At 59.4% G+C, this 57,671-nt stretch carries 43 protein-coding genes (1 of these 43 running past the window's edge); 26 read left to right on the top strand and 17 right to left on the bottom strand.

Going from position 1 to position 57,671, the window contains the following annotated elements:
- Together EDC38_RS15905 and EDC38_RS15900 are read right to left on the bottom strand one after the other, a co-directional pair.
- Positions 1-960, bottom strand: partial view of a bifunctional protein-serine/threonine kinase/phosphatase gene (locus EDC38_RS15905; RefSeq protein WP_123639533.1) — the 5' portion only. Its footprint begins 753 nt before the window's first position; the window shows 960 of its 1,713 coding nt (coding positions 1-960); its start codon is at positions 958-960; the stop codon falls past the left edge of the window.
- Between the two features lie 45 nt (positions 961-1,005).
- Positions 1,006-1,818: a formate/nitrite transporter family protein gene (locus EDC38_RS15900; RefSeq protein WP_123639532.1), complete on the bottom strand. Its 813-nt coding sequence runs from the start codon at positions 1,816-1,818 to the stop codon at positions 1,006-1,008.
- A gap of 384 nt (positions 1,819-2,202) precedes the next feature.
- Between EDC38_RS15900 and EDC38_RS15895 the strand changes: the two genes are divergently transcribed.
- The gene (locus tag EDC38_RS15895) at positions 2,203-2,517 is read left to right on the top strand and encodes a hypothetical protein (protein WP_123639531.1); all 315 of its coding nucleotides are present in this window, start codon (positions 2,203-2,205) and stop codon (positions 2,515-2,517) included.
- A 43-nt stretch (positions 2,518-2,560) separates the two neighbouring features.
- Here the strand turns inward: EDC38_RS15895 and EDC38_RS15890 are convergent, their stop codons facing one another.
- From EDC38_RS15890 to EDC38_RS15855, 9 genes are all read right to left on the bottom strand, one after another.
- The gene (locus EDC38_RS15890) at positions 2,561-2,845 is read right to left on the bottom strand and encodes a YebG family protein (protein ID WP_123639530.1); all 285 of its coding nucleotides are present in this window, start codon (positions 2,843-2,845) and stop codon (positions 2,561-2,563) included.
- 59 nt (positions 2,846-2,904) lie between these two features.
- Positions 2,905-4,188, bottom strand: coding sequence for a PepSY-associated TM helix domain-containing protein (locus tag EDC38_RS15885; RefSeq protein ID WP_123639529.1), 1,284 nt, complete (start codon positions 4,186-4,188; stop codon positions 2,905-2,907).
- Between the two features lies 1 nt (position 4,189).
- Entirely contained in the window at positions 4,190-6,298 is a 2,109-nt protein-coding gene (locus EDC38_RS15880) for a TonB-dependent siderophore receptor (RefSeq protein ID WP_123639528.1), read from the bottom strand.
- 194 nt (positions 6,299-6,492) lie between these two features.
- Entirely contained in the window at positions 6,493-9,576 is a 3,084-nt protein-coding gene (locus tag EDC38_RS15875; protein WP_123639527.1) for an efflux RND transporter permease subunit, read from the bottom strand.
- A 15-nt stretch (positions 9,577-9,591) separates the two neighbouring features.
- Positions 9,592-11,148 carry an efflux RND transporter periplasmic adaptor subunit gene (locus EDC38_RS15870; RefSeq protein ID WP_170162974.1) on the bottom strand — a complete coding sequence of 519 codons (1,557 nt, stop codon included), beginning with the start codon at positions 11,146-11,148 and terminating at the stop codon, positions 9,592-9,594.
- Positions 11,138-11,446 carry a hypothetical protein gene (locus EDC38_RS16380; protein WP_170162973.1) on the bottom strand — a complete coding sequence of 103 codons (309 nt, stop codon included), beginning with the start codon at positions 11,444-11,446 and terminating at the stop codon, positions 11,138-11,140. Before EDC38_RS16380 ends, EDC38_RS15870 begins: the two co-directional genes overlap by 11 nt.
- Positions 11,443-12,651 (bottom strand): TolC family protein, encoded by a 1,209-nt coding sequence (locus tag EDC38_RS15865; protein ID WP_123639525.1) that lies wholly within the window; start codon positions 12,649-12,651, stop codon positions 11,443-11,445. Before EDC38_RS15865 ends, EDC38_RS16380 begins: the two co-directional genes overlap by 4 nt.
- 2 nt (positions 12,652-12,653) lie before the next feature.
- The gene (locus tag EDC38_RS15860; RefSeq protein ID WP_123639524.1) at positions 12,654-13,613 is read right to left on the bottom strand and encodes a M56 family metallopeptidase; all 960 of its coding nucleotides are present in this window, start codon (positions 13,611-13,613) and stop codon (positions 12,654-12,656) included.
- Complete coding sequence (locus tag EDC38_RS15855) at positions 13,610-14,020, bottom strand: BlaI/MecI/CopY family transcriptional regulator (RefSeq protein ID WP_246004474.1); 411 nt, start codon at positions 14,018-14,020, stop codon at positions 13,610-13,612. The genes EDC38_RS15860 and EDC38_RS15855 overlap by 4 nt, the downstream gene beginning before the upstream one ends.
- 165 nt (positions 14,021-14,185) lie before the next feature.
- Here EDC38_RS15855 and murJ point away from each other — a divergent pair, with 165 nt between their 5' ends.
- The 7 genes from murJ to ispH all read left to right on the top strand — a co-directional run bounded on the left by murJ (position 14,186) and on the right by ispH (position 23,577).
- Positions 14,186-15,790 carry a murein biosynthesis integral membrane protein MurJ gene (gene murJ, locus EDC38_RS15850; RefSeq protein ID WP_281273561.1) on the top strand — a complete coding sequence of 535 codons (1,605 nt, stop codon included), beginning with the start codon at positions 14,186-14,188 and terminating at the stop codon, positions 15,788-15,790.
- Positions 15,791-15,976: 186 nt separating this feature from the next.
- Complete coding sequence (locus EDC38_RS15845; RefSeq protein WP_170162972.1) at positions 15,977-17,572, top strand: flagellar assembly protein A; 1,596 nt, start codon at positions 15,977-15,979, stop codon at positions 17,570-17,572.
- Between the two features lie 134 nt (positions 17,573-17,706).
- A complete protein-coding gene (gene ribF / locus EDC38_RS15840) occupies positions 17,707-18,657 on the top strand; it encodes a bifunctional riboflavin kinase/FAD synthetase (RefSeq protein WP_123639521.1) in 951 nt (316 codons plus the stop codon).
- Between the two features lie 198 nt (positions 18,658-18,855).
- On the top strand, positions 18,856-21,654 hold the full coding sequence (gene ileS, locus EDC38_RS15835) for an isoleucine--tRNA ligase (protein WP_123639520.1): 2,799 nt from the start codon (positions 18,856-18,858) through the stop codon (positions 21,652-21,654).
- The gene (gene lspA, locus EDC38_RS15830) at positions 21,647-22,126 is read left to right on the top strand and encodes a signal peptidase II (RefSeq protein ID WP_123639519.1); all 480 of its coding nucleotides are present in this window, start codon (positions 21,647-21,649) and stop codon (positions 22,124-22,126) included. The genes ileS and lspA overlap by 8 nt, the downstream gene beginning before the upstream one ends.
- Positions 22,119-22,571 carry an FKBP-type peptidyl-prolyl cis-trans isomerase gene (locus EDC38_RS15825; protein WP_024462540.1) on the top strand — a complete coding sequence of 151 codons (453 nt, stop codon included), beginning with the start codon at positions 22,119-22,121 and terminating at the stop codon, positions 22,569-22,571. The genes lspA and EDC38_RS15825 overlap by 8 nt, the downstream gene beginning before the upstream one ends.
- Positions 22,572-22,644: 73 nt before the next feature.
- Positions 22,645-23,577: a 4-hydroxy-3-methylbut-2-enyl diphosphate reductase gene (ispH, locus tag EDC38_RS15820; RefSeq protein ID WP_024462541.1), complete on the top strand. Its 933-nt coding sequence runs from the start codon at positions 22,645-22,647 to the stop codon at positions 23,575-23,577.
- Positions 23,578-23,582: 5 nt separating this feature from the next.
- On the opposite strand, the gene EDC38_RS15815 is transcribed toward ispH, so the two are convergent.
- Positions 23,583-24,110 (bottom strand): GspH/FimT family pseudopilin, encoded by a 528-nt coding sequence (locus tag EDC38_RS15815; protein WP_123639579.1) that lies wholly within the window; start codon positions 24,108-24,110, stop codon positions 23,583-23,585.
- A 212-nt stretch (positions 24,111-24,322) separates the two neighbouring features.
- Between EDC38_RS15815 and EDC38_RS15810 the strand changes: the two genes are divergently transcribed.
- From EDC38_RS15810 to EDC38_RS15785, 6 genes are read left to right on the top strand one after another with little or no spacing between them, the layout of a single operon-like run.
- Entirely contained in the window at positions 24,323-24,880 is a 558-nt protein-coding gene (locus EDC38_RS15810) for a GspH/FimT family pseudopilin (RefSeq protein ID WP_123639518.1), read from the top strand.
- Positions 24,881-24,909: 29 nt separating this feature from the next.
- Positions 24,910-25,359 carry a type IV pilus modification protein PilV gene (gene pilV / locus EDC38_RS15805; protein WP_170162971.1) on the top strand — a complete coding sequence of 150 codons (450 nt, stop codon included), beginning with the start codon at positions 24,910-24,912 and terminating at the stop codon, positions 25,357-25,359.
- A 26-nt stretch (positions 25,360-25,385) separates the two neighbouring features.
- Positions 25,386-26,420 (top strand): PilW family protein, encoded by a 1,035-nt coding sequence (locus EDC38_RS15800; RefSeq protein ID WP_123639516.1) that lies wholly within the window; start codon positions 25,386-25,388, stop codon positions 26,418-26,420.
- Between the two features lie 32 nt (positions 26,421-26,452).
- Positions 26,453-27,004, top strand: a complete 552-nt coding sequence (locus EDC38_RS15795; RefSeq protein ID WP_170162970.1) for a pilus assembly PilX family protein — start codon at positions 26,453-26,455, stop codon at positions 27,002-27,004.
- Positions 27,005-27,016: 12 nt separating this feature from the next.
- Positions 27,017-31,327 (top strand): pilus assembly protein, encoded by a 4,311-nt coding sequence (locus EDC38_RS15790; RefSeq protein ID WP_123639515.1) that lies wholly within the window; start codon positions 27,017-27,019, stop codon positions 31,325-31,327.
- A gap of 30 nt (positions 31,328-31,357) precedes the next feature.
- Complete coding sequence (locus tag EDC38_RS15785) at positions 31,358-31,780, top strand: type IV pilin protein (protein WP_211331165.1); 423 nt, start codon at positions 31,358-31,360, stop codon at positions 31,778-31,780.
- 19 nt (positions 31,781-31,799) lie between these two features.
- Here EDC38_RS15785 and EDC38_RS15780 read toward each other — a convergent pair whose 3' ends face one another.
- Entirely contained in the window at positions 31,800-33,176 is a 1,377-nt protein-coding gene (locus tag EDC38_RS15780; RefSeq protein WP_123639514.1) for a sigma-54-dependent transcriptional regulator, read from the bottom strand.
- A gap of 37 nt (positions 33,177-33,213) precedes the next feature.
- Positions 33,214-34,821 (bottom strand): sensor histidine kinase, encoded by a 1,608-nt coding sequence (locus tag EDC38_RS15775; RefSeq protein ID WP_123639513.1) that lies wholly within the window; start codon positions 34,819-34,821, stop codon positions 33,214-33,216.
- A 127-nt stretch (positions 34,822-34,948) separates the two neighbouring features.
- Between EDC38_RS15775 and EDC38_RS15770 the strand changes: the two genes are divergently transcribed.
- A complete protein-coding gene (locus EDC38_RS15770; RefSeq protein ID WP_123639512.1) occupies positions 34,949-36,574 on the top strand; it encodes an NAD+ synthase in 1,626 nt (541 codons plus the stop codon).
- An 86-nt stretch (positions 36,575-36,660) separates the two neighbouring features.
- Here EDC38_RS15770 and EDC38_RS15765 read toward each other — a convergent pair whose 3' ends face one another.
- A complete protein-coding gene (locus tag EDC38_RS15765) occupies positions 36,661-37,572 on the bottom strand; it encodes an outer membrane protein assembly factor BamD (protein ID WP_024462552.1) in 912 nt (303 codons plus the stop codon).
- A gap of 149 nt (positions 37,573-37,721) precedes the next feature.
- Here EDC38_RS15765 and rluD point away from each other — a divergent pair, with 149 nt between their 5' ends.
- The 3 genes from rluD to clpB all read left to right on the top strand — a co-directional run bounded on the left by rluD (position 37,722) and on the right by clpB (position 42,193).
- The gene (rluD, locus tag EDC38_RS15760; RefSeq protein ID WP_123639511.1) at positions 37,722-38,669 is read left to right on the top strand and encodes a 23S rRNA pseudouridine(1911/1915/1917) synthase RluD; all 948 of its coding nucleotides are present in this window, start codon (positions 37,722-37,724) and stop codon (positions 38,667-38,669) included.
- A 20-nt stretch (positions 38,670-38,689) separates the two neighbouring features.
- Positions 38,690-39,451: a peptidoglycan editing factor PgeF gene (pgeF, locus tag EDC38_RS15755; RefSeq protein ID WP_123639510.1), complete on the top strand. Its 762-nt coding sequence runs from the start codon at positions 38,690-38,692 to the stop codon at positions 39,449-39,451.
- Positions 39,452-39,547: 96 nt separating this feature from the next.
- Entirely contained in the window at positions 39,548-42,193 is a 2,646-nt protein-coding gene (clpB, locus tag EDC38_RS15750) for an ATP-dependent chaperone ClpB (RefSeq protein ID WP_123639509.1), read from the top strand.
- Positions 42,194-42,212: 19 nt separating this feature from the next.
- Here the strand turns inward: clpB and EDC38_RS15745 are convergent, their stop codons facing one another.
- Positions 42,213-42,644, bottom strand: a complete 432-nt coding sequence (locus tag EDC38_RS15745) for a DUF4124 domain-containing protein (protein WP_123639508.1) — start codon at positions 42,642-42,644, stop codon at positions 42,213-42,215.
- A 512-nt stretch (positions 42,645-43,156) separates the two neighbouring features.
- Here EDC38_RS15745 and EDC38_RS15740 point away from each other — a divergent pair.
- The 6 genes from EDC38_RS15740 to EDC38_RS15715 all read left to right on the top strand — a co-directional run bounded on the left by EDC38_RS15740 (position 43,157) and on the right by EDC38_RS15715 (position 54,476).
- A complete protein-coding gene (locus EDC38_RS15740; RefSeq protein WP_123639507.1) occupies positions 43,157-44,893 on the top strand; it encodes an acetolactate synthase 3 large subunit in 1,737 nt (578 codons plus the stop codon).
- Position 44,894: 1 nt separating this feature from the next.
- Positions 44,895-45,386, top strand: a complete 492-nt coding sequence (gene ilvN, locus EDC38_RS15735) for an acetolactate synthase small subunit (protein ID WP_024462558.1) — start codon at positions 44,895-44,897, stop codon at positions 45,384-45,386.
- Positions 45,387-45,766: 380 nt separating this feature from the next.
- Positions 45,767-48,934 carry a TonB-dependent receptor gene (locus tag EDC38_RS15730; RefSeq protein WP_123639506.1) on the top strand — a complete coding sequence of 1,056 codons (3,168 nt, stop codon included), beginning with the start codon at positions 45,767-45,769 and terminating at the stop codon, positions 48,932-48,934.
- Positions 48,935-48,991: 57 nt separating this feature from the next.
- Positions 48,992-51,625, top strand: a complete 2,634-nt coding sequence (locus EDC38_RS15725) for a glycoside hydrolase family protein (protein WP_123639505.1) — start codon at positions 48,992-48,994, stop codon at positions 51,623-51,625.
- Between the two features lie 95 nt (positions 51,626-51,720).
- Positions 51,721-53,034, top strand: a complete 1,314-nt coding sequence (locus EDC38_RS15720; protein WP_246004473.1) for a glycosyl hydrolase — start codon at positions 51,721-51,723, stop codon at positions 53,032-53,034.
- 215 nt (positions 53,035-53,249) lie between these two features.
- On the top strand, positions 53,250-54,476 hold the full coding sequence (locus EDC38_RS15715) for a glycoside hydrolase family 27 protein (protein WP_123639503.1): 1,227 nt from the start codon (positions 53,250-53,252) through the stop codon (positions 54,474-54,476).
- A 41-nt stretch (positions 54,477-54,517) separates the two neighbouring features.
- Here the strand turns inward: EDC38_RS15715 and ilvY are convergent, their stop codons facing one another.
- On the bottom strand, positions 54,518-55,393 hold the full coding sequence (gene ilvY / locus EDC38_RS15710) for an HTH-type transcriptional activator IlvY (protein WP_123639502.1): 876 nt from the start codon (positions 55,391-55,393) through the stop codon (positions 54,518-54,520).
- Between the two features lie 145 nt (positions 55,394-55,538).
- Here ilvY and ilvC point away from each other — a divergent pair, with 145 nt between their 5' ends.
- Complete coding sequence (ilvC, locus tag EDC38_RS15705; RefSeq protein ID WP_123639501.1) at positions 55,539-56,555, top strand: ketol-acid reductoisomerase; 1,017 nt, start codon at positions 55,539-55,541, stop codon at positions 56,553-56,555.
- A 112-nt stretch (positions 56,556-56,667) separates the two neighbouring features.
- Positions 56,668-57,570, top strand: a complete 903-nt coding sequence (pssA, locus tag EDC38_RS15700; RefSeq protein WP_123639500.1) for a CDP-diacylglycerol--serine O-phosphatidyltransferase — start codon at positions 56,668-56,670, stop codon at positions 57,568-57,570.
- Positions 57,571-57,671 lie beyond the last annotated feature (101 nt).

Below are 57,671 nucleotides of genomic sequence, written 5' to 3'. Positions count from 1 at the left end.
CTCCATTAAAAAGCGTTCGAGATAGTGCGGATTGTCTCTTCCTTCCATGGCCGGGACTTTGATGGCCACGGGGCCATTATTGAGGGTGTCCCGGGCGAGGTAGACATGACTGCGGCTGCTGATATAGAGCGAGCGAAGAATCCGATACCCGTCAAAATCCGTACCCGCATCCAGAGCGGGGGGCAACGTCAGGAGCGAAGCCTGGCGGGAAAGCTCCCCCACGGTGGGGTCCGGCAACGCTTCCACCCGGGCAATCTGGACGCTCAGATTATCCCGGCTGCCGCAGGCCAGTGCCTGCTCCACCAGGGTTCTGGCCGCGCCGTTGAGGTCATCCCGCTGGGCATCGATTACCTGCGTGATGTCCGAGGCGTCAAAAAACTCGTAGGCCCCATCGCTGGCAAGAATAAAGGTGTCACCGGGCTCAAGGTCGAGTTGGTGATAGTCGAAACGCAGATGAGGATGAACCCCCAACGCCGAGGTCAGGTAGTGGGTGTCGGCATCCACACAGTGGCGATGATCTTCCGTCAACGGTTCCAGCTGTTGATTCGCCAGTCGGTAAATGCGCGTGTCTCCCGCGTGCAACAGGTGGGCGTGACGGGCTTTGAAAATCAGCGTGCTGAAGGTGCAGATGTAACCTCTGTCCCGTTCAAACCGGTACGGGCTGTTGCGCGTCTGCGCGAACAGCCAGGCGTTGAGTGCCTGCAGTACCCGCTCCGCTGACTGCTTGACCGACCAGGCTTCCGGCGTGCAGTAATAATCTTCAATAAAACCACTGACCGCGGTTTCACTGGCGATCTGGCTGACGTCGCTGCTGCTGATGCCATCGGCAATGGCCAGCACCGCCCCTTTATGCCCCAGCGTGGCGCCGGTCGGTAACCGGGCGCCGACAAAATCCTGGTTCACGGATTTGTGGCCGGAATGCGTGTACTGGCCGATGCGAATGCGTAGAGGTTGAGTCATAAAGGTTGGGCCGTCGTGGTGAAACGACGGCCCGGGTCTCTACGGTTAAGCCAACCGACGAGCGGGGCTGGTTCGCACGTGAGTGTAATACAGGGGCAGGCCCACCAGCAGAAAGCCGCCGATCAGATTGCCCAGAACGGTGGGTAGTTCATTCCAGAGCAGATAATCGGCTATGGAAAAGTCTCCACCCATGATCAGACCAAACGGGAACAGAAACATGTTCACGATGGAGTGCTCAAAGCCCATGTAGAAAAACAGCATGATGGGCATCCACATGGCGGCCATTTTGCTGCCGGCGGAGGTGGAAATCATGGCGCCGACTACCCCCATGGAGACCATCCAGTTACACAGGATGCCGCGAATGAAAATGGTGATCCAGCCGGACAGGCCGTGCTCCTTGTAGCCGACGGTACGCGACTCACCAATCTGGGCCGCCTTGGCGGCAATCTCGCCACCATCAATGCTGAAGCCATAGGTCAGAATGAACGACATGCCCACTGCTACGGTCAGTGCCCCGGCAAAGTTGCCGAGGAATACCAGCCCCCAGTTGCGCAACACCTGATTGAGCGTTACACCGGGGCGTTTGTCCAGGTAAGCGAGGGGGACCAGCGTAAACACCCCGGTCAGCAGATCGAACTTCATCAGGTAGAGCATGATAAAGCCCACTGGGAAAAGCACCGCGCCGAGCAGCGGGGAGCCGGTATTGACCATGACAGTGATGGCAAACATGGCGGCCAGCGCCAGAATGGCGCCGGCCATAAAGGCGCGGATCAAGGTGTCCTTGTTGGACATGTACACTTTCTGTTCGCCGGAATCCACCATCTTGGTGACGAACTCACTCGGTTCGATATAGGCCATGAAGTTGTTTCTCCTGAATTGAGGCGGTGATGCTTGCGGTGCAAAGACGTGCTTCGCCAATTGGTAATCGGTGAGTTGCAACCGTCGTGCCACGCAGAAAACATCTGAAGAAAAGGTGGCGTTTTGTGCAGACGGAGCCGAATTTTGGCCTCCCCGAATGCGGTTGCTCCAACGTAGGGCGCTTTTTGTAATCCTGTGCTCAATTATGGTTCATCGGAAAAGAGGCTTTGTGCACGGAAGCTGTGCGCTGATTGTTGCAAGAGCACCAATGCTGAGCGCTGCTCATGGTTGGGCGATAGAGGTGTATCCCGTTCAGACTGAGTTCAGAATCCCGGAGGCATACTGAACCCACTGTTTCGAATGACCGATCTGGAGGTGTTGAGTATGAAAACCCTATTGTCTGCTACGCTGGCTGGTCTGGTATTGATGGCTCCGGTGGCACTACATGCCGCTCCACCGCCTCATGCGGCGGCCTGGGAGCACAAAAAACACCATAAAGAGCGCGCGCGAGAAGCCCGTAAATGGGAGCGGGAGAGAGAGCGTGAAATGAGGAAGTGGCGCCGGGAGCGCGACCATGACGCGTATCACCATCGCCACGAAAACTATCGGGACGACGCGTATCGTTATCGCTCAAGAAGTCATGATCATCACGATCATCATCAGGAGCGCTCCAGCCTGAGAATCTACCTGGAACTTTGAGGGGTGACCGCTCAGTCCCTGAGCGAGTGAGACGCAAGGGGCGTTATTGATTGGAGGCCAGAGGCGTGACATTCGCGCTCTGGTCTTCCGTTCCTTCCAGCAACACTTCCGGCTTGCCCTTGCAGGCCTTGGCCAACTGGTCGCTGCGCTCGGCGAGTAACAGGCCAATGGCCTCGCTGTGAGCTTCGCTGATGCCTTCCACCGAGTTTTCGATCAACTGGGTGATATTGGCGGCCAGCTCCAGCATTTTGTCGTGCGCTTCCGCGGCTTTCTTATCGTCAAACATCTTGCCATCCCGATCACATTTCCAAACGGCGACTACAGCCATGGTTTTACCTCCTGGGTCATTACTGTTTTTTTATACAGTATGGGTTGGGTCGCTCTTTGTCAACTCCCGATATTGACCAGAGCCAGGATCAGGCAGGTCAGAATCAGGGCCATCTGGGGCCAGGGGAGGAGTTGGCCTTGCCAGAGGGTGCGCCAGGGCGAGCGTGGCACTACGCCGGATAGGTGGGGAACGGCGGGTGCGCCTTTAGGCTTACCCGCCCTACGCGACCGGTGGGAGCGGCCGGACGTGAGGCGGAGGGAGTAAATCCAGGTGCCGGAGGCGGCCAGGGTGGTGAGCATCAGGCCGAACAGGAACCAGAGAAAGCGGGTGGGCTGGCCGCCGAAGGTGCCGAAGTGCAGTGGGTCGGCTGCCTCGGCGATACGTTGGTGCAGGCTGAGCTGTTCACCGTGCACACGACCCAGAGACTCGCCGGTGGTCGGGTCGATGAGCAGAGTGTTGGCCCGGGGGCGCACCAGCAGAGCCTTCTCTTGCCCCTGGAGAATCAACGGCTGGTTCTCGCCGGGGAACCAGAGGCTGTCCAACTGATATTCCGGCCAGGGCTTCAGGGCGCGCTCAATGGCGCGGTTGAGTGTGTCCGCATCCCGGGGCAAGGCATTGGCCTCGGGCAGCGGGCGCAGCTCGGCGCCCGCCGCCGGGGCTGCGCCGCCCCACTTTTCAACCAGATACCAGATGCCGGTGAGGCCAATCACCAGAATGAAGGGCAGGCTCCACAGGCCCAGCCACCGGTGCAGGTTGCCCCACCAGCGCCGGGGTGGGTCCCGGGGCTTCGGTGGTTTGAAAAAGCCGCGCCACCAGCGTTTGAAAATGGGGAAGGCGGAAATCATGGACAGCAGCAGCGGAAAGCTGAGCAGGGTCACTATGGTGAGTCCCCATTGCAGCGGCAGCATCAGGTGGCGGTGCGCCTCGCGCAGAAACCGGTGGGCGTTGTACCAGTTGGCATGGCCCTGCACTTCGGCAGTGTATGGATTGACGTAGATTCGCCGCCGTTCGCCGTCCTCGTTCACGGCAATCAGTTCCGCGGCCATGTAGTCGGGCAGGTTGAGATACATAAAGCTCGGCCGCCACCCGGGATACTCCTTGAGGGCGGCGGCGAGCAGGGTGCCGGGCGGTTGGCGCTCGGCACCCTCGCCACTTTCCGGGGCCTGCACGCGCAGGGCAGGGGTGAACAGCCAGTCCAGTTCGTAGGCGTAAACCGCGAGGGTGCCGGTCAAGCTGACGAAAAAAAACAACAGACTGAACTTCAGTCCCACCCAAGAGTGCAGGTTGAACCAGCGACGTCGCCCGCCGGTGCGGGCGCGTGGCGTGGGGGCTTCGGGAGACACCTCAGAACTCGCGGCTCAGGGTGACCGTGACCCGGCGGGGTTCCCCGGGGAAATGGCCGGTGCGGGTAATGAAGCCGCTCTCCGCGTAGGTTTTGTCGAACAGGTTGCGCAGGTTGATCTGCAGCTTCCAGGCATCAAACTGGCTTTGCCAGCTCGCGTCGAACACCGTGTAGTCGTTCACCGGGTCACCCTGGATACCGATCTGCTCACCTTTATACTCGGCTCCGAACGCGATGGCGGAGTTGAGGCTCAGGAAATCGTACCGGGTCCAGAGACCGGCCTGATGATCCGGGGTATTGGCAAAGTCGTCGCCAGTGGCGTTGGTGATGCCACTGGTCGCTTCAATGACCTTCACATCGTTGAAGCCGTAGTTGAAGGTCAGGGTCCACTGGGGCAGCAGGTCCGCACTCAGGTCCAGCTCGGCGCCGCGGCTGCGCACCCGGCCGACGGGGATCAGATCGTCAATACCGTCGTTGTCGACATCGCCGGCCGGGTCGGCCTGCAGCACATTGCGCCGTTCGATTTCGTAGGCGGCGAGGTTGAGGCGGGCGCGGCCTTCAAACAGCTCCAGCTTGGCACCCACTTCAAACTGCTCGCTTTCCTCGGGCTCGAAGGGGCCGCCCGCTCTCGGGTCCTGACTGCCCGCCGATTGGGGGACGAAGCCTTCGCTGATGCTGGCGTACAGGTTGACGGAGCGGTTCAGGTGGTAGACACCGCCGACGCGGTAGGTCAGGGCCTCATCACTGTCTTTTTCGACACTGTCGCCATCGCTCTCAAACTGGGTAAAACGCAGGCTGGCCAAAAGGTCCCACTGCTCAGACAGTCGCATTAGATCCTGCACATAGACGCCAGTCTGCATCTGTTCGCTTTTGCGAGGGGTTTCCCAGGGGTTGTCGTCCAGGCCGTATTGGGCCCGTGACGTCTGGCCGTAGACCGGGTCGTACAGGCTGAGTGGGGGCACCACGCCGCCGTCCTCGATCGGTGCGCCGCGCTTGGCTTTGAAGTCGTCCTGTTGGTCGAAGATTTCCGCACCCACCAGGAATTCGTGTTCGACATTACCGGTGTCAAACGCGGTAATCAGATTGGCGTAGGCCGACAGTCCCTCATTGTTGCGCACCTGATCCCGGAACTGGCGCTTCATCATGTCGCGGGTGCCGTCTCCATTGGAGTCATACAGGCCCCGGGGTTCATGGTAGTTCTGCTTTTCCTGGTTGTCGTAGTAGCGGGCGGCCAGGTCGATGCTCAGGTTATCGCTGAAGGCGTGCTGCAGTCGGCTGTAGAGGATATCCGCTTCCAGAGAGAGGAAGTCGGTGACCTCATTGTGGTTCCAGCTTGTATCCACCAGAAATTCACCGTCCTGATCAATGGGAACCCCCCGAAGGCGATTGCCCCCCAGGGTCTGGTCCACGAAGGAGTATTTGAACAGAGCCCGGGTGTTGCCCGAAGGTTCCCACACCAATCCCAGATCGCCCTGATCGTTCTCATTGGTGGTGTTGTTGCGGAACGGCTCCTCGGTTTCCTTGAGCATGGCCACCCGATAACCGAGGTCGCTGCCGTCAAAAGCACCGGTGGCCTCAACGTTGACGCCGGTCAGGTCGTAGTTTCCCGCGATGACTTGCGCGCGAGCGTAAGAGTCCAGCGAAGCCTGGCTGGTGTTGTAGTTGATCAGCCCGCCGGGCTGGCCCGCGCCGTAGACGGCGCCACTTGGTCCCTTGAGCACTTCCACCTGATCCACACCAAACAGGCGGGGAACGGAGAAGCCGGCATAGGGATCGCCGCGCAGACCGTCATAAAGGACTTCATCCTGGCGGAAGCCGCGAAAGCTCACGCCGGAGTAACTGAAGAAGTTGACGCCACTGATGCTGCGGTACAGATCCCGGGCATCCCGGGCCCCCTGGTCCTGGATCAGATCCTTGTTGAGAACCTGGACCGATGCGGGAACGCGGGTCAGATCCGCGGACAATCGCGTGGAAACCGACGACTCCGATACCTGGTACAGGGTTTGTGCCCGGCCGGTAACGATAAACTCCTCGGTGACTGCCGGGGCTTCCTGTGCCCAGCTCTGTCCGGCCGCCAGTAGCGCGACCGTCATAAGGGACTGTTTGAGCATGTTTGTGGACCTCCGCTTAATCAAGTTTTGCGAATAATAATACTTCTCGTTTAGTTTATCAATAATATGCGCCAGCCGAGGATGGTTTTGGAGAGCGGAGGTGTGGTTGGACCACTAGGAGTGGATGCCGATCGATAGCGGGAGATGACGGAGTGGCCCGCCGCGCGAGAGGCGGCAGGCTCGTTCAGGGCGGATCAGGTGCGGGTGGCGCCAAAGCGCAAGTACATGGCCGGAACCACCAGCATATTCAGTGCGGTGGAGCTGAGCAGCCCCCATAGAATCACAATAGCCATGGGGGCCTGGATTTCACTGCCGGGTTCGCCGCCCGCGAGGGCCAGAGGTACCAGCGCGAGGGCCGTGGCCAGGGCGGTCATCAGAATGGGCACCAGGCGCTCTTCGGCCCCCTGGCGTACCGCCTGTTCCGCCGTGAGGCCTCCGTCGTGGATCAGGCGGCCGATGTGGTCGACCAGAATCACACCGTTGCGAGTGGCAATGCCAAACAGGGTGATGAACCCGATCAGCACCGCGACGGTGATGACCCCTCCGGCAAACCAGACGCCGGCCACGCCGCCGATCAGAGCCAGTGGCAAGTTGAGCATCACCAGCACCGCATCCCGGGTTCGGCCGAACGCCGCGATCAGCAGCAGGAAAATACCCGCGATCACCAAAGCGCCGAGCAGCAGTAAGCGGGTGCTCGCCGCCTCGGCGCTCTGGAACTGACCGCCATACTCCACCCGGTAGCCGGTGGGCAGTGTGACGTTGTCGGCGATGGCGGTTTCAATGTCCTCCACCACGCTGATCAGGTCCCGCTCGGCGACGTTTGCCATGATCACCAGGTTGCGCTGAACATTCTCCCGGCTGATGGTGTTGGGGCCGCGCTCACGTCGAATATCGGCCAGGGCGGCGAAGGGGACCTGAGCGCCCGAGGCCAGGGTGAGCTGGGTATTGCGCAGGGTATCCAGGTTCTCCTTGGCGCTCTGGGGCAGACGCACGACCAGATCAAAGCTCGCCTCTCCCTCCAGTAATCGTCCGACGGTGGTGCCATTGAAGGCGGTTTCCAGAGCCTCGGCGGCGTCGGTCATACTGAGGCCATAGTTGGCCAGGGCCGCCCGGTCGAAGCGTACGGTGACAAACGGGATCTGGCTTTGCTCGTCCATGGCCACATCGACCGCCCCGGGAATGCCACCCACAATGGACTCGATCTGCCCACCCAGGCGGCGTAGCTCCGAGAGGTCATCGCCAAAGAGCTTGATGGCGATATTGGCTCGAGTGCCCGAGAGCATATGGTCAATGCGGTGGGAGATGGGCTGGCCGATAATGACGTTGGTCCCGGGCAGCAGGGCGAATTCCTGACGGAGGGCCGCCAGCAGCTCCGCCTTGTCCCGCTCCCGCATGTCGAGCGAGACATCGATTTCCGAAGCAAATACCTGTTGGGCGTGAGGGTCCAGCTCCGCCCGGCCGGTGCGCCGGGCGGTGGCGACCACTTCTGGCTGCTCCAACAGAATCTTCTCTACTCGTTGGCCGATGTCATCGGAGGTTTCCAGGGAGGTGCCGGGCAGAGTCACCACGCTCAGGGTCAGGCTGCCTTCGTTGAATTCTGGCAAAAACCCCCGGCCCGCGAGTGACAGTCCCAGCAGTGACGCCAGCAGCAATGCCAGGGCGCCGCCGATCAAAATACGCCAGCGGCTCAGAGACCATGCCAGCAGGGGGCGGTACCCCGATTTCAGGGCGGCGATCAGGCGGGTATCGTGATCCTGGGTTACCGTGCGACTGCCCGGCAGCCCGAGTAGACAGAGCACCGGAGTGACGGTGATCGCCACCAGCAGCGAGGCCGCCAGGGAAACGACGTAGGCCAGCCCTAAGGGTTCGAGTAGTCGACCCTCGACGCCACTGAGGAAAAATAATGGGAGAAACACCAGAATGATGATCAGGGTGGCGAAAACGATGGAGCCCTCGATTTCCCGGGTCGCGTTCGAGACAACGCTCAGCGCCGACCGCTGTTGCGCCTCGGGACGATCGGCATTTTCCCTGAGCCTGCGGACAATGTTTTCCACCACGATGATGGCGTCGTCCACCAACGCGCCGAGCGCAATGGTCATGCCCCCGAGGGTCATGGTATTGAGCGTGCCGCCGAACCAGCGAATGGACAGTACGGCCACCAACAACGACAGAGGAATGGCTACCAGGGCGATAGCGGTGGCCCGCACGCTGTAAAGAAACAGGAACATGATGGCCACCACCAGGATGGCGCCGTCCCGCAGCGCAGTGCTTAGGTTGTCGATGGAGACGGTAATGAAGTCCGCCTGGCGGAAAGCGTCGGTTTCGATCCGCATGCCCTCGGGCAGTGACTCCTGCAGCTCATCAATGACGCCATCCAGTCGGCGGGTCAGTTCGAGGGTGTTTGCCCCCGGCTGTTTCTGGATGCCCAGCACCACACCCGCATCGCCTTTGTAGCTGCCGGTACCGCGCCGCGGTGCCGGGCCAGTCTGAACAATGGCCAGATCCCGCACCAGCACGGGCACATCATCCCGGGTGGTGACCACCGCCTGCTCAAGATCCTCAATGGTGCGGGCCCGGCCGATGCCCTGGATCAGGAATTCCTGCCGGTTTTCGGTCAGAAAACCGGCGGAGGCGTTGCGGGTGGCGTTGGCCACCGCCTGGCGCAGTTGGTCCAGCGTTACCCCATAGGCGGACAAACGCTCCGGAGAGGCGACGACCTGAAACTGGCGGGTTTCACCCCCGGTGGGGATGACTTCGGCCACTCCCGGTACGGCCAGCAGCCGGCGCCGGACCTGCCAGTCGGCGGCGGTTTTCAGGGCCATTTCATCGTGCTGCTCCGAGGTGAGCGCGATAAACAGAATCTCCCCCATGATGGAGGTGACCGGTGCCAGTACCGGTGGCGGCAGGTCCTGGGGCAGGGCCGCCGAGACATTCTGCAACCGCTCGGCGACGCGTTGGCGGGCGCGATAAATATCCGTGCCCCACTCAAATTCCACCGTCACCACACTGATGCCGACCCCGGTGCTGGAGCGGACCCGGCGGACGCCGCCGGCACCGTTCATGGCGGTCTCGATGGGAAAGGTCACCAGCCGCTCAACATCCTCGGGGGGCATGCCGTGGGCTTCCGTCACGATGGTGACCGAAGGGGCGGTCAGGTCGGGAAAGACATCCACCGGAGCCTTCAGGGCCGACCAGCCGCCCCAGACCATCAGTAGGCCCGCGGCGACCAGAACCAGCAACCGGTTGTTCAGGGACACGCGTATAATGCGATCAATCATGGAAAACTCCGGGGGTTAGTGGGCGTGGCCGTGACCGATTTCGCTACCGCCAGCCGACGCCAGCTTCACCAGGTAGGCCCCTTCGCTGACCACCCGGTCGTCAGCGCTCAGGCCCTGGTGAACTTCCACCCAGGCACCGTCGCGCAGGCCCAATTCCACCGGTTGACGCTCAAAGCTTTCACCATTGACTTGCACGTAGACCACGGAGCGGCCGTCATCGTCGATCACCGCACTGCGGGGAATCGCCAACCGCTCCACGGCAGATTCGGTGAATACATGGGCCGCCACTCGGGCGCCTAGTAGTGTGGGGCCGACCTCGGTGGGGTACTCCACGGTAACGCCTGCGGTGCGGGTGCGCGGGTCCACTGCGCTGTCGTGCCGCACAACGCGGGCGCCCTGCTGCGCATCCAACACCAGCGGGCCGTCGGGTCGATCAAGCCAGGCGCCGCTACTGTGGGCAAGCTCCCCGGCAAAGCGCTCCGGAACCCGGATGGCGAGCCAACGACGCTCCGGCGCGGCAATCCGGAACAGCGGATCACCGGCTTTGATAAAGGCACCGGGGCTGACATTGGTGGTGACCACCGCTCCGGCCACCGGCGCGCGCAGGGCGAGCCCCGCCTCGGCGTTGCCGGACTCATACTGCTCCACCCGGGCACGGGCGGCGCGGAATTCGGCGCGGGCAACATCAAGAGCCTCCCGGGCGTCCAGCAGCCGCCGTTCGGGAATGGCTCCCTGGGCCAATAGGCCGGTAAGTCGTTCAACGTCCCGCTCCGCCAGCGCCCGCCGGGAGCGGGCCTGTTCCAGCGCGACCATCAGGCTGCCGATATCGGACTGGTCACCCAGACGGGGAATCAGCACGCCCAGTGTGGTCCCTTGTGCAACGCGCTGACCCGGCTGAATCAATGGGGTGCTGGCAATATAACCGTCGGCCGGTGCCCGCACGGTGGCGTCTCCATCTGCCGGAGCGGTGACGGTGCCAAAGCCCGGAACCGAGCGCCGCAATGGTCGGGGTTGAACGGATACCGTCGCAAACGGGTTGTCCCACTGCTGTTCTTTCAGATACGCGATATCGCCTTCGGGATGATCGGGCAGACCCTGAATCGCCTCATTGTCTGGAAACACTCTGATTTCGCCCAGAGAGTGCCGGGCGGTCATATCCCCGTCAGCGACCTCAATCACAAGGTCGAAGTCACCGCTATCGCGGGGCGTGACGCTGGGCCGGAAGATGCCGCGACTGGTGGTTTCGTTCACCCGGAAGCGGGCGACGGTACGCCCGTCGCGCTGCAGCAATACATCCAATCGCCCCTCCGTCAGCGGCATAAAATCACTCAATCGGGTGATGTGGGCCGCAAAGCGTGAGCTTTGTCCAGCCACCAGGGCGGGAAACTCCACAAACAGCTCGGTGTGTTCACTGAAATCGGTGTACACCAGCACTGGCGCATCATGCGTCTCGTGGTCCGCGTGGTCTCCGTCGGGGCCGTGGTCATGACCGTGTCCGCCGGAGGGGGTGTCGGAGCAGGCGGTGACCAGCAGCGCCAGGGCGAGGACCCAGGGGCGTGAATCAATGCGCATGGTCGTGGCCTTCGCCGTGGTCATGGTCGTCATGGTGGGGCTGGGTGTCGGTGGCCTCCGCCTCCGGTTGCTCAGCATCGTCGCCGTAATAGGCTTCCGTGTCCGTGTGGTCATGATCGCCGTGGTCGTGGCCGTCCTCGTGGGAGTGACCCTCGTCGTGCGGGTGGCTATTGTTCTGCTCATGGGCGTGGTCATCGCCATGCCCAGCGTCACCGTCGTGTGCGTGCTCGGCATCGCTGCAGGCGGTGAGGGCCAGAACCAGTGTGCTGAGAGTGATCAGGGGCTTCAATGACTTCATGGTGTTTCTCCAGTCAGTAGTGTCAGTTGGATAAAGGTGGTGCGCGCTTCCAGCTCGCGCTGGATAAGCGCCCGGCGGGTATTCAGTTCCGAGCGGTGGGCGTCAATCAACTCGGCAATGCTGAGCTCGCCGGCCGCGTAGCTGCTCTCGGCGATGTCAGACAGTGACGCCGTCGGCGCATTGATGCTTTCCTGCAGTGCCTGGGCGGACGCCCGTTCAGCGCTCAGATCGCGCTGCAGTGCGCGCAAGCGGGTGCGGAGCTCGGCGCGGGCAAGCGCGAGCTCCGCCCGTTGTTGTTGGGCGCGGCCTCGCTGGGTTCGGGCCTGGCCAGAGTGTCGGTCGAACAGGGGGATCTCAACACCGATGGAGATGACGTTGCCTTCCGCCTGAAAGCCGGGCTCAACCACCTCCTTGCGACCGACTCCCAGGGTCAGTTCTGGCCAACGCTGGCGCTGGGCGGCCTCCGCGCGGACCTCGGCGCTTTCGGTTTCCGCCGACAGCGCTTGCATTAGGGGGCTCTGAGCGACGGCGGAGGCGTTCACCGGATTATGTGTGGGTGGCAGCAGACGGCCCGCGAGCGGCCTCTGGTCGTCGCCGATTCGCTGTGCCAGCCGGTCTCGGGCAGAGGTCGCGTTGGCACGGGTATTCAGACGTTCGCCCTCCAGCAGCGCCAGTTCCTGACGCAGACGATTGTGGTCGTACCTGGAGGCATCGCCCGCCGCGACGCGTTGCTCGATGGCCGTCGTCAGCTCGGTAAGTCGACGGTGCCAGTCGGCGATGAGCTCCGCTTCCCGTTGGGCCGCGAGGGCTTGATAAAAGTGCTGGCGGATATTTGCGGCCCACTCCCGGCGGGCCTGGTCGTTGCGAAGGCCCGACGCCCGATATTGATGGCGCGCCGCCTCCCGCGACAGCCCGGGTACGCCCGCCAGATTGAGGCGTTGGCGGATGGACCAGGTATTCTCCTCGGAGTCGCCCGACGGCAGCTCCAATGTTTCGCGGCTGTATTCAATTTCCGGGTTGGCCCAGCGGCCGGCGGATTCGAGCTGGCCCTCAGCGATGTCGATGTGGGCGTCCCAGCGGGCGACCACCTCGGGCTGCTGTAGACCGAGCTGGACCGCCTCCTGTTCGGTTAACGGCGTGTCAGCAGCGGCCAGCCCGGGCGTGAGCAGCAGGAGACCAAAGATCGGGGAAAAGGGGTGTGGCACGGTTAAACTCCTACCAGAAAGCCGAGAAGGGTTTCAAGGGAATGATGGACGATCACCAGGGTCGCCACGCCACCCAGAAAGACAGTGATAGTCAGAGCACTCGAGATGGTTAGGGTTCGAGATACCCTGTCGGGTTGGGCATGCAGAAGCCGGTGGATTCGGGGCAGAAGTTGGCCGCCGCTGGCCGACAGACTTCCCGTGGGCGAGGGTCCGCTCAGGCGTGCCACTTTGATCAGCGTCGCCGCCACGGCCTCGGGGCCAAAACGGCGGGCCGCCCGGTCATCGGCCTGCTCCTCCATGCGTTGCCGCCACAGGGCGCAAAGTGATCGTGCAGATGATGGCCAGTGTGCCAACAACAAGACGTTGAACACCAGATTGCGTAGCGGGTCGCGCCGACGCAGATGGGCGACTTCGTGGGCCAGAACGATGCGACGTTCCCGATGATCGAGCCGATCGGTCAGCCCGCGGGTCATGAACAGGGCCGGATGTCGGTAGCCTGCGGTGCAGGCAAAGGCCTCCGGCGTATCGAGACGACGCAATCTCCCGTTACCTCGGCTCAGGGCAAACAACGCTATGGTGTCGCGAGCGGCCTTGAACTCTCGGAATAAAAACCCCGTCAGGACTTTGATCAGCAGGCTTGCCAGGGCCGCAGCGCTGAGTAGGTGGATCCATTGCAGGTCGAGGGCGGGCCAGTGCTCAAAACACAAATGGGGATGATGCATACCGTGGTGCGCGCAATGATCAGCAATCCAACCAAGGGGTTTGGCTGCCGCGATGAAGCACATGGCGGTAACCGGAGCGGCCATGGCCAGCCAAGGCGTCAAAGCGTATAACCATAAGTGGCGGCTCAGGTGTTCAGGTGAGAGCAGCCGCCCAGCCAGCCAAAGTAGCCCGTTGGCGAGGAGCCAGGCCATCACTGCCAAGAGTGTCAGCAGGTAGAAAAAGTCGAGCAAGGCGGTCATGACGATGCTCCTTCGCCGCGCCGTGCCTTCAGCACCTGTTCCAGCTCGTCCAGCGCCCGCTCGTCCAACTGGTCAGCGGCGTCTACAAACGCTGCCAGAGAAGAGTGAGCGTCATTGGTAAAGCGTCCCAGTAAATCGTTGATCAACCCGGCAATCAATTGTTGTCGGGCTACCTGGGGCCGGTAGCGAAAGGCGTGGGCCACTTTCGTACGGCTGAGCAGTTGTTTGCGGTATAGCCGGTCGAGGGTGGATTGAACGGTATTCAGGGAAATGCCTCTGGCCGCTCCGAGGGTGGCGTGCAGGTCTTTGGCGGACTGACCGGAAGTCTGCCACAGTGCTTCCATCACGGCTATTTCCAGCTCGCCGAGGGGTGGCGTTGCGGTAGTAGGGGGTTCTTTGCCGGGCACGGTGTCTCCTCGGTAGTCAGGATTATTGGCATTGCACTGCAGGTGTCGATCAGCCTAGTCACACAAAAACCGATCGTCAATCGGTTTTTGTGTGATGGGCTTCGCTATCTCTCAAGGGGCGGAGTGTGGATAATGCGCCTGTCGTCTCTGAATTCAGGAAGGATTGTGACTCAATCGCACCCCCCCAGTTCTGATACCACTGCGGTCACTAAAGCGCCCAGCCTGTTGCGCTCCAGCTCGCTGGTGAGCGCCTTTACCATGCTCTCGCGGGTGCTCGGGTTGGTGCGGGATATGGTCTTTGCCCGGGTCATCGGGGCGGGGGCCGGGGCGGATGCCTTTTTTGTGGCCTTCAAGATTCCCAACTTCATGCGCCGGTTGTTCGCCGAGGGCGCCTTTGCCCAGGCATTTGTGCCGGTATTATCGGAATATCGGCAAAAGGGGGCACATGAAGCGGTGAAGGCCCTGGTGGACCGGGTAGCCGGGTGCCTCGGGCTGGTACTGGTCTCGGTCACGGTGCTGGCCGTGGTGGGAGCGCCACTGGTCACCGGGCTTTTTGCCCCCGGTTTCTGGCTGAACGATCCCGATAAATACGCCCTGACCGTGGATATGGTGCGGGTGACCTTTCCCTACCTGCTACTGATCTCCCTGACCGGCTTTGCCGGTGCCATTCTCAACAGTTATGACCGCTTTGCGATTCCTGCCTTTACCCCGGTGCTACTTAACTTGAGCCTGATTCTGGCGGCGCTGGCGGTGGCGCCAAACATGGATACGCCGGCCTATGCCCTGGCCTGGGGGGTGATGGTGGCCGGGGTGGTGCAGTTGCTGTTCCAGTTGCCTTTTCTGAAGCGTGTTCATCTACTGCCCGCGCCCAAGGTGGACTGGCGCGATCCGGGGGTAAAGCGCATTCTCTGGCTGATGGCGCCGGCTTTGTTCGGCGTGTCGGTCAGTCAGATCAACCTGCTGCTGGATACCGTGCTTGCGTCATTTCTGCCGACCGGTAGCGTATCCTGGCTCTACTATTCGGACCGGTTGGTGGAGCTGCCCCTGGGGGTGTTTGGCATCGCCCTGGCGACGGTGATTACGCCGAGCCTCTCCCGCCAGCACGCGGCCGAAGATCCGGAGACCTTCAGTCATACCCTGGACTGGGCGGTGCGCAGCGTTCTGTTGCTGGCGCTGCCGGCAACCCTGGCGCTGATACTCCTGGCCGAGCCCATTCTGATGACCCTGTTCCAATATGGCGAAACGGCGGTCCGGGATATGCAGATGGCTTCTTACAGCTTGCGAGCCTACGCGCTGGGATTGCTCGCTTTCATGTTGATCAAGGTGTTGGCGCCGGGCTACTTTGCCCGCCAGGACATGAAAAGCCCGGTGCGTATCGGCATCTACGCCATGCTCGCCAATATGGTGCTCAATGTGGTGTTCGTGTTGCCGCTCTATCTGATCTTCAATATTGGTCACGTGGGGTTGGCCTTGGCCACGGCTGTTTCCGCCTACCTGAATGCCTATTTGCTGTTCCGGGGCCTGCGTCGGCTCGGCGTTTACCGGCAAGAGCCCGGCTGGGCTCGGCGTTTGCTATCGTTTGGGGGCGCCAATGCGGCCATGGTGGCGGCGCTGTTGGGTGGCCTGTCGGTCTGGACCGGCTGGCAGGAGTGGTTCTGGTGGCAGAGAGGTTGGCGTCTGGCGGTATTGTGCATTCTCGGGCTGGCGGTATATGGCGTGAGTTTGCGCATATTTGGCATCAAATTCAGTGAATTTCGCTCGAACCACTGAAAACTGGCAGTTTGAGCCGTATGTGCTACGATTGTTGATATGGGCGACAATCGTAAATCCACATCGCCTGGTGCGCCCGCTCCTGAAAAGGGCACTCCAGCCCCTCAAGAGGCGCCGGCCCCCGCCGGATCTGCCTCGGCTAACCCGCGCGCGACCCAACTGAACCCATGCGCCATCACGCTTTCGATGGATGAACCCCGTGGCCTGCTGCAGGGGCGGCTGGAGCCGTCGACCGAGGAGCAGCCCTGGGATCTCGATCGCCTCAGAGTGCGTTTGGCAGAGGCGGGGTATGGTGAATGGTTCGCTCCGGAAGCCACCCTGGAGTCGGCGGTGCAGCAGGCCAACAACGGCCGTTGCGGGGATCTGGTTCTGGCCGAGCGCCGCGATGCCCGGACGGAATGGCGCATTGCCGAGGACCGCCAGGCGGCCTTTCTGACCCTTCACCCGGCGTGGGGCGGGCACAAGCTGAACCGGGAGGCCCTGCTCAAGGAGCTTTTGGCGCAGGGTGTCGTCAAGACCTGTATCCACCTGCGAGCCCTGACCCATGCCGCCGAGGCGGGGCACGCCGAATCCCTGTGTGTGGCCCGGGCCCGCCTGCCCCAGCCGGGTGAGGACGCCCGTTTTGTGTCTTTGGTGGCGCGGGACGATCAACTGGCATTGCAGGAGGATGATCAGGGGCGCGTTGATCTGCATCATCTGCACGAGTTCGTGGTGGTGGATCCGGGCATCCCCCTGCTGCGCCGTATTCCCGCGACCCAGGGCGAGCCGGGCGAGGATGTTATGGGGCAACCCCTGATGCCGACGCCGGGTCGTGCTCGGAGCTTCGATTCCCAGAATGATGGGGTTGCCCCGGACCCGGACGATGCCAACGTGCTACGGGCCGCCATCAGGGGGCACCCCGTGTTTTCATCCAGCGGCGTACGGGTGGACCCCACCTTGCGCCTCAAAGCGGTGGATGTTTCCACGGGCAGTATCGACTTTGAGGGCTCGGTGGAGGTGGCGGGGGATGTCGCCAGCGGTTTTGTTCTCAACGCCACGGGAGACATTCTGATCCGCGGGATGGTTGAGAAAGCCGATATTCGCGCCGGTGGTAATCTTAAGGTGCTTGGCGGAGTTGTGGGGGAGGAAGTGGGGCGACGCCACGATGGCGACCTGCGGTTGCGAACACACCTCACCTCTGGCGGAACACTGAGCGCGAAATTTATCAATTTGGCGTATGTTAACGTCCGCTATGATCTGCTGGTGCGCGAGTATGCCCTGCAGTGCCGGCTGGTGGCGGGACGGGACATCAGTCTCGGGCAACCGACGGGTAAGGGCAGCCTCATCGGGGGTAGCGCCAGCGCCGGCCGGGCGCTGGTGGCCAATACCCTGGGCAGCGAGGCCGGAGTCGCCACCGAAGTGTCCGTGGGGCGCCCCAACCGCCGGCGTCGTCTGGTGGGGCAGCTCAAAGAAGCCTTGACGCTGTGCGAGCACAACTGGCAGCGGGTGTGCGACACCCTGGATTGTATCCAGCGGGGGGAGATGGCCACGCCGCCCACCGATAAACTGAAACGACTTTATGCGACCCGGGACTCACTGCGGGCGCGCCGCCAGAGAATCCGTGGATTGATCGACCGCCTGGTGGGGGCTCGGCAAAGTGCCAGGCCCAGTCGGGTAGAGGTCAAAAAGCGTCAGCATGCCAACCTCAGCCTCAACATTGACGGCGTTCGCCGCTACTTCAATACCGAACATGGTCCCTCGTGCTGGCACAGGCAAGGCGCCGAACTGGTGCGCGGCTCCTGAATCGGTCTTCCCCCCAAGCCCTAGTCACCTCTTACTCCAGCCCGCCCGCTCCTGTACCTCTTACCCCCACCCGCCCGCTCCTGTATACTCACGCGTTTTGTAAAGTCGACTGAGCGAGGCGAGCGGGCATCACTGTGAAACCGGCCCCCAAAGAGTTCATCCGCGGGCTGCACAACCTGCGCCCCCGACACCGGGGCTGCGTGGCGACCATCGGTACCTTCGATGGCGTGCACCTCGGCCACCGGGCCATCCTGCGCCAGCTGACCGACGCCGCCGAACAGCACCAGCAGCCCGCCGTGGCCATCATATTCGAGCCCCAACCGCACGAATACTTCGCCCGCGAACGGGCCCCGGCCCGGCTGATGCGACTGCGGGAAAAAATCCAGGCCCTGTTCAGCGCCGGCGTCCAGCGGATACTGTGCCTGCGCTTCAACGAAGAACTGCGCAGCCTAACCGCCCAGCAGTTCATCGACCGCATACTGGTGCAAGGCCTCGGCATCCACCATCTGGTCGTGGGCGACGACTTCCGCTTCGGCTGCGACCGCGCCGGCGACTTCGAACTGCTCACCGCCGTGGGCCGGGAGCAAGGCTTCACCGTCAGCGACACCTGCACCCTGGAACACGCCGGGGCACGAATCAGCAGCACCCGCATCCGCCAGGCCCTGGAAGCGGGCGAATTCGGCCTCGCCGAACAACTGCTCGGCCACCCCTACCGCATCGGCGGACGGGTAGGCTATGGCAAACAACTGGGCCGACAACTGGGCGTACCCACCGCCAACGTGCAACTGCGACGCTACCGCTCGCCCTTGCACGGCGTCTTCGCCATCACCGCCCACCGGGCCGATGGCAGCGCCCACCCGGGCGTCGCCAACGTCGGTGTGCGCCCCACCGTCAGCGGCTCCACCCGGCCGATCCTCGAAGTCCACCTGCTGGACTTCACCGGGAACCTCTACGGGGAGCGCATCGACGTGGAGTTTCACCGCAAACTGCGGGAAGAACAGAAGTTTGAATCGATCGACAAACTTCAAGAGCAGCTACAGAAAGATATTGCAGAAGCGAAGCAGTTTTTTAAAGAAGGTAGTTAAACACTCCGTACTCAGAATGTGGCACTGAGGCCCGGAGTGGAGCAAGCCTATCCTGGACCGTAGAGCGGGGGACCCGCGATCCGAGCCCCCAGGGATGGGTTTACGGCGTGTCCAGGATAGGCTTGCTCCACTCCGGGCCGGACCCAATTGAAATAAGTGCCCCAACAAGTGACTCAGCCAACTGGCCAATTGACGATTATGAGCGACTACAAAGTAACCCTGAATCTGCCCCACACCGCCTTCGCCATGAAGGCCAACCTGGCACAGCGCGAGCCCGAAATGCTCAAACGCTGGCAGAAAGACAACCTCTACCAGCAAATCCGCCAGGCAAGGGCCGGTCGCGAACCCTTCATCCTGCACGACGGCCCCCCCTACGCCAATGGTGACATTCACATCGGCCACGCCGTCAACAAAATTTTGAAAGACATCATCGTCAAAAGCAAAACCCTCAGCGGCTTTGACGCCCCCTACGTGCCCGGCTGGGACTGCCACGGCCTGCCCATCGAACACAACGTCGAGAAAAAGCACGGCAAAGCCGGCGTCAAACTCGATCACAAAGCCTTCCGGCAAAAATGCCGCGACTACGCCGCGCGCCAGGTCAAAGGCCAGAAAGAAGACTTCATCCGCCTGGGTGTGCTCGGTGAGTGGGACAACCCCTACCTCACCATGGACTACAAATTCGAAGCCGACATCATCCGCTCGCTCGGCAAAATCGCCGACCAGGGCCACCTGCACAAAGGCTTCAAACCCGTCTACTGGAGCGTCGTGGGCGGCTCCGCCCTGGCCGAAGCCGAAGTTGAGTATCAGGACAAAACCTCCTACTCCATCGACGTCAAGTTTGCCTTCACCGACCAGCACGCCCTGGAACACGCCGTGCCGGGCCTGACCGGCAGCGGCGACGTGTCGCTGGTGATCTGGACCACCACCCCCTGGACACTGCCCGCCAATCAGGCCGTCAGCGTCAATCCGGAACTGGACTACGTCGTGGTGCAGGTCGGTGACGAACGACTGCTGGTGGCCGAAGCCCTGGTGGAGTCCGTGATGCAACGCGCCGGCGTTGAGGACTACAGCCTTGTCGGGCGTACTCCGGGCAAGGAGCTCGAGAATCTGCAGGTGCACCATCCGTTTTATTCTCGGCAAGTCCCTGTCATTTGTGGAGACCACGTGACCACCGAAGCCGGTACCGGTTGCGTGCACACCGCCCCGGACCATGGCATGGATGACTTTGTGGTCGGCCAGAAATACGGCATCGGCACCCTGAACTACATCGACGACAACGGCCTGTATCGCGACAGCGTGGAGATCTTTGCCGGCGAGCACGTCTACAAAGTGGACGAAAAGGTCGTCGCTCTGCTGGAAGAAAAGGGCGCCCTGCTGGCCCAGGGTAAAATCACCCATAGTTTCCCTCATTGCTGGCGCACCAAAACTCCGCTGATCTTCCGGGCCACACCCCAGTGGTTCGTGAGCATGACCAAGAACCAGCTGCGCGAGCAGGTGAACGATGCGGTCGATCAGGTGCAGTGGGTGCCGGATTGGGGGCGCGCGCGCATCGACTCCATGCTGGCTTCCTCGCCGGACTGGTGTATCTCACGTCAGCGCACCTGGGGTGTGCCCATTGCTCTGTTCGTTCACAAGGAAACCGGTGATCTGCACCCGGAAACGCCGGCACTGATCGAAGCGGTCGCCAAAAAAGTTGAGCAAGAAGGGATGGATGCCTGGTTTGAGCTGAATGCCGCCGAATTGCTGGGCGACGATGCCGAGCGCTACCAGAAGGTCACCGATACCCTGGATGTCTGGTTCGACTCCGGGGTGACCCACTTTGCGGTACTGCAGCAACGCGGTTATTTGCGCTACCCGGCGGACCTGTACCTGGAAGGCTCGGATCAGCATCGCGGCTGGTTCCAGTCCTCCCTGAAAACGGCCATGGCCATGAACGGTACGCCGCCCTACAAAACCGTACTGACTCACGGCTTTACTGTGGATGCTCAGGGCCGGAAAATGTCCAAGTCTGTGGGCAACGTGGTGCCGCCCCAGAAAGTCATGAAAGAGCTGGGCGCCGATGTCCTGCGCCTGTGGGTGGCCGCCACGGATTTCAGTGGCGAGATGAGCGTCTCCGATGAGATCCTCAAGCGCACCGCCGACTCTTACCGTCGCATCCGCAATACCGCCCGTTTCATGCTGTCCAATCTGAACGGGTTCGAGCCTTCTGAACACGCTGTGGCACCAGAGAAAATGGTGGCGCTGGATCGCTGGATCGTCGGACGCGCCGCGGAGCTGCAGGCCGACATCATCAATGCCTATGACCAGTATCAGTTCCACCTGATTTACCAGAAGCTGCACAACTTCTGCGTGGTGGAACTGGGCGGCTTCTATCTGGATATCATCAAGGACCGTCAGTACACCACCCAGGCGGACAGTCTGGCGCGGCGCTCGGCCCAGACCGCGCTCTATCACGTCACCGAAGCCATGGTGCGCTGGATTGCACCGATTTTGAGCTTCACCGCCGATGAAATCTGGCCGCTGGTGCCCGGTGAACGTCAGGGACCGGTGTTTGCCGCCGAATGGTACACGTTACCCGAGGCCGTTGAGTCCGAGTTCAGCGAAGAGGATTGGCACCAGATCGCCGAAGTCAAAGATGCCGTGAACAAGGTGCTGGAAACCCAGCGCGCCAATGGTGTGATTGGTGGCGCTCTGGGCGCGGAAGTGACTCTGTTTGCCGATGACGACTTGCGAGCCGTGCTGCAGAAACTGGGCGACGAGCTGCGTTTCGTGCTGATCACCTCCACCGCTCAGGTGCGCCCGCTCGATGAGGCCACCGAGGCGGAATTGACGGATGTTGAGGGGCTCAAGGTCGCGGTGGAAAAATCCAGCTACGACAAGTGCGAGCGCTGCTGGCACCACCGGGCCGACGTGGGCAGCGTCGCCCAGCACCCGACCCTGTGCGTCCGCTGTGTGGACAACGTCGAAGGGCAGGGTGAGGAACGCCACTATGCTTAAATCCGCTTGGCGTTGGTACGCCCTGGCAATTGCCGTGATCGCGCTGGACCAGATCAGCAAACACTGGGTATCCGCCGCACTCACCTATGGCGAGCCCGTGGTGTTCACGCCGTTTTTCAACTTCACCCTGCTGCACAACCCCGGCGCGGCGTTCAGCTTTCTGAGTGATGCCGGGGGTTGGCAGCGGTGGTTCTTTACCGTGGTGGCCGCCGTAGTCAGCGTGGTGCTGGTGATCTGGCTGGCGCGGGTGAGCGAAAAACGCTACGAGGCGTTGGCGCTTGCGCTGATTCTGGGCGGTGCCATCGGCAATCTGTACGACCGGGTGGTGCTGGGCTATGTGGTGGATTTTATCGTGGTGCACTATCAGGATTACTACTGGCCGGCCTTCAATATCGCCGATTCGGCCATTACCGTCGGCGCCGCCCTGTTGATCCTGGATATGTTATTTGGCAAGGACAAACGTCATGACTGAACAGCTGCCCGTGGGGCCCGGGACCACCGTCACGCTCCACTTTTCCCTGCGCCTGGAAGATGGCGAGGAAATCGACTCGAACTTTGATAAAGACCCGGCGACCTTCACCGTCGGTGACGGTAACCTGTTGCCCGGGTTTGAAAAAGTCCTGTTTGGCCTCATGCCGGGTGACCAACAGGAGTTCACCATTCCCCCCGAGGATGGTTTCGGCCAGCACAACCCGAGCAATATGCAGGAAATGCCCCGAGATCAGTTCGGCCCCGATATCGAGCTGGAAGAGGGACTGATGCTCTCCTTTGCCGACGCCCAGAAGGCCGAATTACCCGGGGTGGTAAGGGAGTTCGATGATCAGCGGGTGCTGATCGATTTCAACCATCCGCTGGCTGGGCGGGATATCCTGTTCAAAGTGGCGGTTTTGAACGTCGAGCCGGCTCAGGTACACTGAACACCCGCGCCGCCCGTCGGCGCTCACTTTGCGCGGGCCCCGCCCGCCGGAACCTCTCAGGTTGTCTGACACTATGCAAATCAAACTCGCCAACCCCCGCGGCTTCTGTGCCGGTGTCGACCGGGCGATTGATATCGTCAATCGTGCCCTGGATGTCTTTGGCGCCCCCATTTACGTTCGCCACGAAGTGGTCCACAACAAATTTGTGGTCGACACTCTGCGCGAGCGCGGTGCGGTGTTTGTGGAGGAGCTGGAGCAGGTGCCGGACGATGTGATCGTGATTTTCAGTGCCCACGGTGTCTCCCGCGCCGTGCAGCAGGAAGCCCGCGATCGCGGCCTGCAGGTGTTCGATGCCACCTGCCCGCTGGTGACCAAAGTGCACGTGGAAGTGGTCCGCTACAGTCGGGAAGGTCGCGAGTGCGTGCTGATCGGCCACGAGGGGCATCCGGAAGTGGAGGGCACCATGGGTCAGTACGATGCCAGCAATGGCGGTGCCATCTATCTGGTCGAAGATGAAGACGATGTGGCGGCGCTGGAGGTCAAGAACCCCGACCACCTGGCCTACGTCACCCAGACCACCCTGTCCATGGACGATACCGCCAAGGTGATCGACGCCCTGCGGACCAAATACCCCAATATCCTGGGGCCGCGCAAAGACGATATCTGCTACGCCACCACCAACCGTCAGGATGCCGTGCGCCAATTGGCCCTGGAGTGCGACCTGGTGCTGGTGGTCGGCTCCCACAACAGCTCCAACTCCAACCGCCTGCGCGAGTTGGCCGAACGATGCGGCACCGAGGCGTACCTGGTGGACGGCCCTGAGTGCATCCGCCGAGAGTGGCTGGAGGGCAAAGAGAGCATCGGCATCACCGCCGGGGCCTCAGCGCCGGAAGTGCTGGTGGAGCAGGTGGTACAGAAGCTGCGCGGCTGGGGCGCTTTGACGGCCGAAGAGGCTGCGGGGACGCCTGAAACCATCAGTTTCAGCCTGCCCCGGGAGCTGCGCTGACCGCCTCAGTTGGTGCAGACCTCCGGTCCCACTGTCTGGCGCCTCATTCTGCCCATTCGTGCCAGCACTAGCTCGTAGCCAAACGATTGATCCGGGCTGCAGATGGTCAATCGCCCGGCCTGGAAACCACCGAGCGGTGTGCCGCTGGCGTGTCGGCTTTCTCCCGTGCCGATATACGAGATTGCCCGGTTCATGGGCTGATTGCCTGAAATCGTCACGCCACCCAGATCCGGCGGCAGTTGGTGCGTCAGCACGACGTGCTCTCCGTCATCCCGGACGCCATTGTGATTCCCGTCATCGAACAACTCCCAACCTTGCTCCCAGTCACCGAGCGGGCGCAGGGTAACCCGGCCATTGCGGCTGACCGCCCGCTGGCGAGCCAGCTGAATGGCATCCTGGAGCGTTTGAGTCATCGTGAGAGTGCGGGTTTCTTCGATCTGCCGCTGGAATCCGGGCAGTCCGATGGTCAGTAGCAGGGACAGAATGACCAGAGTGATAAGCAGTTCCAGAAGCGTCAGTCCACGCTGTGGCATAATTTTCCTCCTTGAAAAGTGGCGGTCTCCCGAGGGTTACCGTTCATACGTCCGTGTTGACCACATGTCGTGCGCCCGCTGGTGGGGCGGCCCGGTTGTGGTAGCGTTGGTACTATAAAGGCGGAGGGTCGGTCCGTCCAGAGAATCACCCGCCACCTGATCAGCCACCGGGCCAGGGCATTGTCCGGCTCAACAACAAAAAGTGTTGATATATGCAACGAAGCACTCCAACTCGCCAACCAGGTTTTACCCTTATTGAGCTGATGGTGACGCTTGCGGTCCTGGCCATCGTCCTGGGGATCGCGATTCCCAGCTTTAACGCCATGATCCGCAACAACCAGTCCCTCGCCCTGGGCGACGAGCTGATCTCGACGCTGAATTTTACCCGCAGCGAAGCGGTCAAGCGTTCCGATATTGTGACCCTGTGTGCCAGTAATGCCGATCGCGATGGCTGTGGCAATGACTGGAGCAATGGCTGGCTGGTCATTCTGGACCGCGATGCCGGTGGCGAACAGGGCAATAACCCCACGGTCAACAATGACGCGGATATCCTGCGGGACCGGGAGCCTCTGGCCAACGACATGACTATCACCATGAACCGGGGCGGGGCGGTCACCCATGTTCGGTTCAATCAACTGGGTGCCTTGGCGCGCACCGATAATAACCAGGTGACCGGCCTGGCGCGCCATGACGACTGCACCAACGATTCGGCTCGGGCGATCCGGATCAGCCTGTCCGGATCGGTCAATTCAGCCCGAGCCGAATGCTAACCCCCGTGAGACGGTTTGAGGAATCTGTAATGTCACTGAACAGTTCGCATAAACAATCGGGGGCCGGCTTGATCGAGGTGTTGGTCACCGTTCTGATTCTGGCCACGTCGCTGTTGGCAATGGGGGCCCTTCAGAACCGCAGCCTGCAGTTCAATCACAGTGCCTATTTACGCTCCCAGGCGAACATCCTTGCGTACGACATCATGGATCGGATGCGAATCAACCGGGACCGTATCGACAGCTATGACGGCTATGACTTTGGCGATGATGCGCCGGCGGGCAATTCGTTGGCGGCCACGGACGTCCAGGAGTGGCTGGATCGGCTTGAAAGAACGCTCCCCGGCGGTGAGGGAGCCATCGACTGCGATGCCAACCAGCTGTGCACCATCAGTTTGCGTTGGGTGGATGAAGATGCCGCACCGGATGAGGCGGGCGAAGACGCCCAGTTGGTCACTTTTACCTACAGTTCCCGTATTTAGCGGCCCGGAATCGAGAGAGCGCCCCCATGCGTAAACAGCAAGGCTTATCACTGATCGAACTGATGATATCGCTGACCCTCGGCATTGTACTGATGACCGGCGTCATGCAGATGTTTCTCACCAGTCGCACCACCTACAACACTCAGCAGGCGATTTCCCGGATTCAGGAAAGCGGCCGGATGGCGGTTGAGTTTCTGGCGCAGGATATCCGTATGGCGGGCTACCAAGGCTGTTCGAGCCGCGGTGCCAATCAGAATATCGAAATTGGGGTGGAGGATCCGACCAACGACTACCTGCTGGATTTCAATATTTCCATTCAGGGCTATTCGTCTGATGACCCTCCAATGGAGGACGGCGTAGCGGCAGATGACACTGAGATTCTGGTGGTTCGTCGGGCGAGCAACGTGACCATGCCTATTGTGGGGCCCACAGGTAGCACGGCCAATCTGGAAGTGGCGGTCGAAGAGCAGGATGACTGCGTAGGCGATGTCTGTCGGGGCGATATTGCGGTCATTTCGGACTGCACCCAGGGGCGAGTGTTTCTGATCACCAACTTCCAGAACGTGGGTGGTGGGGGCTCCAAAATTGTTCATGCCCGTTCCAACATCGCCAATGAGCCCAAGAACATCGACTCCCAACTGGGGGGGCAACAGTTTGGTGCTGGTGCCGAGATTCTGCGGATGAGCACCCTGACTTATTACATTGCGGAGAGCGGTTTCGGTGCGCCCGGGACCATGAGCCTCTGGCGGGATCAGGATGGTGAACGGGCTGAACTGATCGAAGGGGTTGAGAATATGCGGGTGCTCTATGGCGTGGATTCTAATCCCAACGATAACCAGAATGTACCGGATGATTATCGCGAGTTCGATGATGTGCCGAGCTGGGAAAACGTGCTGGCAGTGCGGGTGGAGTTGTTGATGCAGAGTCTTCAGCCAAATGTATTGCCGGACCCCCAGCCCTATTTCTTTGGGGGTGAAACCATCGATGATGCGCGGATTGATGATCGACGTATGCGCCAGGTGTTCAGCACCACCATTGGCATCCGCGGACGCCTGGATTAAGAGGTAAACCTATGAACGTCAATGCAGTGACAATGGCTTCAAAACAACGTGGCGCCGTGCTGATTGTTGGGCTGATCATGGTGCTACTGATGACCATCGTGGGGCTGGCCGCCATTCGCAGTACCGGGCTGCAGGAAACCATGGCCGGTAACATGCGTGAGCGTAACCTGGCGTTTCAGGCCGCGGAGGCCAGCCTCCGGGTGGGTGAGGCGCTGGTCGAGGACAACAACGTCGATGGGCTCGATTTCTCCGGCGCAACGCCCGGTCTGGAGCCTGATCTGAACCAGCCGGGTATGGCATTGCCCCCGGTGCATCAATGGACGGATGAGCAGTGGGCAGCCAATGCCGTACAGGTTGATATGGGGCTGGAAAATATCGGCGATGCCAATCAGCCCTGGTATGTCGTGGAGGAGCTGATGGTGCTGTCGTTCAATGCGTCCCAGTCTACCGGTGGCGCCATCGACCAGCAGAGTTTACAGAATACCAATGACCTGCAGATGGAATTCTTTCGGGTCACCAGCCGGGGCCTCAGTGGCTCGGGTGAATCACAGGCCGTGCTTCAGTCAACTTATCGCAAGAATTAACAGGGTAGCGTCATGAAACAACGAATGATGAGTTCCGTGCTGTACCGAGGTGCCTGGGCGTTGGGGTTCAGTTTTCTCTCGGTCGCTACCACCCATACGGCCCTGGCCGCTGAGCCGGCACAGTCGCCCCTGTTCATGACGCAACCGGTGCGTCCGGTGGCGATGCTGAACATGTCCAATGATCATCAGCTTTTCTTCAAGCTGTACGACGATTACAGCGATATTGATGGGGATGGCGAGCCGGATACCACCTATAAACACGATTACGACTACTACGGTTACTTCGATAGTGGTCTGTGTTATGAATACACTAACAGCCGCTTTGAACCCGTCAATAACGTCAACGCTGACCGTTATTGTAATGACGGCTCCAACACGGGCGAGTGGAGCGGCAACTTTCTGAACTGGGCCACCATGACCCGGATGGATGCCGTGCGCAAAATCCTCTACGGCGGTAAGCGCAGTACCGATTCGGCCACGCAGACAGTGTTGGAGCGGGCCTTTCTTCCGAACGATGCACACTCATTTGCCAAGTACTATAACGGTCGGGATATTTCAAGCTTGACGCCCTTGAACCCGACGATTACCGGAAATGCGACGGACGATGACTCGGGTATCACCATCTGTAATACCACTGATCCGAGTGACCGGGATGTACTGTCCCAGAATGTTGACTCTGCTCCATTGATGCGCGTTGCAGAGGGAAACTATTCCCTCTGGGCCAGCAATGAACGCTGGCAGTGCCGTTGGGGGCAGGGCACCAACGACAATGACTCGACCGTGTCGGGTATCTATGCGCACTCGAGCAGCCCGACCAAGGACGGCGAGGATGACAGTGCTCTCAACGCGGATTATAACGTCCGCGTTGAAGTGTGCGACGAGAACTTCGTTTCTTCGGACAATGCCAGTGGTTGTGTGGCCTATGGTGAATCGCTGAAACCCACTGGCCTATTGCAGGAATTCGGTGAAGATGAGTCCATCTATTTTGGTCTGATGACCGGCACCTACTCAGCTAACAAGTCGGGCGGGGCATTACGCAAAAATGTCGGCTCCATGGCCAATGAAATCAATGCCGATGGTACCTTTGTGACACCGGCTGACCCGGACTCGTTTGATGGGATTGTAAACACCCTGGACCGGCTCAGGATTTATGGCTACCGTTTTGATAATGGCACTTATTTTGGTCAAACCGGGAGTGATAGCTGTAGCTGGGAACTGGCGTCCTTTACCGACGGGAACTGCAGTAACTGGGGTAATCCCCAGTCGGAGCTGTACCTGGAGTCGTTGCGCTACCTGGCTGGGCAGAGCGCCAACGACACCTTCGATGTGTCCGACAGCGGACGCATTGACGGGTTGAACAAAGCCAGTTGGGTTGCTCCAGTGAATGGTGATAACTATTGCGCGCCGGTAAACGTCATTCAGTTCAACGCCTCAACCAGCTCCTACGATGGTGATCAGTTGACAGGCTTCTCGGATCTGGGAGCTGGAGAAAGTACACTCGATTCCTTTACCAATGCCGTTGGGACTGCAGAGAATATTCACGGCAACCAGTACTTTGTCGGTGAGGTTGGCGGTGAAGGAGCCGGGGATAATAACCAGCTCTGTACGGCGAAAACCGTCAGTGGTCTGGCGAGTGTTCAAGGGACCTGTCCGGACGCCCCGCGCCTGCAGGGAAGCTATCAGATTGCCGGCCTTGCGTATTATGCCCGCTCCGAAGGCCTACAGATCAATGGCGTATCCAATGATCGTCGAAGCCAGGTCAAAACCTATGGGGTGGCTCTGGCGCCCGCCGTTCCCCAGGTGTCTGTTCCCGTACCGGGCGATGAGCGCACGGTGTCGATTCAGCCGGCCTGTCGCAACACGACCACCGATCCCGATGCAAACTGTGCGATTGTCGACTTCAAAGTGGTTGATCAGGTCAATACCGACGCAGTCAGCACCGGCAAGCTGTATGTCAACTGGGAGGACAGTGAGCAGGGCGGTGACTATGACCAGGACATGTGGGGCATCATTGAGTATTCGGTCACATCAACCAGTGTCACCGTTACCACCGATGTGGTAGCAGACTCCACGCCAAACGTCATGGGGTTTGGCTACGTGATTGGCGGCACCACGAATGATGGTTTTCATGTACATTCTGGCATTAACGGATTCAAATCGACTTCCGGAGTCAGTACGATCAGCGCTTGCGACGCTGATAGTGGTTGCGATGAGCCGGATGCGAAGTCTTCTAGCACGTTCGTAGTAGGTACCTCTTCGGCGCAGCCTCTGGAGCAACCCCTTTACTTTGCTGCCAAGTGGGGCGGTTATGCTGACGAAGATGAAGCTGATATAGCCGCTTCTGCTAACGACAATTACTTCTTTGCGACAGACCCGCGTGAGTTGCAGCGCGCACTTCGGAAGACGTTCGGAGAAATTGCCGCCGGTATCGGCGCGGCCTCCTCGGTCGCGACCAACTCGACCCGACTCACCGAAGGTTCTTTCGTCTATCAGGCTCTCTTCAATAGTGAGAACTGGTCTGGCGAGATCCGGTCTTTTGAAATCGGTGCGAATGGTGCCATTTCATCGACCGTCTATGCGTCCACCAACAGTGGTATGCCCAGCACCAGTGCAGGGCGCACAGTCTATACCTACAACGACGGCGGCACCGGAAATGCCATGGTTGATTTCACCTGGGAGAACCTGTCGGACACTCAGCGCAACCACCTGATTGCGGGTGACACCGAAACGCTTGGGCAAGATCGCCTGAACTGGGTAAAAGGTGATCGGAGTAAAGAGGGCACGGGTGGATTGAGAGAGCGCGAGAAACTTCTGGGCGATATCGTCAACTCCAGCCCGGTTTATCTTGGCGGCCGCGATTTTGGCTACGGACTGCTGCCGGCAGAGCTGGGCGGCGATACGTACGCGACTCACGTTGAAGACAAGCGGAGTGAAACTCCCACGCTGTTTGTCGGGGCCAATGACGGTATGCTTCACGCATTTTATGCCGAAGGGAATAGCGCACTTCAGGAACGTTTCGCTTACGTGCCGAATGGTGTTTATTCCAAACTGGCGACACTGGCCGACCCCAATTACGGTCGAGAGGACGTTGCCCACGAGTACACGGTGGACGGCCCACTGGCGGTGGGCGACGCTTACGTGGGTGGTGAGTGGAAAAGTGTGCTTGTTGGCACTTTCGGCGCCGGGGGTAAAGGCATTTTTGCGCTGGACGTGACCGACCCTGACTTCCCGGAGTTGATGTTTGAGTTGGCGCCCAGCGATCTCGCGGCTCTGGGTGATATGGGCTACATTCTCAGCCAGCCACAGATTGCTCGCATGGCCAATGGCCGCTGGGCCGTTGTGTTCGGTAATGGGTATGATGCTGGCACGTCGCAATTGTTTATCGTTGATCTGGAGAATCCGACCACCCAGAGTCGGGTCATTGATACGGAAGCGGGAACAGGCCTTTCTGGTGTGGCGTTACTGGGTGATGCCTACGGAGAAATCAATACCGCCTATGCGGGTGATCTTCAGGGTAACCTCTGGAGGTTTGATTTGAGCGGCACCCGTCCCGATGGCTGGGGAGTGGGGCTTTCCGGTAACCCGCTGTTTGTCGCGAGGGATGCTGACGGTGACCGGCAGCCCATTACCAGTGCACCAACGTTGGGCTTCAATGCCCTGAAGCGTCACACCGTGACGGACTCCAAAGGGGTTATCATGGTGTACTTCGGAACCGGAAAATACTTTGAGAATAGTGATAACCTCGCGACGGCAGATACTCCTCAGAATAGCTTTTACGCCATCGCCGATTTGGGTTCTGAATTGGATTACACCAGTAATACGGCGCAAGATGGACGTGCGTCGATTTTGCATGAAAAAGCCATCATTCAGGGAACGGAAAATAGGACCATCGACGGGCAGGATCGGAATGAGCCTGACTGGACTGACGCGAGTGTAAATGGCTGGTTTATTGATTTCGATACTGCCTTGGGCGAACGGGTCGTCAGCAAGCCGCTGTTGCTGTTCGATCGCCTGATCTTCCCGACGCTGATTCCTTCTGGTGTGGCCTGTGAGTTTGGGGGGCGCAGTTGGCTGATGGAGCTGGTGGCCATCGGCGATCGGTACTACGGTGAAAACCTGCTGGATGGTATTGAAGAATACGACTCCCTGATCTTGGGTGACCCCACCTTCGGTGTCATTGGCCAGGGTACAGGTAAGCTCATTCTCAATCCATCTGATGGTGGCGTAAATGGCCAGGACGGCGAGATTGGGCGGTTGCTGGAGGAAGACGTGGATATCCCGACCGATGCGCTGGGCCGTCAATCCTGGCGCCAGATTCGATAACACTGGATTTGATAACAAGAGGACCGAGTAGTGACGTTATTTCACAGACAATCCCAGGCGGGCTTTACCCTGATTGAGATCATGATCGTGGTGGCCATCCTGGGTATTCTGGCATCTATTGCCTATAGCTCGTATCAGAATCAGGTAATGCGCAGCAACCGTTCGGATGCTCAAGCGACCCTGAACGATACGGCGCAACGTCTACAGCGCTGCTATACGACCTTTTCCAGTTACGACAATGATAATTGTGCGGTGTATCAGCAGTTGACGACGGGCGATGCGCGGATCGATTCACCGGAGGGGATGTATCGGATTACCATTGATGACGAGTCGGCGACCACCTACACGTTGAGCGCCACGGCGATCCGCGCACCGCAAACCGCTGATGAAGACTGCGACACGGAAATGTCTTTGGACCACCGGGGACGCCGGACACCAGAGGCCTGCTGGTAGTCGACGCTGGGGCGGCGAATCAGTCGTCGTCCAGCCCCAGTTTCTGTAGCCGGTAGCGCAATGACCGGAAGCTGATGCCCAGGTTTTTTGCCGCCTGGGTTTTATTCCATTTGGCCTGCTCGAGTGCGTTGCACAGGATGTCTTTTTCGACTTCCTGAAGATAATGATCCAGAGAAGGGTACTCCGCGCATCGGGCTACATGGTTGCCTGCACCGTCATTGGCGGGTTCCATGCCGTTACCCATCGGGTCGGTATTATCCGGCAGGTGCAGATCAACCGGGTCGATGACCTGGCTTTCACAGAGCGTAAACGCTCGTTCCAGAATGTTTTCAAGCTCCCGGACATTCCCGGGGAAATGATACTCGCAGAGCTGTTTCATGGCCGGTTGGCTCAGTTGCGGCGTGGGGAAATTGACCTCTCGGGCCAACTGTTCGAGTATGTGGCGGGCCAGCATGGCGATGTCTTCCCTGCGCTCCCTCAGTGGTGGAACCCTTAGCTGGATGACATTAAGCCGATAAAACAGGTCCTGACGGAAGCGGCCCTGCAGCACTTCCTGATCCAGCGCCTTGTGGGTGGCACAGAGAATACGTACATCGGTGCGGATTTCGTTTTGCCCACCGACGGGGCGCACCGCTTTTTCCTGAATCGCCCGCAGCAACTTGACCTGCATGTCCAGTGGCAGGTCGGCGACCTCGTCCAAAAACAGTGTGCCGCCTTCGGCAACCTGAAACAGGCCCGCCTTATCTTGGTGAGCGCCGGTGAAGCTGCCTTTCTTGTGACCGAAAAACTCGCTCTCCATCAACTCCCGGGGAATGGCACCACAGTTTACTGCCACGAATTCACCGGCGGCCCGTGGCCCCAGTTTATGGATGGAGCGGGCCACCAGCTCTTTACCCACCCCGGACTCGCCCGAAATATACACCGGCGCCTGGGAACGGGCCAGTTTCTGAATGCTGGCGATCAGATGCTGAATGGCTTTGGACTGGCCAATAATCGGACACTCGGCCGGCAGCGGCATGGGGGGCAGTTGGCTGGACTGGATCGCGCTGCTGACCAGTTTGCGCAGTGCAGTCAGATCGACGGGCTTGGACACAAAGTCAAAGGCGCCGGCTTTCATGGACTCAATGGCAGTATCAATACTGCCGTGGGCCGTAATCACCGCGACCGGCAACCGGGGATATTCCTGCTGAATGAATTCCACCAGCTCCAGACCGTTCCCGTCGGGTAGGCGCATGTCTGTCAGGCATAGGTCGTACTGGGACTGTGCCAGGCGCTCCTTGGCCAACGTCAGGTTCTCCACGCAGTCGGCCTCAATGCCCATCCGCCCGAGGGTGATATTCAGCAGCTCGCGGATATCGGGCTCGTCATCAATAACCAGAACGCGTTGATTACTCATAGAAAACCTGTGTCAGAGAGTCTGTCGGTGTCGGCCATTAAAGTGCCCGGTCCGGGTGTGCCAACTGAATGTGGAATGCACTGAGTCCATCGGACGTGCGTTCATAGTGTATTAAAGCCTGATTGGCTTCGCAAAGCTCCTTGCAGATGAACAGTCCGAGGCCCGAGCCGGTGCTTTCCGTAGTAAAAAACGGCTCGAAAATATGCCTGCGACGCTCCTCATCAATACCCTCCCCCCAGTCAATGACTCTGATGAAAGGCTGCTGGTTACGCGCTTCTATGCCCGCCTCAATCCTGACCCGGCGCTCTCCCGTAATGGCCTCACTGTAGCGCAAGCCATTGTCGCACAGGTTGGTCAGCACCTGATGGAGCTGACCCGTGTCAAACTTGGCTCCAATGTCAGCACGATCAAGAGATAATTCAAGTGTGCACGGATTGGGCTGGCCGGAGCGGAATTCTTCCGTAAAGTGCTGGAGCCAATCGTTCAGTATGACCTGCTCGGGCCGCGCATTGCGGCGGCGCGAAAGCTGAAGAACATTCTCGATGATCTGGTTCACCCGCTTGCTGTGATTATCGATGATCTGAAGCAGGCGCTGGTCGCCGCCGGTGAGCTGATCCGATTCGCTGAGCAGTTGGCTGGCGTGGCTGATGGCGCCGAGGGGGTTGCGTACCTCGTGGGCGATGCTGGCGGTCAATCGGCCCAGGGAAGCGAGCTTGAGCTGCTGAGCCTGCTGGGCAATCAGGCGGTTGTCTTCGACAAAGACCAGGGTCTCTGAGGCGGTGCTCGGATCCAGCGCCGCGAAGTTGATTTTCAGTTCGTTATTGGACGACTGATCCGTGGCCACTACCGATGAAGTGCGACTGTCGGTTTGCCACTGATCAAACTGATTTTTGAGCAGGGGAATGTCATCGAGCGTTCCGGGTGTTTCGCGCACGCCCAGCAGCTCGGCGGCAGAGCGGTTGATCAATTCAACGGACTGGTTCCCCCCCAGAACAACGATGCCGGTCCGCATGCGCTCCACAATCAACTGAGCCAGGCGTTGCAGGTGCTGTGCCTGCCGGGCCTGGGCCAGTGCCTCCTGACTGCTGGTGCGGATCTTCCGAGCCAGATATTGGAAGGTGAGGGCCGTGGTGAAGAGCAGGGCGCCCAGGGTGCCGGCGGAGAACAGGGTACGGTTGTCGATCGACAGCAACCACAGCCGGGTGATGCTCTCGCCCACCACGGCGATGCTGGCCAGGGCCGCCAGCAGAATCGCCAACTGCGCGGGCAGCAGCATGCCGCCAGCCGCCACGACCACCAACTGCAGGTAACCCAGGCCGCTCAAGGCGCCGCCACTGGCATACATCATCAGCGCAATGGCCGCCACGTCCAGAACCAGAAGCACAAAACTCTGCTGATTGGAGGGCAGAAACTTCACCCGCCATAGCAGGCCCAGGGTGATGATGTTGATGCTGGTATAGATGATTGAGGTATAGAGAAAGACGTCCGGGTGGTCGTTGCCGAGAATATTGGGCGCAATGTTGCCCTGAAACATCAACAGCAACAGGCTGCCCAGTAGCGTGCGATAGTAGGTGTATACCCTCAGCAGGTCGTAATTGCTGTAGCTGGATACGCGGGCCATGACAGGGTTGTCGTTGACGGGCATGGGGGACAGAGTACCTTGGCTGTGAGTCTGACCGATCGGGGTCGGATATTATCGCTTTGCGTCGAATCCGCAATTGGCGGACAATACGCGTCGTTTTCCCGCAGTTTATCAGGATGCAGGCCCCTTTATGTCAAGTTTGAGTATCGCAATGGCCCAGATCAACCCGCTGGTCGGGGATATCCCCGGCAATGCCGAGCGGATTCTGGAGCAGGCCCGTCGGGCGGAGGCCCAGGGGGCGGATGTCATCGTCTTTCCGGAGCTGACCCTGTCGGGCTATCCGCCGGAGGACCTGCTGTTGCGTCCGAGTCTCGCGCTGCGGATTGATCGCGCTCTGGACCAACTCAAGCAGGCAGACCTGGGTATTGTGCTGGTGCTCGGGTACCCCAAGGTGGTGGCGGGCCGGGTGTTCAATATGGCCGGCGTGGTTGCTCGTGGGCAGTTGGTGTGCGAGTACGCCAAACAGTGCCTGCCGAATTACCAAGTGTTCGATGAGGTGCGCTACTTTGTGCCGGGTGATAGCGCCTGTGTCTTTGACCTCAAGGGCGTGCCGACGGCGCTGACCATCTGTGAGGATATCTGGCAGCCCGGACCGGTGGAACAGGCCCGGGACGCTGGCGCCAAATTGATGCTGAATCTGAATGCCTCGCCCTTCCACAAAGGCAAGCCGCGTGAGCGGGAGCAGTTGCTGGCCGAGCGCGCGCGGCAAGGGCATATGCCCATCGTTTATGTCAATCAGGTGGGCGGCCAGGACGAGCTGGTATTCGACGGCGGCTCGGTGGCGGTGAACGCCCAGGGCGACCTGTGCCGGCGCCTGCCCGCCTGGCAGGAGTCGCTGGAACTATTGCAGGCCAACTGGCACGATGGATCGGTTCATATGGCCCATCAGGCGTTGGCCCCCCAACAGCAGGACCTGGACTCCGTGTATCAGGCGCTGGTGACGGGTACACGGGATTATGTGAACAAGAATGGTTTCAAAGGCGTGGTGTTGGGCCTTTCCGGCGGCATCGACTCGGCCCTGACGCTGGCCATCGCCGTGGATGCGTTGGGTCCGGAGCGGGTAACGGCGATCATGATGCCGTTTCGATACACCTCGGAACTGAGTCAGACCGACGCCGCCGAACAGGCCCGCCGCATGGGCGTGCGTTACCACTCACTGAGTATCGAGCCCATGTACGAGGCCTTTATGGCGACCCTGGATCCCGTCTTCGAGGGGGCCAAACGGGATACCACCGAGGAGAACCTGCAGGCCCGCTGTCGAGGCGTCCTGCTGATGGCCTGGTCCAACAAACGGGGCGACTTGGTGCTGACCACGGGCAACAAAAGTGAGCTCGCGGTCGGTTACTCCACCCTGTACGGCGATATGGCCGGCGGGTTCGATGCGCTCAAAGACGTTCCCAAAACCCTGGTGTTTGAGCTGTCCAGGCACCGCAACGAACAGGGCGAAGTGATTCCCCCGTCCGTCATTACCCGCCCACCGTCCGCCGAGTTGGCGCCGGATCAGAAAGATGAGGACAGCCTGCCGCCTTACGAGGTGCTGGATCAGATACTGGCGTTGTATGTGGAACAGGATTGCAGTGCGGAAGCCATTATTGCCCGGGGCTTTGCGCGGGAAGATGTCGAGCGCGTGGTCCGACTGGTGGACATCAATGAATACAAGCGCCGCCAAGCCCCGATTGGCGTGCGCATCACCCAGCGTGGCTTCGGCCGCGATCGGCGTTATCCGATAACGTCGGGATGGAAGCTGGGGGAGTAAGAAAACTGACGGTAAGAGCGAACGCTTTCTCGTAGGTCGGGTTAGCGCCCAGCGCGTAACCCGACACGGTCACACCAAAGCAGCCATCAAACCCCTGAAGGCGGCTGCGGCGCGTCCTGATATTCCGGATTATAAAGCTCCCGGGTATCAAAGCCCGGTGGCTCACTCTTGTCGAACAAGCCAAAGGTGATCAGGCTCAGCCAGCTGCGATCGCCCTCATCCGAACTGTACTGGAAATCAAAAGAACCATCGTCGTTCAGCGCCGGGTGGTCCGGGTAGTTCAGCTTGAGGATATCCAGCATCTGGGCGGACAACTCCGGCATATCCAGCAGCTCGTAGCCCTGCACCATCACTGCCAGTGCATCGGGAACGGCAGGGGTGGTATCAAAGTTTTCCAGTACGTAGCGCCCACGGTTGGTGGCTGCGACATAGGCGCCGCGTTTGAAGTAGTAGTTGGCCACGTGAATTTCGTAGCGGGCCAGCAGGTTGCGCAGGTACAGCATGCGGCGCTTGGCGTCCGAGGCGTAAATGCTGTCCGGGAAGCGGGTGAGGAGCTGGGCGAAGTGGTCCAGGGAGTCCCGTGCGGCGCCGGGGTCGCGCTGGGTGAGGTCCGTCGGCAGCACCCGCTCGAACATGCCACGACCCTCGGTAAAGGAGCTGAGCCCTTTCATATAATAGGCGTAATCCACATTGCGGTGCTGGGGGTGAAGACGGATGAATCGGTCGGCCGTGGCCGATACCATATCGGCGTCGCCGGAGCGGTAGTAGGCGTAAATCAGCTCCAGCTGGGCCTGCTCGGCATAGGTGCCAAACGGGAAGTTCTCTTCCAGTGATTGCAGGTTGCTGATGGCGGTTTCCCACTGACTGCGGCGCATTTGCGCCTGCGCGGCCTCGTAAAGGTCGGCCTCACTGGTATACTCTGGCTCGCGATCGGTATTGGAGCAGGCGGTAATCAGCGCCAACAGGCCGCCGAGCAGTAGGAGTTGCAGGACTCGCATAGGATTCAAAACTCGTTCACGATTCAAAAGTCAGTGGGCTCCGTACCGGCCCACTGGAGCAGCGGGCTATTAAAACACAGAGCGTGCGTATACCAAAGCGCCCCGGTGGGGCCGCGCACTCTCGCACTCGATAGAGGTAATCACGCCCCATGGCGGATCAATTGCAACAGAGCACCCGCGTGCCCCCGGATATGGCCGGCATGCGCTTCGACCAGGTCGCCTCCGGGTTGTTCCCTGAATTCTCACGGGCCCGGCTCCAATCCTGGATAAAGGACGGCCAACTGACCCTGGACGGACGTATTGCCAAGCCCAAGGAGCGCCTGCTGGGCGGGGAGACCCTGCGCCTGGAGGCGGAGCTCGAAGCGCAGGGAGAATGGGAGCCCGAGGCCATCGACCTGAACATTGTTTATGAAGACGACGACCTGCTGGTGATCAACAAGCCCGCCGGTCTGGTGGTGCACCCGGCGGCGGGCAATCACACCGGGACCCTGCTGAACGCGCTTCTGCATCACTGCCCGGCCCTGGAGGGGGTGCCCCGGGCGGGCATCGTGCATCGTCTGGATAAGGACACCACGGGCCTGATGGTGGTGGCCAAGACACTGTCGGCCCATACCGACCTGGTAGAGCAGTTGCAGGAGCGCATTGTCAGTCGCGAATACGAGGCGGTGGCCATTGGCACCATGACCGGTGGTGGTACCGTGGATGCGCCCATTGGTCGCCACCCGCGCCAGCGCAAACTGATGGCCGTTCTGGAACGTGGCGGCAAGCGGGCCGTAACCCACTATCGGCTGCTGGAGCGTTTTGCGGCCCACACCCATATTCGGGTCAAACTGGAAACCGGCCGTACCCACCAGATCCGGGTGCATATGGCGCATATCCGCCACCCACTGGTGGGTGATGCCACTTATGCAGGGCGTTTCAAAATTCCCAAGGGCGCCAGCGACGAGCTGATTCACGAGCTGAAAAGCTTCCCCCGCCAGGCGCTGCACGCGGCCCGGCTTGGGCTGGAGCACCCCGGTACGGGGGAGTATCGTGAGTGGACCGCGCCCTTGCCCGACGACTTCCAATCTTTGCTGGCCGCGCTTCGGGCCGGCTGAGTCAATCACCGGAGACTGCTATGTCCGAGCTTGAGTTTATCCGCCCTGACTGGCCCGCCCCGGAGCGAGTGCGGGCCGCCATTACCACCCGCCAGGGGGGCGTGAGCGAGGGCCCCTACGCTCAGTTCAACCTGGCATTGCACGTGGGGGACGACGCCTCGGCGGTGCAGCGCAACCGTGCTCTGCTGCAGGCGGAGCTCGGGCTGGAGCGCGAACCTCAATGGCTGGAGCAGATTCATGGCACGGCGGTGGTCGAGGCGCAGGACGATGGCCGGGTTTTGACCGCCGATGGCTGTCATACGAAACAGCCCGGACTGGCCTGCGCGGTGCTGACCGCGGATTGTCTGCCGGTGCTGCTGTGCAATCAGCAGGGCACGCGAGTGGCGGCGGTGCATGCCGGCTGGCGGGGCTTGGCCCAGGGGGTGCTGGCAGCGGCGGTGGCACGTTTCAGTGAACCCTCGGCGCAGTTGCTGGCCTACCTCGGTCCCGCGCTGTCTCAGCCCCACTTTGAGGTGGGGGTGGAGGTGCTGGAGGCGTTTTTTGAACAGGCGCGCAACGAAGCCCACAATGAGGCCATTGCACAGGCCTTCCAGCCCGGTCAGAAGCCGATGCATTTTCAGGGCGATTTGTATGTTCTGGCTCGCGCCGAGCTTGAGGCTCTGGGGGTGACCGCCGTTTACGGCGGTGATTTCTGCACCTACCGCGACCGCGAGCGATTTTATTCTTATCGCCGGGATCGCGACACCGGCCGGATGGCCAGCTTGATCTGGATCAACCCCTGACACAAAGCGCGGCCTCGCGCCTTGCTTTTTCGGGGTGTGCCCCCATTCTTTTAACCATACTTGGTTATCAGTAATGACTATTCTTGAGGCACACCCATGCGCATTGATCGATTGACCAACCAGCTGCAAACCGCGTTGTCTGACGCTCAGTCCCTGGCAGTGGGCCGGGATCATAGCCAGCTGGAATCCTACCACCTGCTCCAGGCGCTTCTGGATCAACAGGGCGGCACGGCTCGCTCACTCCTGGCGCAATCCGGCTTCAATATGACCGGCCTGCGCAATGAGCTGGCCAAGCAACTGGAGAACCTGGCCAAAGTGCAGAATCCGACCGGCGATGTGGGTATGTCCCAGGAGCTCGGCCGCCTGCTCAATCTGGCCGATCGTCGCGCCCAGAAAGCTGGTGACAAATTTGTCTCCAGCGAGTCGGTCCTTTTGGCCGCCATGCTTGATGGCGAGAGCCAGTTGGGCAAACTGCTCAAACAGTTTGGTGACGCCACCAGCCTGGAGCAGACTGTAGAGAAAGTCCGCGGCGGTGAAACCGTGGACGATGCCGACGCCGAGGGCAATCGCCAGGCGCTGGAAAAATACACCTTGGATCTCACCGCCCGGGCCGAAGCCGGGAAGCTGGATCCGGTGATTGGCCGGGACGATGAAATTCGCCGGACCATCCAGGTCCTGCAGCGCCGTACCAAAAACAACCCGGTACTGATTGGTGAGCCCGGTGTCGGTAAAACCGCCATCGTGGAAGGGCTCGCCCAGCGGATCGTCAACGGTGAGGTGCCCGAAGGCCTGAAAAACAAACGTCTCCTGTCGCTGGATCTGGGGAGCCTGCTGGCCGGTGCCAAATTCCGTGGCGAGTTTGAAGAGCGACTGAAGTCCGTGCTCAAAGAGCTGGCCCGGGAAGAGGGGCAGGTCATTCTGTTTGTCGACGAGTTGCACACCATGGTGGGAGCCGGTAAGGCCGAAGGCGCCATGGATGCGGGCAATATGCTCAAACCGGCACTCGCCCGCGGCGAACTGCACTGCGTTGGGGCGACCACGCTGAATGAGTATCGCCAGTACATCGAAAAAGATGCCGCACTGGAGCGTCGCTTCCAGAAAGTGCTGGTGGACGAGCCGAGTGAGGCCGATACCATCGCCATTCTGCGGGGCCTGAAAGAGCGCTACGAAGTCCACCACGGGGTAGACATTACCGACTCGGCCATTATCGCCGCCGCCAAACTGTCCCAGCGTTACATCACCGATCGGCAATTGCCGGATAAGGCCATTGACCTGATCGACGAGGCGGCCAGTCGCATCCGGATGGAGATTGATTCCAAGCCGGAGGAGATGGACCGGTTGGAGCGGCGTCTCATCCAGCTCAAAATTGAGCGCGAGGCGGTCAAAAAGGACGAAGACGAGGCGAGTAAAAAACACCTGGAAAAAATTGAGTCGGATATCGACCGGCTCGAGCGTGAGTACGCGGATCTCGACGAAGTCTGGCGGGCGGAAAAAGCTGCACTGCAGGGCTCCCATGAGATCAAGAGCAACCTGGAGCAGGCCCGGCTGGACATGGAGGCGGCGCGCCGTGCGGGCGATCTCGCCCGCATGTCGGAACTGCAGTATGGCGTCATTCCAGAGCTGGAAAAGCAGCTGGATATGGCCAGCCAGGTAGAAATGATGGAAATGAAACTGCTTCGCAATCGGGTGACCGATGAGGAGATTGCGGAAGTGGTCTCCAAGTGGACCGGTATTCCGGTTTCCAAGATGCTTGAGGGCGAACGGGACAAGTTGATCCGGATGGAGGATGCCCTACACCAGCGGGTGATCGGTCAGCACGAAGCAGTGGTCGCCGTGGCCAATGCGGTGCGTCGTTCCCGGGCCGGCCTGTCGGACCCGAACCGCCCCAACGGCTCTTTCCTGTTCCTCGGGCCAACCGGGGTGGGTAAAACCGAGCTGTGTAAGTCCCTGGCGGAGTTCCTGTTCGACAGCCAGGAAGCCATGGTGCGCATCGACATGTCCGAGTTCATGGAGAAGCACTCCGTGGCTCGCCTGATCGGTGCACCCCCTGGCTATGTCGGCTACGAAGAGGGCGGTTATCTCACAGAAGCGGTGCGCCGTCGTCCTTACTCGGTGCTGTTATTGGATGAGGTGGAAAAAGCCCACCCGGATGTGTTCAACATCCTGTTGCAGGTGCTGGAAGATGGCCGACTCACCGATGGCCAGGGCCGGACCGTGGACTTCCGCAATACCGTGATCGTGATGACCTCCAACCTCGGTTCGGATCGCATTCAGGACCTGGCGGAAGATCGCTCTTACGACACCGTGAGCTTCGACGAAGAGAAAACCGGAGACTCCCTGGGCAATGAAAACCGCTATGCGGCGATGAAAGACGCGGTCATGGAGGTGGTGGGACGTCACTTCCGGCCGGAGTTCATCAACCGGGTAGACGAAGTGGTGGTGTTCCATCCGCTGGGTCGAGAGCAGATTCGCGGCATTGCCGATATTCAGCTCAGCTTGCTGCGCAAGCGTCTGGCGGAGCGAGATCTGACCTTGAGCTTGGACGATGCGGTGATGGATAAACTGGCCGAATCCGGGTTCGATCCGGTCTACGGCGCCCGGCCACTCAAGCGAGCGATCCAGCAGCAGATCGAAAACCCGCTGGCCCAGGATATTCTTCAGGGGCGTTTTGTGCCCGGGGACAACATCCACGCGGTGCTCAAGGGCGACCGCTTGAGCTTCGAGAAGCGCGCGCTCCACTGAGTGCGCGCTCGGAGTTGCTTCAGCAGGCTCGGTCCATAATCTGGCGGGCGATTTCCGCCCGTTCGGACAGTTCCTCCTCGCCCAGGTAACGCCGACTGCCGTCCTCGGTCTCTACGGCAATCCGGCCTCCCCGCTCCAGGGTTTCCAGGTTCTGACGGGCCCGTTGGCAGGCCTCGTCCAGCTCCTGTTGCGAGGGTTGCCCGGCATTGCTGGCTGCCGATTGTGGTTCCGGCTGCTCGGGTTCGGGGCGTGGATACTGGCTGGAGTAATCCACCGGTTCGCTGTGGCCTGTCTGGGTGCGCAGAGTTTCCGATGGACGCCCCTTGGGCGGATGAGACGTAAAATGCGTTACTCCCTCATCATCGACCCAGCGGTAAACCTGATCGGCCAGCCCCGTCAGTGGGGTGGCGCAGAGCGTGATGGCCAGCACGGCCAGAAGCGGGTGTTTCATGTTGGGCTCCCTTCGTTGGCGGGCGGCGGTAGTGGGCCGGTAAAAGCCATCCTGCGCTCATGGCCTCGCGCCGCATGTATCATGGATACACTATAGCCCGGAGGGACCCGTCGAGAAAGGTGTGTCCCGCGCCAGAGGCCGAACTTGTCCCCGATTTGTGAACTTATCGCCCAAGTCCCTGTTTACTCTTGACTTTCCGGAGCATTTTCCGAACAATAGCAAGTTCGCACGATGGCGTGTAGAGCCAGCCGACAACCTCGGTGCCGTACTCTACACCGGAGGCCGACCCGGCCCCCGAACCATCCGCAGCCGCGAAGGCGCGTTAACCTACGCCGCCTGCCCAGAGCCAGCCCGCAATTGCTACCCGCGCGGGAGGTTGGGGAATCCCAAGACTGACTCGATTCAGAGAAACACAGCTCCCGATCCGAAGGGCGGGCAGGCCGTGGCTTCGTGGTTTGTGGTTGTTGCGACCCCTGAGTTCATACATTCATGGTTATTTGAGAGGTTACCCAGTGGAAATGCTATCAGGCGGAGATATGCTGATTCGCTCCCTGCGGGACGAAGGCGTAAAGCACGTGTTCGGTTACCCGGGCGGTGCGGCCCTGCATATTTACGATGCCATATTTCGGCAGAAAGACGTCAAGCACATCCTGGTCCGTCACGAGCAGGCGGCCACCCACGCGGCGGACGCCTATGCGCGTGCGACCGGTCAGGTGGGCACAGTGCTGGTGACGTCCGGCCCCGGTGCGACCAATGCCATTACCGGTATTGCCACCGCCTATATGGACTCGATTCCGATGGTGGTCATTTCCGGTCAGGTGGTCTCTGAGCGCATTGGTGAAGATGCGTTTCAGGAAACGGACATGGTGGGTGTGTCCCGGCCGATCGTAAAGCACAGCTTTATGGTCAAGCATCCGAGCGAGATTCCGGAAATCGTCAAAAAGGCTTACTACATTGCCTCAACCGGTCGTCCCGGCCCCGTGGTCATTGATATCCCCAAAGATATCACGGCGCCCGGTGAGACCTTCCCCTACGAGTACCCGGAAAAGGTCAAGATCCGCTCCTACAATCCGGCCACTCGCGGGCACACCGGGCAGATTCGCAAAGCCGTCCAATTGCTGCTGGAATCCAAGCGTCCGGTCATTTATGCCGGTGGTGGTGTTATTCAGGGTAATGGTTCCGATTTGCTGACCGATCTGGCCAAACGCCTGAACTTCCCGGTCACCAATACCCTGATGGGGCTGGGGGCCTACCCGGGTTCCGACCGCCAGTTCCTGGGTATGCTGGGCATGCACGGCACCTTTGAAGCCAATACCGCCATGCATCACAGCGATGTCATTCTCGCCGTGGGCGCACGCTTTGACGACCGGGTAACCAACACCGTCAGCAAGTTCTGCCCCAATGCCAAGATCATCCACATTGATGTGGATCCGGCCTCCATTTCCAAAACGGTTGCCGCCGATGTGCCTATCGTTGGATCGGTGGAGAGCGTGCTGACCGAAATGCTGGCCATGGTCAAAGAGAGCAAAGAACTGCCGGACGCCGATGCGATCAAGGCCTGGTGGAAACAGATTGATGAGTGGCGTACCCGTCACGGTCTGTATACCGCGCCGCGCTATAATACTGACGGCGACAAGATCATGCCTCAGGATGTGATCAAGGCACTGTACGAAGTGACCGGGGGCGATGCCTATGTCACCTCTGACGTAGGTCAGCACCAGATGTTTGCCGCCCAGTACTATCTGTTCGACAAGCCGCGTCGCTGGATCAACTCCGGCGGCCTGGGCACCATGGGCTTCGGCCTGCCGGCGGCCATGGGCGTACAGATGGCGCACCGCGATGCGGTGGTCGCCTGCGTGACCGGGGAAGGCAGCATACAGATGTGCATCCAGGAACTGGCGACCTGTACCCAGTATCACCTGCCGGTGAAAATCATCTGCCTGAATAACCATGCCCTGGGTATGGTCAAGCAGTGGCAGGATATGCAGTACGAAAGCCGCTACTCCGAATCATTGTACGAGGAGACTCTGCCGGATTTCGTCAAGCTGATGGAATCCTACGGGCATGTCGGCATCCGCGTGGAGCGCAAAGAAGACCTCAAAGCCAAAATGGAAGAGTGTTTCGCCATGAAAGACCGGGTGGTGTTTATGGATATCCAGGTTGACCCAAGCGAACACGTATACCCCATGCACGTTGCCCCCAATGGGTCCATGCGCGACATGTGGCTGAGCAAGACGGAGCGTACCTGACATGAAACGTATTATTTCGGTATTGATTGAAAACGCCCCGGGCGCACTGTCCCGGGTGGTCGGGCTGTTTTCCCAGCGCGGCTACAACATTGAAACCCTGACGGTGGCCCCCACCGAAGACGAGACCCTGTCTCGCCTGACGTTGACCACCATTGGGGATGATCACAAGATTGAGCAGATCACCAAGCACCTGAACAAGCTGATCGATGTGGTCAAACTGGTGGATCTGACCGAAGGCGCCCACATTGAGCGTGAGCTGATGCTGGTCAAAGTCAAAGCCTCCGGTGCCCAGCGTGCAGAAGTGAAGCGCTGTGTAGACATCTTCCGTGGCCAGATCGTGGATGTCACCAGCTCGCTGTACGTCATCCAGATCACCGGCACCAGCGACAAACTGGACGCCTTCTTTCAGGCCGTGGGCGAAGCGTCCATTCTGGAAGTGGTGCGCTCTGGTGTGTCGGGTATCTCCCGCGGTGAAAAAGTACTGAGTCTGTAGCCTCGATTGGCGCCAGGGAGGGTGCCGGATCAAAGTGCTGTGACGCGGTATTGACGGCTTTCGTTATAAACTCCCTCCCTTTTTAGACCAAATCGTACCGAAAAAAATACCCACCCCTTCTTTTTTTGGTTGCCACCAAAAAGTATTTGGGCTAGGCTATTTGTAATCGGTTACAGATCCTAATAGCTTCCTGCTCTCTCAGGGAGCTTATTTTTGCCTTCAGTTTGGAACCGGTTACAGAGAATAAAGGGGGCTCCCGACTATAAAGAAACCCTGAGTTGTGGCGTCATCGGCCCACTCACCGGCTCGGAATCACTCCGAAGGCGACCGGCTTTCGCCCAGTCAATAACGTTAATAAAAGTAATAAGAGGAATCTCAGCATGATCAAACGCAGAGGGTATGGTTCGCAGAAAACCGCTTTGGCATTGGCCATCGGCTGCGCACTGAGTAGTGTGGGGTTGCAGGCCCAAGAGCAAACCGGTGGTGACGAGGAAAGTGGCCATCTCGAAGAGGTCATCGTGCGCGGCGTACGGGCTTCTCAGTCCATGGCCATTGATATCAAGCGCGACTCTGATCGTATTGTCGACTCCATTGTTGCGGAAGACATTGGCCGCCTTCCCGATACCACCATTACCGATTCACTTCAGCGGGTGACAGGGGTGCAGATCACCCGAGAAGCCAATGAGGGCACCAGTCTGAACATTCGTGGTATGCCTCAGGTGTTGACCACGCTCAATGGAGAACAGTTTCTCAGTCCTCAATCCATTACCGGCGTTCAGCCGGACTACTCTGACATCCCTGCCGGCCTGATGAGCGGCGTAGACGTGTACAAATCTCAAAGTGCTTCCATGCTCTCGGGCGGGGTATCTGGGGTGGTTGATCTGAGAACCTTCAAGCCCCTGGCGCTGGATGAAGGGTGGACCAGTCGTCTGCGCCTGGAGGCGGCCCAGGGTCAGCGCTCCAAAAACGAAATGAAAGCCGATGGCACGGAAGGCACCCGCGACCCGGACCACAGTGCCAGCGTCATGGTGGGCTACAACTTTGATAATCGACTGGCCATTTACGCCAACCTCAATCACTCGATTTCCAACGCGGCCAACTACTCCATCTGGAATGGCCATCGTCTGGGCTTTCTGGAGTCTCAGGGGGGGGCACCGCTACCCGTGGGCCCAGACCCGGTAAACAATGCCCCGGATTTGGCGGGCACCGGTAATCCGAACGATTGGTACATTGTCCCCGACCGTTACAGTGCCAATAGTCAATTCATGGAGCGTGAGCGCACGGGCGGCACCGTCAGCGCGGAGTGGGAGCTCAACGATAATTTTACTCTCAAGGGTGATGTGTTCTACACCCGTATGGACCGATACGATCGAGGGGTCAGCGCCGGCTTTAACGGTGGTAGTACTCCGCAGTCGTTTGAGGTCAATGGTGAGCCTGGTGTCTTTAGCGAGAATGTGTACAACGTCGTGCAGGACTCACCCCGCACTCAGGTTGAATACGGAGCCACCATTGGGGTGCCGGACGGCGCCGGTAATACTGTCAATCATGACTTGTATTACGTCACCGTGGCGGATGTCTGGGCGGCGGACTTCCAGACCCGCTCGGATAACGACATAGAAAAAACCGCTGCCATCAACACCAACCTGGAATTGAACTACACCAATCACGACAACCTGATCGCCAGTGTGCGTTATGTCCACGGTGAAGCAGAGAGTCAGACCCGCGAAGCGACGTTCCAACAGGGGACTCCGGCGTGGCTCTGGGTTGATGAGGATGGTGAAGATGGTAAGGACCCGGTGGAAGGTTATCGCGTGACAGTGGATTATCGACCGGATTATCCCGAGTTCCACTATCAAGGGCCCAGTTTGGCCGATCCGGCGGTTCTCGATCAGTATCAAGGGTTCGCTCAAGGGAGCAATCTTGAGGCGGAGTTGGATGTCGTGCGTGCGGATGTAAACTTGCGTCTGGATTGGGGACTGGTCGAGTCCATTGATGTTGGCTTGCGTCACGGGATTCGGGAGGCACGCAGCGACCGATTCGAATATGTGACTGCTACCGGACGGTATACCGATTGGGAAGATCCGCGGGTTCCCGCGGATCTGCGCTACAAGCTGCTTCCGGGTAACCTAGTGTGGCAACGCTACCCCGACTGGCGCAAGTTCGATTTTTCGGAAACCAATATCAACCTGGTCGAGGTCGGTGGTCTACAGGACAATGGGTTTAGCGGTGACGACACCGTCGTCTTTACCGATTTTGGCCCCATTGGTGGGTTTGAAGACGGCGTAGCGGCTCTGAACCCCGACGCCTGGGACAGCCCCTATGACTTTATGACACGTCTGTACGGCGAGGTGCGGGCCGTGGAAAACCCCGGCTACAGCTACGACGTGGAAGAGGCCAGTACTTCCGCTCACGTACAGGTGAATTTCGAGAATTTCGATCAGGGACTCTTCGGTATCCCCTACTCAGGCAATGTCGGGGTGAAAGTGGTTCAGACCGATCGGACGGTCATCCGAAATGATGTGCCGGAAGTTCTCGATATGTTCAATTCCATCGGCTATGACGACTGGCAGAAGCTTGCGTTTGTTTACGGCACGCAAACCGATGAAGTGGACTTCACCGATGTGTTGCCTTCAGTCAACTTCAACCTGTTTCCCACAGACGATGTCACCGTTCGTTTCGGCTTTGCTGAGACTATGACCCGAAATGATCTGGATAACGTCGGCGCCAGCTTGAACCTCTGGTACCAGCGCTGCCCTAAAACCGATGAAAACGGTGAGCCGGTCATGGTGGTTGGTCCCTCCGGTCCGGTACAGGATGATGTCGGTTGTGTTGGAGGAGGTGAAGATCAGGGGCGTCCGGATATCGAGCCCTGGCGGGCCCGGGTCTATAACACGGCGGCAGAGTGGTACTTCGCCGAGAACTCCATCTTGGGTGCCAGCCTGTTCCTGATTGACGTGGAAACCGCCGTAGAGCCGGGCCAGGAACAGCGCTCCTTCCGAGACCTTGATGGAATCGACCGCGGTCGCCGCGCCAATATCTGGACCACGCGAAACACCGGTGCCTCGGATTTATACGGGCTGGAGGTGGGCTATAAGCAGCCGTTCACTTTCTTGCCCGGGGAGTACCTCAGTGCGACGGGCATCGAAGCGAACTACACCTACTCGCAAAGCGAGTCCCAATACTCGGATCTGGAAGGGAACAAGTTTCCGCTGCCCTCTAACTCCGAGCATCAGGCCAACCTGATTCTGTGGTACGACAAAGGGGGGCTCAATGTTCGCGCGGCCTACAACTGGCGAAGCGAAGAGTACATGGAGCGGTTCGAAGTCAATACTACCGCTGCGGTCATGGAAATGGGGCAGTGGCTTGAGCCAACCGGTTACCTCGACCTGTCCGTCAATTACTGGATCAACGACAACATAAGCCTATACCTGAACGGCACCAATCTGACCAGTGAAAGCCGCCACAGCTATGGCCAGTGGGACAATCATTTCCGTTCGCTGTGGGTTCAGGAGCGCCGCTATGCAGCCGGCGTCAGCCTCTCGTTCTAACGATCGCGCTGACATCAATTAAGGCTTAACCGACTAAGAATAATTTCGGAGTTCATTATGAAAAAACAAATTGGTTATATAGCGCTGCTCGCCTGTGCCTTCGGCCTGCAAGCCTGCGGCGGCAGCATGTTGGACACCCCGGATTCAGAAAAGCACAAGCTGATACCGGAACCTGTTCAAGGAGATGAGGGGCGCCCGCGTCCTTCGGAGAATGCGCCGGTCTTGTCATCCGATGGCTCTCAGTTGCTCGATGCCACCGGTGAATCAGTGCTTTTGCGCGGTGTAAACCTGCAATACGGCGATAACCCCTTGGAGCGAATCAATGGTATTACCTCGATTCAGGAGGTGGGCTCTAATGTGGTGCGCTTACAACTCCGCTCTGACACCACGGCGGATGAGCTCGAGGCGGCGCTGCTCACTGCGGTCGATGCTGGCCTCTTGGCAATAGTGACCTATTGGGAGCCCGAGGTTGCATGTGCCGCCGATGATGAAGCTCTGTTTGGGGCGGTGAACGACCTGTGGCTGAGCGAGTGGGTTCCGGTGCTGGTGCAAGACCGCTTCCAGCCCCACGTTATGCTCAATCTGGCGAGCAAGTGGGGACCGACCGGCATTTTCAATTCGTACAGTCAGGGGTATCGGATCTACATTGACAATTACAAAGCCGTCATCCGGCAGATGCGCCGGGCCGGATTCCGCAACCCGATCGTGATTGATGCGCCCGGCTGTGGCCAGGATTACCATGCCTTCCTTGGTAATCGGGGGCGGGAGCTGTTGGCCGCAGATGATGAGGAAAATATTGTTCTTTCTGTGCATGCTTTCGGATCGCGCTGGCGTGACCGGGACGATATGGCGTCGGCGATGGAGCTATTGAAGGGCGAGCGTATACCGGTCGTTGTCAGTGAATTCGGTGACGCCAATGCGGAAGAGGACGCTATCCGCCACCAGGACTTGATGGTCCTGGCTGCCGGAGATAAAGCAGCTCAGTTGCCCATCGATTGGCAGACGCCAGACGACAAAGCCGGTTATCTGGCAGTGCTGCCGGAGTCGGTGAGTGTGCTTGGCCGGGAAGTGAGTATGGAGGTCTATCTGGATGAGGACTACATGCAGGCCGCAGAAGGCGAGGGCGTCATGGGACTTCAGATGTACCTCCGGGATAGTGAAGGGCGCTACGCCAACCTGGGGTGGAACTCAGCCGATAGCCTGCAGGCCAACCGCTGGTCAAGCCTGAAAAAAGTTGTTCAGGACGATAGCTCCTTTGGCTGGGCGGAAGACGGCTTTGATGCCTCCAGTGTCATCAAAATCGGGCTGGAGTTGGTGGCCAATGGTAAGAATCCCGAGGTGAATGGCGAGCTTCGCATTGACAACATCAAAGTTATCGAGGCGTCAGTCCCGGAATTGCTGCGGGAATGGACCTTCGATGATGGTGTTGCCGACTGGGCGCCAGCGTCCTGGGAGGATCCGCAAACTGGCGTTTCAGAAGTGGATGGTGCTCTTGCTCTCACCCGGGAAGCTGGGGACGGTGAAGTGCTGGCGCTATCAGGTGCTATGGACGGGGTCAGTTACTCGGGGCAGGTCGAAATTACCCTCGACGTATTGGTGCCAGCGGCTTACGGCGATGCCAGTCAGGAGCTTTACTTCACTGTCCTGTCCAATACCGCGGGCTGGCAGACGGCAAACTATCTGGGAGCCGGCGATGTGACGTTCGGCGAGTGGACTACTCTCACCTTTGAGGCAGAGTGGGCGGGTGGCTCAGACCTTGGGATCCAGATGGGTAACTTGAATGGCAGTGTTGAGCCGATTCTGTTCGATAACATCACAGTGCTTGGGTTGCCTGAAGAGCAGGTTGCCTTCGAGTGGGGTACCCAGTATCAGTCTGATTTCACCGAAGGAACCGATGGCTGGGCGGTGCTCGGTTGGCATACTCTGCCGGTCAGTGTGTCGGCGGAAGATGGTGCTCTGGTCATGTCACCGCGCCCCTCTGAGGCGGGTGATACCTCGGATGATAACAACCGCACTTTCGCTGTCCAGAAAAATAATCTGAACGAGGTGGAAAACTTCAACCTCAACAGTGAAAGCCTGGAGATGACTCTGACCCTGCAGTTGGATGAGGCCTACGCTCAGGCACCGGAGGACTTTGAATTCCGTGTGTTCATTCAGGATGCTAACTGGTCCAACCACACCAATCTCGCGGTCTGGACTATTGAGGATTTGACGCCGGGTGAGTGGGTGACCAAAGAGTTCGTCATGGAGTTGCCCGAAGGCTTTGAGCGCAATGGCACCCCGCAACACTTTGGTTTCCAGGTGTTCGGCGTCAGCGATATGCCCGATGCGCCAATCAAAGTCGGAGAAATGCGTATCGAGGGTGATATCCCGCTGGAGGTTGAGGAAGAAGTGGTCCAACTGATTGATTTCCACTATGCGGAACAGTTTGACTGGCTGGAAGTGGATATGGTCGAAGGCGGCTTGGTGGCAGATGACTTGCTTGCGGATGTTGCGTCGTTCGAACGTTCCGCCCCCTTCAGTTGGTTGGCCTGGACGTGGATTGATAATTCGGAAAGCGCGACCGGGTTTGATCTGTCCAACTCTGAAGAGACCAGCGTGGATTTGACGGATCGGGGTGAGCAAGTCGTTCATGGTAAAGGCGGTCTGATGGAGACCTCCATTCCGGCCAGCTTTCCTGAGGCCGAATAGATCTGAGCACCGGGATCAGGGCTCTCTCTGTTATTGGGAGCTCTGGTTCGATGTTTTGTTGTCTGTACAAGTGGGTTGATACTGGAAGAGACCAAATGAAACTCTATCTGTTTGAAAGTAACACCTGTGTCGCAGCCATTCTTGCTTTTACGGCAGGAATTCTGGGGTGTGGTAGTAATAACGCTATTGAAGATGGTTCCGATACCAATCAACACGATCCAGAAGAGGCGCTGACCTATGTTGAGGTTGAGGGAGGAGAATACCCCTATTGTACTGAGCCGGAGGCATCGGTCGATCCCGATGGCGATGGCTGGGGGCAGCAGGTAATCAGTCAGGAGGAAGAAACCTGCGTTGTCGAGATGGGTGATATGGACCCCAACGCCCCCACGGTCGAAAAACTGGGTGTTGCAGAGAATCTGGTCAATGACAATGCGGCCGAGACGACCCGTGCGGTTTACAGCTATCTGAAAAGTGTTTTCGGAAAGCAGGTGCTGTCCGGTCAGCAGGACTTGACGTGGAAAGATTCCACCGACATGTTCCAGCGAGTGGTCAATGACACCGGGCTGGCCCCTGCGATCATGGGCTATGACTTCATGAACTACACCGTAGCTGATGGGCAAGGGTGGTCTGGTTTGATGCAGACCGGAGAGGCGATCGCGCACTGGGAATTGGGAGGGCTGGTTACGTTCAACTGGCACTGGCGAGATCCGTCTGGAGAAACATTGGAGTTCTATACGGAATCCACCGGCTTCAGAATACCAATGGATGGCGATCAACTTGATAGGGAGTCTGAGGCGTTCGCCCAGATGGAGGCTGATGTCGACCGTATTGCACAGGAGTTGAAGGCTCTCCAGGACGCCGACGTTCCTGTCCTCTGGCGCCCTTTGCATGAGGCATCAGGCGGCTGGTTCTGGTGGGGGGCGACCCGAGATGATTCCGTCCAACCTGCTGATGCACAGATAGCGCTCTGGAAGTATTTGTACGATCGGTTAACGAATCATCACGAACTGAATAATCTGATTTGGGTATGGAATGGAGCCTCGGCTGATTGGTACCCCGGGGATCGATACGTGGATATTATTGGTGAAGATATTTACGGAGATGCGCAAGATTACGGCTCCAAACTCCCCAAGTTCAACGAAGCCGTCGAGTATCCGGACAGTGAAGACAAGATGGTTGCCTTGACAGAAAATGGCACGATTCCTCACCCGGATAATATCAAGGAGGATGGCGCCTGGTGGCTGTATTTCGTGACCTGGAATGACGGGGACAGTGAAGAAGGTGTTACCAATAGCAGTAACTTCTGGACGGGCGAGTACTACAATGAAGATGCACATAAAGTAGAGGTGTACAACCATGAGCTGGTAATCACTCTGGATGAGCTTCCGGAGTTTTACAGCGAAAACTGATCCTTCCTAGGTTCGCTTCCGACTGGGTTTTCTGGCCGGGGGCGAACACGATCGTTCAGACCTTTTTCAAAAAGGAAACCATTGGTTTAATTTTTCGTCTTTCGATCCTGGCGCCGACCCGTTCCTTAACGGAGCATTGCATCAGGCTTGATGGGCGTTTTATCGCAAATTTTTAAAAGTAAGATAAATCGTATATTTTAATAAGGGTAATCATTATGAGAAGTACAATTTTAACCTGGGCTACCGGCTTTCTGATTGGTTGGGCATCGTTGGCCGCAAATGCCGAAAAGTTTCCGCACCTGGCCGATACGCCAGCGATGGGCTGGAACAGCTGGAATACGTTCGATTGTAACGTCGACGAGTCCATGATTCGGGAAATGGCAGACGCCATGGTGGAGTCGGGCCTGAAAGCGGCGGGGTACGAATACATTAACATCGATGATTGTTGGCACGGTGAGCGTGATGCTCAGGGCAATATTCAGGTTAACAAGGAGCGGTTTCCCTCCGGAATGAAAGCCCTGGCCGATTATGTGCATCAGCGTGGATTGAAGCTGGGAATTTATTCCGATGCGGGTAATACCACCTGCGCCGGTTATCCGGGCAGTCGAGGCTACGAGTATCAGGATGCGCGTACCTACGCAGAGTGGGGCATTGATTACCTGAAGTACGACTGGTGTGACACCGAGAATATCAACCCGATTGGCGCATACACTACGATGCGCGACGCGCTCAAACGCGCCGGACGACCGATTCTGTTCAGTATCTGTGAGTGGGGTGACAACCAGCCCTGGAGTTGGGCGCAGGATGTGGGGCACTCCTGGCGGGTCAGTGGCGATATCTACCCCTGCTGGGATTGCGAGCTGAGTTGGGGTTCCTGGTCATCCTGGGGTGTTCTGAAGATTCTCGATATGCGTGCCGATGAGCGACTGCGTCAATACGCGGGCCCAGGTCATTGGAACGACTACGATATGCTCGAAGTGGGCAACGGTATGACAGAGGCGCAGGACCGCAGCCATTTCACCCTGTGGGCCATGTTGAACTCGCCGCTGATCGCCGGAAACGACCTGCGCAACATGAGTGATGCCACACGCGACATTCTGACGAACCGAGACATCATTGCCTTGAATCAGGACCCTCTGGGTGTACAGGCCATGAAGTACCTTCATCAGGGAGAGCTGATGATTTATGTAAAACCGCTGGAAGGCGGTGACTGGGCCTTCATGTTTCTGAACCGCGGGGATACGCCGCTGAGCTATACCCACGACTGGGCTCATCATTTTGAAGTGAAGGATGATCAGTTTGGCCATCACATCAACTTTCACGATCAGCAGTTCACCTGGCGTCGGCTTTGGAGAGATGGCGAGGGGGATACCAGTAAACCGCTTCGGTTAAAGCTGGCCGCACACGATGTGGCAGTGTTGCGGTTGTCCCCAGTGCGGTAAATTCCTGTATGGCTGGTGGCGGGTTAGCTGCTCCGGGGGGGTTAACCCGCCACCTGTTCCCATAGTGCTGACACAATTGGGCTTTTAAGCCGCCTTTGCAGCACGCAGATGCCGGTTTCGAAGGGCCCCAGGTCCGGCTGCTGCGGCAGCGGCTTGACCCGCTGGCGCAGGGGGCTGTTTCTGAGCACAATCTCTGGCACCAATCCGACCCCGAAACCGAGGCTCACCATGCTGACGATTGCCTCATTGCCTTTGACCTCTGCGTAAATGTCGGGTGTCAGCTGTTGTGCCCGGCACCAGCCGTCAAAGCGCTCCCTTGCAATACCCTCCTCCGGGATGATGATCGGCCAGCGCCGCCAGTCCTGTTCGGAGCCGGCCTGATTGGCGAGCAACGCCGGGTCCTCGGGGCCGATGAACACCAGGGGTGACTCGGCAATGGACTTGAACTCCAGGCTTCCCGGCAGACGGTCGGGCCGGGCGGCAATCGCAATATCCTCCTGTCCCGCCAGAATCCGCTCGACCGCCTGGGCGGGGTCCCCCGTGTGCAGTTTGATGGCGATGCCGGGATAGCTGCCCCGGAACTGGGTCAGCAAGTCGTGCAAAAAGCTGTAGCTGGCGGTCACCGAGCAGTAAATGCTCAGTTGGCCGCGCAGCTCGTCGGCGCCCTGGTGCAGTGCTTCCTGAAAGGTCTCCCACTGTTGAAGGCTTTCCCGGGCAAACCGTTGGAATCGTTCGCCCTCGGGCGTCAGGTTCACGGATCGGTTATCCCTCAGCATCAGCGTCACGCCCAGCTCCTCTTCCAGCTGTTTCAGGTTGCGGCTGATGGTGGAGGGGCTGACGTGACACTGGGTAGCCGCTCGCCCAAAGTGGCGTGTGGCGGCGAGCGCCAGATAGAGACGAAGCTTTGTGGCGTCCATCGGGATCTCCTGCCGTTGATTGATGTTGCATTATGTGCAATATCAAGTTGCGAATATATCATTTTACGTTATGAGTGTTTTTCCTTAAACTGCCGGCCGATATTCAATCGTTCCCCGCCTTTGGGCGACTATTCAGGAGATGAACATGCACGTTTATTACGACAAAGATTGTGATCTTTCCATCATCAAGGGCAAGAAAGTGGCCATTCTGGGCTATGGCTCCCAGGGTCACGCGCACGCCAACAACCTGAAAGATTCCGGTGTTGAGGTTGTGGTCGGTCTGCGTGAAGGCTCTGGCTCGGTCAAGAAAGCCGAAGGCGCTGGCCTGAAAGTGGCCAATGTAGCCGACGCGGTGAAAAGTGCCGATATCGTCATGGTTCTGACTCCGGACGAGTTCCAGTCTGCGCTCTATAAAGACGAGATCGAGCCCAACCTGAAGCAGGGCGCTACCCTGGCCTTCGCTCACGGCTTTGCCATCCACTACAACCAGGTCGTGCCCCGCCAGGATCTGGATGTCATCATGGTGGCGCCCAAGGCTCCGGGTCACACCGTTCGCACCGAGTTCGTCAAAGGCGGCGGTATTCCGGATCTGATCGCGATTTTCCAGGATGCGTCCGGCAAGGCCAAAGACGTAGCGCTGTCCTACGCTTCCGCGATCGGCGGTGGTCGTACCGGTATTATTGAAACCACCTTTAAAGACGAAACCGAAACCGACCTGTTCGGCGAGCAGGCGGTGCTGTGTGGCGGTACCGTTGAGCTGGTCAAGGCCGGCTTTGAAACCCTGGTGGAAGCCGGTTATGCCCCGGAAATGGCCTACTTCGAGTGTCTGCACGAGCTGAAGCTGATTGTTGATCTGATGTACGAAGGCGGTATTGCCGACATGAACTACTCCATCTCCAACAACGCGGAGTATGGTGAGTATGTGACCGGTCCCCAGGTCATCAATGACGAGTCCCGCGAAGCCATGCGTCAGGCCCTGCGCAACATCCAGAACGGTGAGTACGCCAAGCGCTTTATCAGCGAAGGCGCCCTGAACTACCCGGAGATGACCGCCCGTCGTCGTCTGAATGCGGCGCATCCGATCGAGCAGGTCGGTGAGCGCCTGCGCGCCATGATGCCCTGGATCGGTTCCAACAAGATCATCGACAAGTCCAAGAACTGAGTTCTTGCGCAGGGGCCCTCCGGGCCCCGAGCACTCGTTCAGCCCGCTGCGGGATCACCTGCAGCGGGCTTTCGTGTACCATGGGGACAGGAAATTCAGTGTTGAGGTGGCTATGACAAACAACGATCAGGACTCCCGGCTGCAGGAAGGGGATGAGGGTTTTCTCCCCTTTGACGAGCATGTAGAGGAGGTTTCCGAGAACGGCAAGAAGGTGCGGCACCGTGGGGTGTACTTTCTCCCCAATCTGTTTACCACCGGGGCGCTCTTTGCGGGCTTCTACGCCATCATTTCCGCCATGCACGGCAATTTTGACAGTGCGGCCATTGCCATTTTCGTGGCCATGGCTCTGGATGGCCTGGATGGGCGGGTAGCCAGACTGACCAACACCTCTAGTGCGTTCGGTGAGCAATACGACAGTCTGTCGGACATGGTGTCCTTCGGGTTGGCGCCATCCCTGGTCATGTTCAGTTGGGCGCTGTCGGACTTGGGAAAGCTCGGCTGGGCGGCCGCCTTTGTGTTCGCCGTCTGCGCCGCTCTGCGCTTGGCCCGGTTCAACACCCAGATAGGTGTGGTCGACAAGAAGTACTTCGTCGGTCTGGCCAGCCCGCCGTCGGCGGCCATTCTCGCGTCCATCGTATGGACTGGCCATAGCGGCGATGTGTCCGTATCCGTCGCGGTGGCCTCGGCGCTAATCACGACCATCGCCGGGCTGTTAATGGTCAGCAATGTTCGCTACTACAGCTTCAAGGACATCGACTTCCGCGGGCGCGTACCCTTTGTGGTCATGTTGATGGTGGTGGGGGTGTTTGTGGTGGTCAGCATCAACCCGCCGGTTGTGCTGCTGTGCATGTCAGTCACCTACGGCCTGTCGGGCCCGGCCATCTGGCTCTGGCGGCGCCGGGCCTCTCTGGTGGGGTGGGTGAATAGCAGTAAAGAGGGCGATGATTCCTCTGCTCAGGGCAGCGCTGAATCCGGCGAAGAGGATGCGCCCGAAGAGGTACGCAAGGAGCCTTAAAACTTTTTTCAAAAAGTACTTGCGCGCCCCGGATCATATCCGTATAGTTCGCGCCTCTTCCGGAGTGAAGGGTCAGCCAAAAGGACGAGGCGCTGCTTGAA

The sequence above is a fragment of the Marinimicrobium koreense genome (assembly GCF_003762925.1).
Classification (GTDB): Bacteria; Pseudomonadota; Gammaproteobacteria; order Pseudomonadales; family Cellvibrionaceae; genus Marinimicrobium; species Marinimicrobium koreense.
The sequence above is the reverse complement of the archived record's forward strand: the minus strand, read 5'-3'. Positions and strand labels throughout refer to the sequence as shown.

Excerpts from the sequence above, each read along its gene's own strand:
- EDC38_RS15900 (WP_123639532.1), bottom strand. The coding sequence starts at position 1,818 with ATGGCCTATATCGAACCGAGTGAGTTCGTCACCAAGATGGTGGATTCC.
- EDC38_RS15895 (WP_123639531.1), top strand. The coding sequence starts at position 2,203 with ATGAAAACCCTATTGTCTGCTACGCTGGCTGGTCTGGTATTGATGGCT.
- EDC38_RS15890 (WP_123639530.1), bottom strand. The coding sequence starts at position 2,845 with ATGGCTGTAGTCGCCGTTTGGAAATGTGATCGGGATGGCAAGATGTTT.
- EDC38_RS15880 (WP_123639528.1), bottom strand. The coding sequence starts at position 6,298 with ATGCTCAAACAGTCCCTTATGACGGTCGCGCTACTGGCGGCCGGACAG.
- EDC38_RS15875 (WP_123639527.1), bottom strand. The coding sequence starts at position 9,576 with ATGATTGATCGCATTATACGCGTGTCCCTGAACAACCGGTTGCTGGTT.
- EDC38_RS15870 (WP_170162974.1), bottom strand. The coding sequence starts at position 11,148 with ATGCGCATTGATTCACGCCCCTGGGTCCTCGCCCTGGCGCTGCTGGTC.
- EDC38_RS16380 (WP_170162973.1), bottom strand. The coding sequence starts at position 11,446 with ATGAAGTCATTGAAGCCCCTGATCACTCTCAGCACACTGGTTCTGGCC.
- EDC38_RS15860 (WP_123639524.1), bottom strand. The coding sequence starts at position 13,613 with ATGACCGCCTTGCTCGACTTTTTCTACCTGCTGACACTCTTGGCAGTG.
- EDC38_RS15845 (WP_170162972.1), top strand. The coding sequence starts at position 15,977 with ATGGATGAACCCCGTGGCCTGCTGCAGGGGCGGCTGGAGCCGTCGACC.
- ileS (WP_123639520.1), top strand. The coding sequence starts at position 18,856 with ATGAGCGACTACAAAGTAACCCTGAATCTGCCCCACACCGCCTTCGCC.
- lspA (WP_123639519.1), top strand. The coding sequence starts at position 21,647 with ATGCTTAAATCCGCTTGGCGTTGGTACGCCCTGGCAATTGCCGTGATC.
- EDC38_RS15825 (WP_024462540.1), top strand. The coding sequence starts at position 22,119 with ATGACTGAACAGCTGCCCGTGGGGCCCGGGACCACCGTCACGCTCCAC.
- ispH (WP_024462541.1), top strand. The coding sequence starts at position 22,645 with ATGCAAATCAAACTCGCCAACCCCCGCGGCTTCTGTGCCGGTGTCGAC.
- EDC38_RS15815 (WP_123639579.1), bottom strand. The coding sequence starts at position 24,110 with ATGCCACAGCGTGGACTGACGCTTCTGGAACTGCTTATCACTCTGGTC.
- EDC38_RS15810 (WP_123639518.1), top strand. The coding sequence starts at position 24,323 with ATGCAACGAAGCACTCCAACTCGCCAACCAGGTTTTACCCTTATTGAG.
- pilV (WP_170162971.1), top strand. The coding sequence starts at position 24,910 with ATGTCACTGAACAGTTCGCATAAACAATCGGGGGCCGGCTTGATCGAG.
- EDC38_RS15800 (WP_123639516.1), top strand. The coding sequence starts at position 25,386 with ATGCGTAAACAGCAAGGCTTATCACTGATCGAACTGATGATATCGCTG.
- EDC38_RS15795 (WP_170162970.1), top strand. The coding sequence starts at position 26,453 with ATGGCTTCAAAACAACGTGGCGCCGTGCTGATTGTTGGGCTGATCATG.
- EDC38_RS15790 (WP_123639515.1), top strand. The coding sequence starts at position 27,017 with ATGAAACAACGAATGATGAGTTCCGTGCTGTACCGAGGTGCCTGGGCG.
- EDC38_RS15780 (WP_123639514.1), bottom strand. The coding sequence starts at position 33,176 with ATGAGTAATCAACGCGTTCTGGTTATTGATGACGAGCCCGATATCCGC.
- EDC38_RS15775 (WP_123639513.1), bottom strand. The coding sequence starts at position 34,821 with ATGCCCGTCAACGACAACCCTGTCATGGCCCGCGTATCCAGCTACAGC.
- EDC38_RS15770 (WP_123639512.1), top strand. The coding sequence starts at position 34,949 with ATGTCAAGTTTGAGTATCGCAATGGCCCAGATCAACCCGCTGGTCGGG.
- EDC38_RS15765 (WP_024462552.1), bottom strand. The coding sequence starts at position 37,572 with ATGCGAGTCCTGCAACTCCTACTGCTCGGCGGCCTGTTGGCGCTGATT.
- rluD (WP_123639511.1), top strand. The coding sequence starts at position 37,722 with ATGGCGGATCAATTGCAACAGAGCACCCGCGTGCCCCCGGATATGGCC.
- pgeF (WP_123639510.1), top strand. The coding sequence starts at position 38,690 with ATGTCCGAGCTTGAGTTTATCCGCCCTGACTGGCCCGCCCCGGAGCGA.
- clpB (WP_123639509.1), top strand. The coding sequence starts at position 39,548 with ATGCGCATTGATCGATTGACCAACCAGCTGCAAACCGCGTTGTCTGAC.
- EDC38_RS15745 (WP_123639508.1), bottom strand. The coding sequence starts at position 42,644 with ATGAAACACCCGCTTCTGGCCGTGCTGGCCATCACGCTCTGCGCCACC.
- ilvN (WP_024462558.1), top strand. The coding sequence starts at position 44,895 with ATGAAACGTATTATTTCGGTATTGATTGAAAACGCCCCGGGCGCACTG.
- EDC38_RS15730 (WP_123639506.1), top strand. The coding sequence starts at position 45,767 with ATGATCAAACGCAGAGGGTATGGTTCGCAGAAAACCGCTTTGGCATTG.
- EDC38_RS15725 (WP_123639505.1), top strand. The coding sequence starts at position 48,992 with ATGAAAAAACAAATTGGTTATATAGCGCTGCTCGCCTGTGCCTTCGGC.
- EDC38_RS15720 (WP_246004473.1), top strand. The coding sequence starts at position 51,721 with ATGAAACTCTATCTGTTTGAAAGTAACACCTGTGTCGCAGCCATTCTT.
- EDC38_RS15715 (WP_123639503.1), top strand. The coding sequence starts at position 53,250 with ATGAGAAGTACAATTTTAACCTGGGCTACCGGCTTTCTGATTGGTTGG.
- ilvY (WP_123639502.1), bottom strand. The coding sequence starts at position 55,393 with ATGGACGCCACAAAGCTTCGTCTCTATCTGGCGCTCGCCGCCACACGC.
- ilvC (WP_123639501.1), top strand. The coding sequence starts at position 55,539 with ATGCACGTTTATTACGACAAAGATTGTGATCTTTCCATCATCAAGGGC.
- pssA (WP_123639500.1), top strand. The coding sequence starts at position 56,668 with ATGACAAACAACGATCAGGACTCCCGGCTGCAGGAAGGGGATGAGGGT.